The following is a 53,888-nucleotide window of genomic DNA, read 5'->3' as shown; positions in this document are numbered from 1 at the left end:
TGTACAGCGGTCTCGTTGATTGATGCCCCATATTCGTTCATATATTTAAGTACCTCTAGTTTAAAGGGCAGAGTGTAATTTGTATAGGATGAAGCAAGTCCTTCCATCCCATGTTTTAGATAGCGAGCGACCCATCTTTTCAGAGGGGATAAACCTACATTTCTTTCTTGTGCAATGGATTTATAGGATTTTTTCCCTTCTAAGTACTCTAAAACTGCATGTAATTTTTCGTCTATCGTATATTTAGTCAAAAAAACTGCACCTCCAATTGTTAGATGTTGTCTAACAATTGGGGTGCAGTTCAAATGTCAGGTTCTGTTCATATTTTTTTATTTGAATTTTTGCACTTCTTCATTGCCCTCGAATTTGTTATCCTTCAATATACCGATTTCTTCAATATGATTTCGGGCCGTTTCATCGCCTAATTTATATATGAGGGCATAAAGCCTTTTCATGGCTGCATCGTATTTATCATTTGCCCGGTCATGATGATAGAGAAGATATGGAACATGTGAACGGGCATATGCCTCCAAGTCATCTGTCCGATGTTCCTCTAAGCATTGTTTCAATTCTGCGAGTTCCTCATCTGTTGCGTGTATGGTGAAGCTCGGGTTCTCTTCAAGTTTTTGTCCGAGTACGTCGCCGCTGACCAAATCGACATGATAGGTCTGTTTTTCCTGCATCATTCTGCACATCATCCTTTCATACGTTTATTGATGCTGTACCACTATTTGTAAAAAGTTAATCATAAAAGTAAACATTTCCTTAATGAAATTGAGGTATCGGATTTCTAATAAAATGGTTTAAGATTAGAATAATATGGAAGAGTACTTTGGGAAAGTGAGGAGGGATATAGTGAAGAGATCAATCATGGTTATTTTTTTGGTGTTGATTACTTCAGGATGCGTAACCAGGAATTATGATTCCAATATGGATTTAGGGAAAAGTCAGTTGAATGAGGAGAATTATGTAGAAGCCCACGAGGCATTTGAATTAGCTTATAAAGAAGCAAAAACACCGGAATCAAGAGAGTTAATGGATCTTTCAGGTTTTCTGGCGAGTGGAATGAAGAAATACGACGAACAGGATTTTGATTCGGCCAAAAGAGATTTTGAAGAAGCAACCGCATATAAGGCAAAATACCAGGAAGGTAAACGGATGGTTTTAAAGGCGGGGGACATGCATCCGGTATCAGATTCTGCCACGATAGAAACAGCAGAGGGGAATGATGAAGCGGAGCAGGTTGAGGAAGCAAATGAGGACGGGACCATTACATCCAAAATAGATGATAAGGCGGCAATGGATACAAAAGGAAAAGAAGGGAGTAAGGGGTCAGGTAGTACATTAAGTAAATCTCAAGCGGAGAAACTTGTTAAAGATTACGTGGACATGGAAAACTTTCCGCATTTGCAAATCGAATATGATCATGATGACAAAAAGGGAAATTACATTTTTCAAGTGTTCGAAATGGATAGCAGTCAGAAAAGTGGCCACAATGCTATTTGGGGCCGGTATGGCGTGAATAAGAAGACAAAAGAAGTTTATGAAGTCATGTAAGGATAATTGAATGGTCGAATTGAAAAGGGGCCCTGTTGAGGTCTCTTTATTTTGTGATTAGGCGACATGAACGTAGCAGGATTCGATGGAAAAACCTATTTTTTTAAAAAAGTTGACTCTTTCTTTATTTCTTAAGAATTTTTTAATATTTCCTGTTTATGATTGAAGCAAGTAAAGGACATTCATAGGAGGGATTAAGATGGAGAATTATGAAGGTGATGAGCAAGTCAGGGTGAAGGAAGAACGGAAAAAGGGCAAATCTCTTTGGCTAACTAGCCTTGTTTCTGGGACAATTGCTTCCATGGTTACTTCTTCTGTATTTGTATTTGGCGGGGACTTTATTGATCAAGGGAAAAACTCAATGAATGAGTCAACCCAAACGGCAGGGGTAGAGCAAACGGAAAGCGTGGAAAAGAATAGAAGTGTCAATGCAGAAAAGTTATCGACAAGTTCAGATTCAAACGATCGGGCAGATATGGTTGAATCAGCTTCCAAATCGATCGTAGGGGTCGTGAATTTACAAGAGGTGCAAAATCAGTACCCCTTCCAGCAGCAAAGCACGAAAAGTGAAACGGTTGAGAGCGGCACTGGTTCAGGGGTCATTTATAAAAAAGATAATGGGAAGGCTTATATCATCACGAACAATCATGTAATCGAAGGTGCTAAGGAAGTCGAAATTTCATTGTATGATGGACAAAAGGCGACGGCAGAGGTTGTCGGCGCTGATGCTTTGACGGACCTGGCGGTTTTGACAATCGATGCCTCGAAAGCACCAGAGGGAATTAATTTCGGGGATTCAGATAGCATACGTCCAGGCGAAGAAGTATTGGCCATTGGTAACCCTCTTGGACTTGATTTTTCACGTTCTGTTACTCAAGGGATCGTCAGTGCGACCGGGCGCTCCATTTCAGTCGATACATCGGACGGGGAGTGGGAACTGGATGTCCTTCAAACGGATGCGGCGATTAACCCTGGCAATAGCGGTGGTGCATTGATCAACACGGCTGGCGAAGTAATCGGCATAAACAGTCTGAAAATCTCCGAAAGCGGTGTCGAAGGCCTAGGGTTTGCCATACCGAGCAATGATGTAATTCCAATTGTAACGGAGCTTATTGAAAACGGAAAAATCACACGGCCTTATTTAGGAGTGAGTCTGGCAAGTATAGAAGAGCTGCCGCAGTATTCCCTTCAAAATATACCTGAAGCTGCAAAAACAGGTGTGATGATTACGAGCATAGAATCAGGATCGGCTGCAGCGAATGGAGGTCTTAAGCAACAGGACATCATCGTGGAGATTGATGGAACGAAAATCAATTCCGCTGCAGAATTAAGGAAACACTTATACACAAATAAGAAAATCGGCGATAAAGTAAAGGTTAAGGTGTATAGGGGGACGGAAGAGAAAACGGTAACGATAACATTACAGAAATCATAGAATGTAGTTTGACCCCTGATATGCTTCAGGGGTTTTTTCTTTGTAAATGATAGTAAAAGAAATGGTATAGAAAAGGATAATATAGGGAAAAATGATAGTGTATTTATCCTGTTTTATTAATTTTCCGTATAGTCTTAAATACCTAAAAGCCTGGTGTAATCAGTTTAATTTGTCAAGGTTTTCATTGAGAATATATTGAAAATTATAAAAAGTTTGACAAATTTGTGAATTGTCATAAAATAGAAAGAAAGGGGATGAAATAATGAAAGCTAATCAGAAGATGTTAGATGCAGTGAAATGGGTATCAGGCACAGGGTGTGTAATCGGGATGATCATTTTTTCCTTAAGTTTTTTTGTAAGCGATTACAATAAAGATTATATTTTAACCGCTGTTGGAATGGCTATCACATTAAGCGCAGCTGCCATTTTTCTAGTTGGCATATTTTTTGTCCTGACAGAAGAAATGGTGATGAACACTCATAAGGGTGAAAGAGTTGAACCGGAAACGACCAAAATCATAAAAATCAAAACAAAGGCCAAAGCAAAAAGAAGCAGGGTGTCAATTTGACACCCTGCTTTTTTTTTTGTTACCCAAAACCGGTGGATATAATGTACTGAACTTACGGTTGTGTGGGTGGCTTTATTATTTGCATCAACAGATCCGTTGTAGGAATTTTGTGCATGTGGCTATTTAAAGGAATTAAATTTGTTTTTCTTCAATTATATTAACCCTTCATTTACTTACTCTTCGTGTTTAATTCAAGATGTAAATAAAAGTGTATTCATTAGGGCTTATAAAGGGACTAATGATGTACGAAATTATAAGGTGAAATTATAACTCATTATATTAAAATAAGATAGGGAACAGCTGTAAATAGCTATAACAGTATGTAGACCTTTGCGGGAATAGATTATAAATTCCTATTATATTTCATTTGCGCTAGGTTTTCGAACATTTCAGGTCAATTACCATCTTCTTACTGCTCTTTCATGAACTTTATGTGACAGATGTCACTTTGTATTGTCTTTTTTAACACTTGGGATTAATATTGGTATGTCGGTATTTGTGAATATGGTAACACTTTATCCGAATAATTACCAATAGGAATTTTAATATGTAAGAAAGGGGTAGTACTATGAAAATGAAATGGGCTTTATTAACTATACTTTTTACTATTGCAACTGTACTAACTGGTTGCGATAACCCATTAATGGTCTTGGACCCTAAAGGGCCAGTAGCTGCAACACAAGCAAATGTTATTATGATATCGATCTGGACAATGGCCTTTGTCGTTCTTGTCGTTGTCGTACTGTATGTCCTTATGATATTGAAATATCGTGCTTCCAAACAGAGTGATGATTATGAACCACCTCATATTGAAGGAAGTAAGGTTCTTGAAATAATTTGGGTTGCGATTCCAATTTTAATCGTTGCTTTCCTTTCAGTTGTTACTGTAAAAACAACAAATGAAGTTGAGGCAACACCGAAAGGTTACGAAAAACAAGAACCATTAGTTATCTACGCTTCATCTTCTAACTGGAAGTGGCATTTTAGTTATCCGGAAGAAGACATAGAAACAGTTAACTATTTGTTTTTACCGACTGATCGGCCAATTGAATTTAAACTATACTCATTCGGTCCAATCGCCAGTTTCTGGATTCCACAACTTGGTGGACAAAAATACGCGATGTCCGACATGGTTACCACGTTGCATTTAGCTGCTGATGTGCCAGGGGAGTATATGGGTCGAAATTCAAACTTCAGTGGTTCAGGTTTTGCTCAGCAAACGTTCAACGTTAATGTATTGCCTACAAAAGAATACGATAAGTGGGTAGATGAAATTAAAGCTACGGCTAAACCAATTACTGAGGATAAATTCAATGAATTATTAGAACCAGGTCATGTGGGGCAATCCACGTTCACTGGGACTCACTTGAAGTTTTCTCCAGCTCCAGAGGGTGAAAATTCAGGTCATCACCACGGAACATCTGATACTGAAAAAACTGATTCTGAGGAGTCCAGCAAAGATTCACACGAGGGACATTCAGAACACAGCAATCATTAAGGTTTTAACTCACGTTCTATTAAACTACTAGTTTTACACGATAAGGAATATTTTCCTGAAAGGAGTCACAAAAGTATGGATTACTTTGATCGATTTGCCGTACCTCACCCAAGTCCTGCAATTTATGCATCCATGATTGCTATTGGCTTGACCATGATCGCGGTTGTTGCCGGAATTACCTATTTTAAAAAATGGGGTTACTTATGGCGTGAATGGTTAACAACAGTTGACCATAAACGGATTGGTATCATGTACATCTTGTCAGCATTACTTATGCTTTTCCGTGGTGGCGCAGATGCCCTCATGATGCGTGCTCAAACGGCTGTTCCAGATAACGGTTTGTTGGATGGACAGCATTATAATGAAATCTTTACAACACACGGGGTTGTCATGATCCTGTTCATGGCTATGCCATTTATTATTGGGTTAATGAACATTGTTACACCATTACAAGTTGGAGCGCGTGACGTAGCATTCCCACGTCTAAACGCAGTAAGCTTCTGGTTATTCTTTATGGGTGCGATGTTATTTAACATCTCTTTCGTAGTCGGTGGTTCTCCTGATGCAGGTTGGACTTCTTACTTCCCACTGGCAGGTAACGAATTCGCTGAATCAGTCGGTTCGAACTATTACGCGATTGCGATTCAGATTGCTGGTATCGGTACATTACTGACTGGTATCAACTTTATCGTAACCATCTTGAAAATGAGAGCACCTGGCATGAGTTTAATGAAAATGCCAATGTTCACATGGTCCATTTTGATAACAAACTTTATTATCGTTTTCGCTTTCCCTGTATTAACGGTTGCTCTTGCGTTGATGACAATGGATCGCCTATTCGGAACTCAATTCTTTGCAATGGCTAATGGCGGTAGTGATATGCTTTGGGCAAACTTGTTCTGGGTATGGGGACATCCTGAAGTTTATATAGTCATTCTACCTGCATTCGGTATTTACAGTGAAATCATTTCAACTTTTGCACGCCGGAACCTATACGGGTATAATTCGATGGTTATCTCCATGGTAGCTATTTCTACTCTTTCTTTCGTTGTATGGGCTCACCATTTCTATACAATGGGTCACGGTGCAATGGTTAACGGTATCTTCTCCATCACAACGATGGCAATTGCCGTACCGACCGGTGTTAAGATATTCAACTGGTTGTTCACACTTTGGAAAGGTAAAATCGTTTTTACCGTCCCAATGCTTTACTCTTTAGCTTTCATTCCGATTTTCACACTCGGTGGGGTAACGGGAGTTATGCTTGCGATGGCAAGTGCTGACTACCAATACCATAATACAATGTTCTTAGTAGCTCATTTCCACTACGTATTGATTCCAGGTACTGTATTTGCCGTACTTGCTGGTTTTACGTACTGGTGGCCAAAAATGTTCGGTTTCATGTTGAGCGAAAAGATTGGGAAATGGTCGTTTTGGTTCATTACAATAAGCTTTAACGTAACATTCTTCCCGATGTTCATCACTGGTTTAGATGGGCAAGCACGTCGTATGTACACGTACTCTGAATCAACGGGCTATGGTCCATTGAATATGCTCTCTTTCGTTGGAGCGATTGGCTTAGCAATAGGTTTTGCTTTAATTTTGTACAACATTTATTGGAGCACTCGTTATGCATCAAGAAATATTTCAAACGATCCATGGGATGCACGTTCTCTAGAGTGGGCAACGCATACACCAATTCCTGAATACAACTTTGCCGTTGTACCAACAGTTGATTCTACGGAAGCCTTCTGGGATTCTAAGAAAAAGGGCTTTAAATTATTCAGCGGTAAAATAGAAAAGATTCATATGCCAAATAACAGCGGCGTGCCATTTATCCTGAGTTGTATCTTCTTCGTTTGGGGCTTTGCGATGGTATTCAGCATGTGGATCATTGCAATCATTGCAACAATCGGAATCTTTGCTTGTATGACGCTTCGTTCATTCGAAAAAGATCACGGACGTTATATCTCCGTTGAAGAGATTGAAGAAACTGAAAATAAATTGCGAGGTGCTAAGTAATGAAAATAGATAGCTCGCTGCCACTAGAATATAGCACGGAAGAAAATCGCTTAAAGATTTTTGGATTTTGGATTTTCCTGGGAGCAGAAATAGCTCTTTTCGCTACACTGTTCGCCACTTACTTTGTATTAGTTGAGGGAACTGGGAATGGCCCATCAGGGGAAGAACTTTTTAAAGTGCCAACCCTAATGCTTCAAACCATTTTCCTTTTAACAAGTAGTTTTACCATCGGCCTTGGAATCAATGCAATGAGACTTGGTAAACAGAAAGCAATGCTAAGTTTCTTCGTTATCACTCTTATTCTTGGTTTAGGCTTCTTGGGAGTTGAAATCTACGAATTCGTGGAGTATGTACATGAAGGAGCAACGATCCAAACAAGTGCTTTCTTATCTAGTTTGTTTACGTTGCTAGGTACGCATGGAGCTCACGTTACGCTTGGTTTGTTCTGGGGAACATTCATCATTCTGCAGACTAAAAAACGCGGTTTTACTCCAGAAACAACAAACAAGGCTTTCATCTTCTCACTATACTGGCATTTCTTAGACGTTGTCTGGATTTTCATCTTCAGTTTCGTTTACCTGAAAGGAATGATGTAATATGAAAGAATTATTCCCACGGGGACAAGTAATGGGATTTGCCTTTTCACTAGTCCTGACTTTGGTTGCACTTTCAGTTATAGTGTTTGATCTTTCACTTAAAATGGGAGTGATCGTCCTGCTTGTGACGGCCTTCATGCAAGCAGCACTTCAATTGGTCATGTTCATGCATGCAGGAGAGTCTGAAGATAAAGCATCGATTTATACAAACGTTTATTATGGATTATTTGTTGCATTAGTTACGATTTTCGGTACAATGCTAACAATGATTTGGGGATATCAATAAGCAATTCCGAAAAAACTGGTCGTCATCATGACGTCCAGTTTTTTTGCTTTTAATTGCAGTGGTTGAGGTATATATTTTTCTAATTCGCTGCATGAAAATTGGATCTTATTTCGGGGTTCACGAAAAGCGAAACGTTAATAGAACGGTCACATCTTCTATGAAAATCCATCCGTCCCTTTGTTATAATTAGTTATATGCCAATAAATTTAGACCATAGCGGAGATGATGAAATATGACATTGCCTGTTTTGATTTTAACAATTATCTTAAGTTTGGTTAAAATATTAGTTTCTTGTCTTCCGACCGATACAGTGAATTGGATTCTGAGCAAATTTAAACTGCATTCTGAACTTAGCGAAGCCAACTCTATCGTAACCCTTAACGGAAAACGCTTGGAAAATGAAAAAAAACTCCAAGTCATAAATTATTTTAATGAAGCTAGATTTCTAAAGAAAAATCACATATTCCCGGGTAACGAGCAATTGTTTTTACATCCAGAGAACAGTGGGACTCCATTAGTCATTGATACTAAAAGTGGCAAAAAGGATGTTAGGTTATTTGTGTACATTTACAACGATCATGTTGATGTAGTTAAGCAGTACAAGAAGAAATTAGTTTCTTATAGCCTGCTTTCCGATAGCCTTCAAGAACATTCCATGCCATTAATAAGAAATTTAGTATAAAAACATTAAAGAAGACGGTCCTTAAAATGAGCGTTCAGACTGTAGATATACTCGATGAAAATCGAGTTTGTCTACAGTTTTTTTGAGGGTATGTAAAAATTAGATTACCACTCCAGGCACTCGCTTTCCGCCCCCCTTGCTCCTTTACGCCTGAGGGGTCTCCCTTGGACGCGCTTTTCCCGCAGGAGTTCTCGCACAACCGTTCCAACCAACTTTGTTTTAACCGTTAGATAGGATTCCTTTTGTCTACAAACTTGACGGTCCTTAAAAAGACCGTCTTTTTTATAAGTCTTTATTGTGTAATTCTAAATTACTGGTTATTCAGATTGAAGGAAAAAACAATTGCTTTTAAGTGGGAGGGAATATCTGTAAAGGGGATCTTTATAGTGCATGTGAAAAGTGATTTTAGAAATTAGATCAAAAAGGTAATAAAAAAGCAGGTATCTATTACGATGCCTGCTTTTTTATGCTTTCCATTGTTTTTCTACTTGATGAAGGGCTAGTTGTAAAATTTCTTCTTGATTAGTACCCGGTTTAGTAAGGACGTTAGTTTGATAAGATTTTCCTTGGAAATCAACTGTTACTGTAACTTTTACCATTTTGCATCTTTCCTTTCTTAATTAAATGAGATGGTTGTACCTACTTCTTTTATACCCGTGGCAGAGAATTTTTCAAACATTTCAAAAGCAGCAAAATTGGAAGAATTAATATTCAAAATTATCTGTTATTTAAAAGGATGTGTCAACACTTTTTTTGAACCAATCCTATTTCCCGGCTAAATAAAAAAACGACCTGGCTTGTGTGCACATGACAGCCAGGTTGTTTTTGTAAATGAACTATATTCATATTTTAGTTAAGATAATGCCGATTAATGCTGCAAATACTCCGGCAATTTGATAGGTTTTTAGTTTTTCCTTGAATAAATAACATCCAGCGAATACGACAACTAAACAGTTCAGGCTGACGACAGGGAAAATGATGCTTGCGATCCCGGTGTTCAATGCAAAGAAATAACATCCATAGCCTATCATGCTTAAAAAGCCTACTAAGGAACCGATTTTGACTTCCTTTAGCTTGATTTTTTCATTTTTAAAGGCTAGAGCCGAAAGAAGATAAAGCATTCCGCCTCCATACATTGATACAAGGATATCAAGGGAGTTTAAATGAAGACGTGTTGATGTCGTCATAAGAATGCCGAGTACACCAAAAGATAAGATGGAGAATAATGTGTGCATAATCCAAGGGACATATTGATGGTTACCTTTAGCATTAGGTGTATACTGAATGACTAAGGTAGCGAGAAACATGCAGACGATTCCACTCCACTGCAGGGTAGAAATATGTTCGTGAAAAATTAAAGCTGCACAGAGAATGGGGAATATGGCATTCGCTGCGATTAATGGTGATGTCAAGCTTGCCGGCCCTTTTTCAAAGGCGCTTGCCATCTGGATGTTACCATTAGCGTTCAGTATACCAATAGCTGCACCAAGCAAGATAGATAGCCAATCCAGCTTCAAACCATCCATAAATACTCCATAAAAAATGGACAAAATAAAAGCTGAAAAATAAAAGAAAAATTGGATATGTATCTTGGAATAGCCTTTTCCGCTGCTCCATTTGAAAATGCTATTATTGATACCGAAACATAAACTGGTGATGAGTGCTGCAAAAATCCACATTTGTATGATCTCTTCCTTCTTATAGGGTGAACTGCTTGTTTCATTTTAAACTGAATATATAAAGGAATCAAACCCAATTTAAGAGAGTTGCATTGACAGATTGTCTTTTTTTTTTTATATTTACTATGACAATTTAAAATATTTCCCGATAACGGGAGAGGTTCATAGCATCACCCTCTTAAAAAAACTATGGCTTTGATATTTTTCGCGAATCAACCATATCTTTGAGGAGATATGGTTTTTGTTATATAGAGGCCCATTTTATGAATCTCCCCTGACAAACGTGGAAGAGGAGGACTTTTTTATGTCTGGAAGAAAAGAAGAAGAATTAAATGATATTACATTGCTTGGGAATCAAGGGACAAAATATACATTCGACTATGCACCTGAAATTCTGGAGTCGTTTGATAACAAGCACCCTAACCGTGATTACTTCGTCAAATTCAATTGCCCGGAGTTTACTAGCTTATGCCCGATAACGGGGCAGCCAGACTTTGCAACCATTTACATCAGCTATATTCCAAGTGTGAAGATGGTGGAAAGCAAGTCTTTGAAGCTTTATTTATTCAGCTTCCGGAACCATGGTGATTTCCATGAAGATTGCATGAACATCATCATGAACGATTTAATCGAATTGATGGATCCGAAGTATATTGAAGTTTGGGGTAAATTCACTCCTAGGGGCGGAATTTCCATCGATCCATACACCAATTATGGGAAACTAGGTACGAAGTATGAGGAAATGGCGGATTACCGCTTGATGAATCATGACTTATACCCGGAAACTGTGGATAATCGTTAAAGAATAGGAGAGACAATGGGCATATGCCTGTTGTCTTTTTTTTGTTTTAGCCATTCTCGATTAGCGGTCCTGTTTCTTTGTCCTTTTTAAAAATACAAATGTCCTCCTATAATGGAATTTCCACTTGATTGTTTCGCTAAAAAGCGTAATAATAGGGAGAGTTGATTTTGACAGAATATTTACGAAAATAGGGGATGTCGAGATGAAAGTTGCAAAGTTTGGAGGAAGTTCACTTGCATCAGGTGAACAGTTGAGGAAGGTATTCGAAATTGTTGTTTCAGATCCAGAGAGGAAGATCGTGGTCGTTTCGGCTCCAGGGAAACGCAATTCCGATGATATAAAGGTGACGGATCTATTGATTGAGGCTGCAGAACAGCAGCTGCGCGGGAATAACGGTGAGCCTTTAATTGAGGACGTGGTCTCCCGCTATGCGAGCATTGCTGAAGAGCTGGATATATCCGAGCGTGTCATCACTGGGATTCATGAAAATTTAATGGCACTGTTGCATGCAGACCAAACTAACCCGAAGCGCTATTTGGATGCCTTGAAGGCCAGCGGTGAGGATAATAATGCGAAGCTGGTCGCAGGTTATTTCCAAAGCCGCGGGATAGAGGCACAGTATATAAATCCAAAGAAGGCTGGCTTGATCGTAACGGATGAAGGTGGATTTACCAAGGTGCTGCCAGAGTCCTATGATCGATTATATGCTCTTCGTGATGAACCTGGAATCGTAGTATTCCCAGGATTCTTCGGGTATACGTTAGATGGTGATGTTTTAACCTTCTCTAGGAGCGGTTCCGATATTACGGGTTCGATACTTGCGAATGGCGTCAAAGCTGATTTGTATGAGAACTTTACGGACGTAGATGCCGTTTATGCGGTGAATCCGAATGTGGTTTCCAATCCGAAAGGGATCCGGGAATTAACTTATCGCGAAATGCGGGAGCTTTCTTATGCCGGTTTCTCGGTATTCCACGATGAGGCGCTAATACCTGCATTCCGTGCGGGAATACCTGTCCATATCCAAAATACGAACAACCCGATGGCACAAGGGACCCGCATTGTGAGCACACGGGATAATACGAATGGTCCGGTTATCGGGATTGCAAGTGATAAGGGATTTTGCAGTATTTACATTAGCAAATATTTGATGAACCGTGAAGTTGGTTTTGGCCGGAAACTGCTGCATATCCTTGAAGATTACGGTGTTTCATATGAGCATATTCCGTCAGGCATTGATGATGTGACACTAATATTAAGGCAGGACCAGATGAAGGGTGATGCCGAGAAGAAAATTATTTCACGCATCAAGCAAGAACTGCATGCTGATGAAGTGATGGTGGAGCATGATCTTGCCTTAATCATGATTGTAGGTGAAGGAATGCGCCATAATGTTGGTACAACGGCAAGAGCCTCAAAAGCGCTGGCCGATGCAAAGGTCAATATTGAGATGATCAACCAAGGATCTTCAGAGGTAAGCATGATGTTCGGCGTGAAAGGATTCAATGAAGAGACGGCAATTCAGGCATTATATCACGAGTTCTTTTGAGAATAATAGATCAGTGACCTCCTTTTAGAAGGAGGTTTTTTTGTGATCAATCTTTTAGTCACTATACGTACGGCTGGACTTTTTATCTGGTTCTTTATGATGAGCGTAAGGTGCGAGACTCCTGCAGGGAAATCGCGTCAAGGGGAGACACGGCAGGCGTAAGCCCAGGAGGCTCCAGGACCGCCCGCGAAAGCGAGTTCCCTACGTTAAAACAACGTTCAAATTGTAAAAGCCATAAAAAAACACCCCGTAAATGTTAGTTTGGTGTCTAACATTTACGGGGCAGTTCAACTCGATTTTCATCGAAGTTTGTCTACAGTCTGAACCTCCAATTAAAGATTGGAGACTTTCCTTTTATATTAGTCCATAATGGTCAGTATTTGATCGATCGCTTTCCTTGGACGTGGGGTGGGGATCATATCAGGGTAGCCAACGTGAAGACTACCGACGATTTTCTCGCCAGGCTTCACGCCTAGAGCATTACGAAACTCCATACTGTGTATCATGCCGTATGTTTCCCATATCATCCCGATTCCTTGTTCCCAGGCAAGCAGGCTGAAATTTTGGATCAGAGCACTTGTAGCTGCATAATCCTCTTCTCGTATCATTGGATTTGGATTCTCTTCCATGATTACTGCGATAAACATCGGGACACCAATAAGTTTGTTATATCCACGCTGTCCTGCTTCCTTTTTCTTTTCCGGATCCTTCTCTTTGCCTGCCATGAAGGCACGGGTTGCTTCTGCCAGTTTTATGCGGCTGTCACCTTGAACCACGACGAAGCGCCATGGCTGGGTCATTTTATGGTTTGGTGCCCACGTCGACGTTTCCAATAAAGTTTGGATGGTATCAAGAGGAACAGGAATGTCCTTAAATCGCTTGATGCTGCGCCGTTCTTTAATGATATCTTCAAGTTTCATGATCATCCTGCTCCTTTAATCTTATATGTAAGTTTATTAGTTTTTTAAAAAATAACCCCGGCTGCCTAATATGCTTCCAACGTGAATAAAATGACTTGAATAAAGAGGGGGCAATATTCCAGTGACATGCATTCGCTAACGAGCATATAAGTTTTACTACTAGGCACAGAGAAGCCGGGGCGACATTGTAACTATGTACAATATCAAAAGGGTACGATAAGAGATTATCGCAATTGCTTATCAAATTTCAGAGATCGATAATGAAATTGAAAATCATTATCAATTAGAATTTTCGCTTATTTCCTGTTATTTGTCAAGAGCATTTATGAAAAAAAAAACAAGTTATTTGCCTAACCTTTAAATCAGCTTAAATCTTTTAAAAAATCTGTATAAAAATGTATAATGAGAAGATGAAAGATGCTATCTACATATGAAGAATCGAAGGGTGTCATAGATGATAAAACTGTCCTCATTTCTTAAACCGTACTGGCTCTTGATCATTCTTGCTTTATTATTAATGGTCGTCGAGCTCGGTGTTGAACTGTTACAACCTCTATTTATAGCAAAAATAATTGATGATGGCATTTTACAAAAAGATTTATCGGTGGTGATTAAATGGGGAAGTATCATGGTTGGACTTTCCATTTTTTCATTTCTTGGAGGAATCGTTAATTCCTTTACAGCATCACATGTAAGTCAAAGTTTTGGGCATGAGGTCAGGAAAAGCCTTTTTGGTAAAATACAGGCGTTTTCTTTTGCGAATTTGAATAACATCCCGACTTCCTCGTTGATTACAAGGATGACGAATGATGTGACCCAACTTCAAAATACGGTTTTTATGGGCCTGCGTATCATGGCGAGAGCACCATTAATCGTAATCGGCGGGGCAATCATGGCTATTGCGGTCAATTTGAAACTATCTCTTGTGTTGGTCATTTCGATTCCTGTTCTTGTTTTCTTCCTGGGGTGGGTAATGAAACGAGCGGCCAAGTTATTTAAGCTAGTCCAGAAAAAGCTCGATAACGTCAATAGCGTCATGCGGGAAAACCTGATAGGCATGCGCCTGATCAAAGCTTTTCTTCGTAAGGACCATGAGATCGGACGGTTTGACGACGCGAATGACGAGTTGAAAAGAAAGACTGTCACTTCCCTCCGTTTAATTGAAACGACCATGCCCATGCTGATGCTGGTCATGAATGTCGCGATCCTTATCATCCTTTGGCTGGGAAGCGAGTTTATTACAACGGGAGATATACAGGTTGGGGAAGTTGTGGCAATTGTAAATTATGCAACAAGGATTGTGGCGTCACTTTCCGTTTTTTCATGGCTGATCACGGTCATTTCCCGTGCAAAGGCTTCGGCGGAACGAGTGACGGAAATATTTGAAACTCCGATAGATAACGATGAAGGTAAGATGGAAAGCAAGAGTGAGGCCGTCAAGGGGGGAGGAATCAAGTTTCTTGATGTATCTTTCCGCTATCCTGGAACAGATACACCAGTATTGAAAAACTTGAACTTCTCTATCGATCCGGGGCAATCACTTGCCATCATGGGAGCAACAGGGTCCGGAAAAACATCCCTGTTTCAGCTGATTCCAAGATTATACGAAGTTGAAAGCGGCTCCATTCGTATAGATGATCAGGATGTGAAAGATATTCCCCTGGATTCGCTTCGGAAAGCGATCGGCTATGTACCACAAGAGGCCCTGCTTTTTTCTGGAACGATAAAAAATAATATTGCTTGGGGGAAAGAAGGGGCCGCGATTGAGGAAATAATGGAAGCAGCCATGAATGCTCAGGTCCATGAAACCGTGATGAAACTCCCGAAGCAATATGAAACGCAGTTAGGGCAAAAAGGAGTGAACCTGTCAGGAGGGCAAAAGCAGCGGTTATCGATTGCGAGAGCATTGGTGCGCAGACCGAAGATTCTCCTTCTGGATGATAGTACAAGTGCGTTGGATTTGAAAACGGAAAGTAAATTGCTCACCGCTTTAAAGGCCTATACGTGCACGACAATCATCATTACACAAAAAATAAGTACAGCCATGGAGGCGGACAAAATCTTGTTGCTGGAAAATGGTGAAGTGCTCGCCGAAGGGAAACATGAAGATTTGATTCAAACAAGTGATCTTTATAGGAAGATCGTTCACTCACAGTTTGGGGAGGAGGGGATTTCTCTTGAGTCGAAAAATATCTCCCGATAAGGCAAAGTCAAAACCGGTCAACTCATGGAATACGATAAAAAGGATCATCCCCTACTTGGCGACGAAAAAAAGCCTGCTATTTTGTGTCCTTTTCATGGTATTGATTAGCTCGGTTTTGGGTTTGCTTGGCCCGTTTCTTGTTGGCAGGGCCATTGATGATTATATTGTCACAAAGGATAGCGGTGGGTTGATTAGCCTTCTTATCGGGCTTCTTTGCGTCTATATATTCTATTCCCTATCCATGTGGCTTCAGAATTATTGGATGATCGGCATTGCGCAGGATACGGTTTATGCGATGCGCAATCAATTGTTCAAAAAGCTTCACCAATTGTCCATTCCCTTTTTTGACCGACGTCAGCATGGGGAATTGATGAGCCGGGTCACGAATGATATAGAAAATGTCAGTTCCACTTTGAACAGTTCCGTGATCCAGATTTTTTCAAGTGTGCTGACACTGATCGGAACCATCGGGGTAATGCTGTATTTGAGCCCGTTATTGACGGTTTTAACCTTATTCATCGTTCCTCTTATGTTCTTCGGATTGAGATGGATAACGAACCGGACGGGAAAGCTTTTTAAAGAACAGCAGAAGAACCTTGGAGAACTGAATGGATTTATTGAAGAAACGATTTCTGGACAGAGGATCGTAAAGGCCTTTTCACAGGAAGATAAAGTGATTCGTGATTTTATCACCCGGAGTGAAAACTTAAAGAAAGCCGGATTTTTATCACAATCTTATTCTGGGCTGATTCCCAAGCTGATGAATTTACTGAACAACTTGAGTTTTACGGTAATAGCAGCAGTCGGCGGGTTTTTGGCGCTGAACGGAGTAGGAACGGTCTCCATCGGTGTCATCGTCATTTTCACGGAATATTCAAGGCAATTCACCCGACCGCTAAATGATCTGGCTAACCAATTTAATACACTCCTCTCAGCTGTTGCTGGTGCGGAGCGGGTTTTCTCCATTCTTGATGAAAAAGAGGAAGAAATGGATGAGAAGCAGGCCTGCGAACTTCGGGATGTTTGTGGTGAGGTGGACTTTGAAGGTGTTTCCTTTTCCTATAATGAAGAGGACCAAACGATATATGATGTTAGTTTTCATGCGGGAAAAGGTGATACCATCGCGCTAGTGGGGCCGACTGGGGCCGGTAAGACTACGATCATCAATCTTCTTGCCCGATTTTACGAGCCGAACAGCGGGCGGATATTGATCGATGGCCAGAATATCCAGCAGGTAACGAGAGCAAGTCTCCGCAAGCATATGGGCTTTGTTTTACAGGATTCCTTTTTGTTTCAAGGTACGATTCGGGAAAATATTCGCTACGGTCGATTGGATGCGAATGATGAAGAAGTGGTGGATGCAGCCAAGCTTGCCAATGCCCATTCCTTTATCATGAAACTGCCTGATCGATATGATACCATTTTGAATCAAGATGGCAGCGGAATCAGTCAGGGACAGCGCCAGCTTTTATCGATTGCAAGGGCTATATTAGCCGATCCCGTTCTATTGATCTTGGATGAAGCGACAAGTAGTATAGATACGATTACCGAGCTTAAAATTCAGGAAGCATTACACCGCTTGATGGAGGGAAGGACAAGTTTTGTCATTGCCCATCGATTGAATACGATTCAGCAAAGTGATCAAATCCTCGTACTTGATGAAGGCAGGATCATCGAAATGGGACCCCATGATGAATTGTTGCGGAAAAGGGGTTTTTATTACGAACTATATCGCAGCTCATTAAAGGAAAATCAGACCGGATGATGAAAAAAATGTGTGCCGTTAGGCGCACATTTTTTATGTTGATCACAAAACCTTATACTTTGGACTTGCAATCCGTTTCGTTTAACGAGGCAATTGCCTCTTCTAAAAATATGAGGATTTCTTCCTTTACCGGATATAAACCTGCCGAGGAAGAGTCAGCTGCGGATTTACGGACTTCCCAGAATTTCTCCTCTAGATCTTTGTTTCCTTCGAAAATCAATTCGGATAAAAGCAGGCAATCTTCAGCGAGCAGCCTTCCTTCCTCGGATTCGGCAGGAAATCCTTTTTTGATGGTTAATTCTATACGTTTTATTAGGTTGATCCATTGTTTCGTTTGGATATTATCTTTTTCCATCTTAGGTAGTTTGTCCAAGGATTGCCGTTCTTCCTTGCTGAAGAATTGATCACGATTATGTTCTTTTCTTTTGATTAGCGGCAGCAGCAGCTCCCAATCGAGATCTCCTTCGACTTCTATGCTATTTAACAAGGTTTGGATGTTCTTAAGAGTGTTTTCCGCTTCTCCTATGCTTGATAGTGTCTGTTGTTGTTGATGAAGGAGCAATTCTTTGAAGGCCTTTTTATCCAACACGGTCTTTATATCATCTAAAGAGACCGAAAGGCTTTTAAGTAAGCAAATTTTTTCAAGCCTTTTGAGGTCTTTTTCCGTATAATACCGGCGGCCATTTGCGTGTCGGAACTCAGGTGTCAGTAATTGGATTTGGTCGTAATACCGAATCGTTCTAATCGTAACGTTCGCCAGTTTGGACAATTGCCCCACGGTCCAAAATTCCATTGTCTTACCTCCAAATTAATATTGAAGATGACGTTGCGTCATCATCTACACTTACATTATAGCTTAACTGAACAGGAGGGATAAAATGGATTTTGACAAAGATGAGTATTTTAAAGATGATCCTTGGGGAATTAAGGAAGGAGTATGGATGTTGGGGTTATCATGTTTCATTGTGCCTGTTTTCATTGAAAACTTGCTGAGAGAGCAGTTCGATTCATTTTTTCGGAATAGTTTATATGCAGGAACGACCATGGGCTTCATTATGGCCATCGTTTTTATGTTGGGGGTTTATTTCGTATGCTTAAAGCCTTGCAGCTTATCTTGGAAGGAAGTGGGGGTTCGCCGATTTGCGGCGTCTTACTGGGGGCCGATAGCAGGTTGGACCATTGTATTGATAATTAGCAGTATTATGGTGCTTGCCCTGATGATGTCCGCAGGGGGAACGTATGAAAATGAAAAAACGGAAAGTGTAAAACAGAATGTCACAATCTTTAATTTCTTCATAGGCTTCATTTCTGCCGCCATCATTTCTCCCGTTTATGAGGAGATCTTTTATCGGGGTTTCATATACCGTTGGGTCAGAGTCCGAACGGGAAAGTGCAGGGGAATGTTCATAAGCTCCTTCCTTTTCATGATCGTTCATATCCCTACTTATAATACATTAATGATCAATTTTATAAGCGGGTTGGTAATTGCTTGGGCATACGAAAAGACAGGGTCCATCTGGCCATCTGTTTTGATTCATGGAATATTTAACGGACTGGCTGTGATATTGACGTTCATATCCTGAAGTGACCAAAAGATAAAGTGGAACAAGAGGGATAAATCGACAAGATATTTGTAAATACATGACAAATTGACTTAATTCCTATTGCTAAAAAACCTTATAATAACATATAATTCTGAATATACGTAAAATTCTTTAAATTAAATGGATCATAGTCTAACTCCATATGATATGAAGATTTTTTATAGTAAACCGAATGAGAGGAGATGGTGAAAAATGAAAGCGCTTAAGTCGGTCATTCTTTGGGGAATTATATCTGCTGTGGGTGCGGTAAGTTTTGGCTTCGTCGCGTTAAACCGTGGGGAAAGTATTAATGCCATGTGGATTGTCACTGCAGCACTCTGTGTTTATTCAATTGCGTATCGCTTTTATAGTAAATTCATTGCACAGAAAGTGTTTGAGCTAGATGATGATCGCCAGACCCCATCGGAAGCGAATAATGATGGGAAGGACTACGTTCCTACGAATAAGTGGGTGTTGTTTGGTCACCATTTTGCGGCAATTGCCGGAGCCGGTCCCCTCGTAGGTCCAATCCTTGCGGCGCAAATGGGATATTTGCCAGGAACACTATGGCTTGTAGTCGGAGTTGTTTTAGCTGGTGCCGTTCAGGATTTCGTTATTCTCTTCGGTTCGATGCGCCGTAACGGTAAATCTTTGGGGGAGATGATCAAAGAGGAAATTGGACCGATTACAGGTTTGATTGCGATGATCGGAATCCTCGGCATCATGGTTATCTTATTAGCGGTACTTGCCCTTGTTGTTGTAAAAGCGCTGGTAGGCAGTCCTTGGGGGATGTTCACGATTGCCTCGACGATACCGATTGCAGTCCTCATGGGCATCTACATGCGATATATAAGGCCCGGTCGTGTTGGAGAAGGTTCCATTATTGGCATCGTTCTATTGATGCTTGCGTTATTTTTCGGCCGCTTTGTATCCGAAAGTGCTACATTGGCGCCAATGTTCACATTCAATGGGGAAACGATCGCCATCATGTTGATTGTATATGGCTTCGTTGCTTCTGTTTTGCCGGTATGGATGCTATTGGCACCGCGTGATTATTTAAGTACATTCTTGAAAATCGGAACGATCATCGGACTTGCACTTGGTATTTTTATCGTCATGCCGAGCCTGGAAATGCCTGCTGTCACTCAATTCATTGATGGAACAGGACCCGTTTTCTCCGGGAATTTGTTCCCATTCTTATTCATTACGATCGCTTGTGGAGCGGTATCGGGATTCCATGCACTCGTTTCATCGGGGACAACTCCTAAAATGATTGAACGTGAATCCCATTCGCGTCCTATCGGATACGGGGCTATGTTGACTGAATCCTTTGTAGCCATCATGGCGATGATAGCAGCCTGTGTACTGACTCCGGGAATTTATTTCGCTATTAACAGCCCAGGTGCCGTCGTGGGAACGAATCCGGCTCAAGTGGCGGCTACGATATCCGATTGGGGTTTCATTTTGACACCTGAAATGATTACCGGTTTAGCAGATGATGTTGGGGAAGAGACCATTTTATCACGTACTGGAGGAGCGCCAACCTTTGCAATCGGTATGGCCCATATCTTTTCGAAAGTGGTTGGTGGAGCATCCCTGATGGCGTTCTGGTATCATTTTGCGATTCTGTTCGAGGCCTTGTTCATATTGACGACCATTGATGCAGGAACCAGGGTAGGGCGTTTTATGATACAGGATATTATCGGAACTTTTTACAAGCCGTTTGCCGCAACGGAAAAATGGCTGCCTAATATTATTGCGACAGCCATTTGTGTAATTGGCTGGGGATACTTCCTTTATCAAGGGGTCATCGATCCTCTTGGTGGGATCAATACCCTCTGGCCGTTGTTTGGAATTGCGAATCAGATGCTTTCAGCCATTGCATTGCTGCTTGGGACGACAGTCCTTTTCAAAATGGGCAAAAAAGCGTATACATGGGTCACTCTCGTGCCTACTACATTCTTATTGATAGTGACCATGACGGCGGGATGGCAAAAGCTGTTCCATGAAAACCCTGCCATTGGCTTTTTAGCTCATAAGGATAAATTTAGTGCAGCCTATGATAATGGGGACATTCTTGCTCCGGCAGCCACTCTAGCCGAGATGAAACGGGTTATCGTCAATGATTATGTGGATGCAGCCCTTTGTGCCATCTTCATGATCGTTGTAATCACTGTCCTGATTTCTGCCATAAGGTTGTGGATAAAGGTCTTGAAGAATCAAAATACAGATTTACATGAATCACCTTATGTATCTAGAAGGACATCATAAGGGAGGGGTGGCAGTGTTGAAAAGATTGATTAAGATTCTCAGCTACAGAAAACAGTTTGTCAGTTTGCTTGTCGGCGTGCCTAGTTATGATACCTATGTGGCGCATATGAGAGTTCACCATCCGAAAGATCCTGTAAAGACGAGGAAAGAATTTTTCTGTGAAGCACAGGATGAACGATATAACGCAAAAGGCGGGAAAGTGTCTCGTTGCTGTTAACTGAATATCCGTTGAAGGGTCCTCATTTGAGGGCCCTTTTTTAGTTATAAAAGGGAGGAAGGGAAAATAGGCAAATGGCCCGTTAATGGCCTTAAACTGGCGAGAAAAATCGTATCGTTTTGAGGGCAGCTTCCCCTTATATATGTGGTTTATAGATAATGGATACGGAACTATTTTAGAGTAGTTTGTTAGTAAGTCCCTGTAAGGTAGATTTATTTATAATCGCCCGGTTAGTCAGAATAAACCACATGCATATTGCTTGTGGGTGCAAGAGATGAAAAATGCAAATATTTCTGTGAAGTAGACAGTTGAAAAAAGAGTGTAGTAAAAACCAGCCCTTTCTCGATATTAAATCGGAGAAGGGCTGTTGCATTTGCGAAAGATTAAGGTTGCCCATTCCTTTGATCATCCCCATTCATAAAAAAATTTGCTCTAACTTTAACTTAACCTTTACCATTTATCCCTCCAAATTTTTCTTTATCTTCGGATTTCCTCTTAACTAATTATAAGAAACGTATTCCATTAAGTGGGTATCGAGACTGGATCATTATTTTGTGTTTCTTTACTTAAAACGATGTTATTAAACCTAACGTTATTTTTGTTAAATCAAAAAAAATAGTTGAATTATTAGAAAATTAAGTTTATGATAAAAAATATAACATCAACGTGTTAATAAACATAACATAAATATAAAAGGGGGAAAAAAACAAAATGCAAAATGCAGATTCGGTATTTATGTTTTTGGCGACAATGATGGTTTGGCTCATGACACCAGGGATTGCCTTATTTTATGGAGGGATGGTAAAAAGTAAAAATGTCCTGAATACCGCTATGCATAGTTACATGCCACTGGCAGTCATTTCGATTCTTTGGGTGCTGATCGGATATTCACTATCATTTGCACCAGGAAATACACTCCTAGGCGGTCTGGATTGGGTTGGTTTAAAAGATGTTGGCTTCGAACCTGGTCCATACAGCGAAACAATTCCTCATAGCTTATTCATGTTATTCCAAATGACCTTTGCCGTTTTAACCGTCTCGATCATTGCAGGTGGCATAGCCGAGCGGATGAAGTTTTCAGCATTTTTGATTTTTACAATCCTTTGGTCTTTATTCGTATACGCCCCTGTTGCTCACTGGGTATGGGGAGGAGGCTGGTTAGCAGAACTGGGTGCACTGGATTTTGCAGGGGGCAACGTTGTTCATATTTCTTCTGGGGTTGCCGGACTGGTATTAGCGATCCTGTTAGGCAAAAGGAAAGAATCGGGGGACAGCGCGCCACATAACCTTCCTTTAACATTTCTTGGCGGAACATTAATCTGGTTCGGTTGGTACGGCTTCAACGTAGGAAGTGCATTGACAATCAATGAAGTGGCGATGAATGTATTCGTTAATACAGCAGTTGCAGCAGCTGCAGGCATCATTGGCTGGTTGATCGTTGAGTATATGGCTAATAAAAAGGCGACATTGCTGGGGGCCGTATCCGGAGCGATTTCTGGGTTGGTTGCCATTACACCAGCTTGCGGATTCGTAACGCCTGCATCATCCATCATCATCGGAGTCGTTGGCGGGGCCGTATGTTTTTGGGGAGTATTCTTCTTGAAGAATAAACTGGGATACGACGACGCCCTCGATGCATTCGGGCTACACGGTATCGGTGGAACATGGGGTGGCGTCGCTACAGGTTTATTCGCAACCACTTCCGTCAATGAAGCTGGAGCTAATGGTGTATTCTATGGTGACTTCAATTTACTGTGGAAGCAGCTTGTAGCGATCGTGGCGACTTATATTTTCGTTGCAGTGGTGACTTATATCATAGCTAAAGTCATTAACGTTTTCGTTCCGTTACGTGTCAGTGAAGAAGATGAATCCATGGGGCTAGACATAACGCTTCATGGTGAAAAAGCCTATCACGAATCAATTTAAGGGGGGATCATATGTCCGAGGTTTTAACGAAAATAGAGATCATAACACGTCCTATAAAGTTCGAACAATTCAAAGCGGAATTGGCAAAAATAGGAGTGAGCGGAATGACTGTATCGGAAGTAAAAGGAACGGGTCTTCAGAAAAGTTATGTGGAAACATATAGAGGTAGAAATAGGGAAATGTCATTACATGACCGGATGAAAATCGAAATCGTCGTTTGCGAAGTACCAGTTCAGGATGTTGTGGATGTAGCAAGAAAATTCTTAAGCACCGGTAAACCTGGCGACGGTAAAATCTTCATTTATGAATTGGCGAATGTTGTTAATATCCGTACAGGAAAAGAGGGGCATGATGCGTTAAAGAATGATCTCTAATTTTGTGATGATCATTCCGAGCGAATATGCCGGAACCATAGGTCAAAGAAAGGGAGTTGAAAATGGGGAGACTGGTCCGAATTGTTAATGCAAAAAAACAGAAGATCATTAATACACTCATTTCAGAGGGGGTATATCAACCCGATGACCGACTCTTTTTATTCGATTTACCATTAAAAAAGTTAGAGGAAATTTTATCCCTTCGTATAAAGTCCTCGATTCAAAATCCCCGTTTAAAAAAATAGCCACTTAGCCGTAATCCTTTGTAAGGAGAACGGCTTTTTTCCTGTTAATCCCAAAATTAGAAGTAGTATTTTAATCGTATATAGCGTTGCGCTAAATTATATATATAACGAAACTTTTTTCTTGAATCCCCCATGGAAATCGGGGAGCTTTCCAACTATAATGAATAAGGACATAAATTTAAATCCAATTTTATTGCTTTTTTTGACACTTTTCGCTTAGTTAACTCGTTTTTTCTTTATTTTGCGAAAAAGTTAATACAAAAAATGTAAGTCTTCGTATAATCCATGAATTATGTCGCGAATGCCCTGTTTAATAATGGGCAAATTAATTAATATGTTCTTTTAAGAGGTGAAGGGAAATGGATCAATTTACGGTCGAATCCGTTTTAAATATCATAAGGGAATTTGTACCGAAGGATGCTTCAATTTCTGTGGCTGATTCTGAAAAATACATTTATTACCAACCTAGTAAGCAGGTTGACTTAAGAATAAAACCGGGTGATTTAATAAGTAAAAACACAGCGACGTACAAAGCGTTGAGTGTTCGTAAAAAAATTGGGGTACAAGTTGAAAGTAATGTATTTGGCGTACCTTACTATGGGTTAAGTGTACCAATTATGGACGAGGGCAATCCTTTGGGGGCGGTAACGGCCATTTTACCGTCAAAGCCATTAATCTTACCGACATCATTTTTGACCATTAAAATAGATGACCGCTGGATTCCGCTTCCATATGACGAAATTATGTATTTAGAAGCTCAAAATAGGAAAACTAGAATTCAGTCCGAAGATGTGAGTGGATTTCATAAAATGAACTTAAGTGAATTAGAATTCATTTTACCGAGTGATTTATTCATTCGGGTGCATCGTTCGTACATCGTCAATATCAACTATATACATGAGATTCTTCCTGATTTTCATTCTACATTTTTACTTATAATGAAGGACAATTCAAAAATCCAAGTCAGTCAAACTTATGCAAGTCAATTCAGAAGAGCGCTGGGATTTTAGGGTTTCTCCTTTATGTGATAAAAATGCTGGTTTGTGCTCTATTTAAGGCTTTTCATTCGAAAATGAATGTGACAATTACACGGGCTTGATAAAATTAAGTGTAAGAAAAGCGAAAATGGGGGTCTTTTGTATGAACGAAAGCGTTTTCAAAAAAATTCGCAATGAACAATTCAAGGGGAAAGTTGTAACAGCGGAAGAAGCAGCTTCATGGATCAAAGATGGGATGAAACTTGGTATGAGTGGATTCACTCGTGCTGGTGATGCTAAAGTTATCCCGATGGCTCTAGTCGAAAGGGCTAAAACAGAAAAATTTAAAGTTGACGTTTTTACTGGTGCTTCATTAGGACCGGAAGTCGACCAACATATGGCGGAAGTGGGTATCATTAACAAACGCTTACCGTTCCAAGCGGATAAAGGTATTCGTAATAAAATAAACGCTGATGAAGTCACTTATGTGGATCAGCATTTATCTCATACAGCTGAACAAGTTCGTCAAGGCATTGTCGGACCAATCGATTTTGCGATCATCGAAGCATTGGCGATTACAGAAGAAGGATTAATCATCCCGACCACTTCTGTTGGGAACTCAGCCATCTTCGTTCAAGAAGCGAAACATGTAATCATTGAATTGAATGTTTCTCATCCAGAAGGATTGGAAGGCATGCATGATATATATACACCAGCAAAGCAAGGGGAGCGTGAGCCGATTCCTATGACTAGCGTAAGCGATCGTCTAGGATCAATCGGTATCCAAGTTGACCCTGAAAAGGTAATGGGTATCGTCGTTTCAACAGATCTTGATGCACCTTCTACAATCGTGCCGCCGGATGAAGAAACAGCAACCATTGCCAACCACCTTATTGACTTCCTTCGTGAAGAAATCAAGGCTGGCCGTTTAACTGAAAGTCTTGCTCCGCTTCAATCAGGAGTAGGGTCAGTGGCTAATGCCGTATTCGCTGGCTTCCTTGATTCTGAATTTAAAGATTTGGAAGTGTATTCAGAGGTACTTCAAGATGCGGTATTCGATTTAATCGATGCTGGAAAAGTTAAATTCGCTTCAGGTTGTTCAATTACATTAGCTGAAGAAAAAGGAAAGCAAGTTTACGGTGAGCTTGATAAATACCGCGATAAACTAGTTCTCCGTCCGCAAGAAATATCTAACCATCCTGAAATCATCCGTCGTCTTGGATTGATTTCAATCAATACGGCGTTAGAGTGTGATATTTATGGTAACGTAAACTCCACGCATGTTTCTGGGACAAGAATGATGAATGGAATCGGTGGATCGGGAGACTTTGCCCGTAACTCACGCCTAGGTATTTTCGTAACGAAATCATATGCAAAAGGCGGCAATATCTCTAGTATCGTTCCTTTCGTTTCTCATGTGGACCACACTGAGCATGATGTGGATGTATTAGTGACAGAGCAAGGGATCGCTGATTTACGTGGTCTGGCACCAAAAGAGCGCGTGGAGTTAATCATTGAAAACTGTGCACATCCTGATTACCGTCCGCAGCTTCGTGCATACTTCACAGAAGCTGTTGCGCAAACTGGAGGACACCAAACTCCGCATATTCTTGAAAAAGCATTCTCTTGGCATACGAACCTAGCTAAAAACGGTACGATGCTTGAAGCAGCTCTTCAAGATCAAAAATAAGAGTCAAAACCCCGCCAATACGGCGGGGTTTTTTTTATTTGGGTTCAGCTCTTTGCGGTTCAACATTTCTTTTATTTATTTTAGAGGTGTTGGCATCACGTCTTTTGGTATTGGGCAAACATATGATTCGCCGCCTAATCGATTTTGTAGTTCTTGGTTTGCTTGTTTGATTAGTTCTGGATTTTGCATGACTTCAGCTGCTGTGGCTGCCATGACTTTACCGGCATGTAGCATTCCTTTATGAGCAATGGAAGTAGTACCGGTTGCAACAGCTTGCCATGTGTGCAATTGTGTTCCAAGCGCGAGACAAACGGTAGAACATTGAGCTGTCGGTACAATCCAGCTTACGTCACCTACATCTGTGCTTCCTGGCATAATGATTTTTTCCATGTTTTCATTATAAGGCAGCAGAAGATCTGAAAGTGATTTACCTCTTAATTGCATAATCGCTGCTTTCAATTCGCCGTCCACATTATACCCTAGACCAGTACCTTTTTCTTGCTCAGTTAGCGTCCTTTGAATTTCGGCGGCAAATTTCTTCTCTGATTCATCAAAATTAGGAACTCCTAATTCTTTGAAGTTTTTGTACATGACTTTTTCTAATGTGTGGTTTGGAATTATATAGATAGGGAACAGTATCATTAGGCTTTTTTCTTTTACTTTTGCATATAATTATACATTCAAGTTATAGAAGTATGGTAAACTGCTAACAATGAAGGATGATCATACATAGAATTTTTCGTTTCCTTAGAAATAAGGAGTCATATAGAATGCTTATAGTGGAGGAGATTATTTGTTCAAGCAAAAACTGCATTTTTGGACGTTAGAGTTATTACTATTGTCTTTACTTTTTTATGTTGGTACTAAAATTTCTTTTCTTTTTGAACCAATCGTGATTTTTACCTCAACATTGTTCTTTCCCATCTTGATTTCAGGTTTTCTCTACTTTTTGTTCAACCCTACCGTTGATTTCCTTGTTAAAAGGAGAGTGCCAAGGGGATTGGCGATTTTATTGCTTTACGTATTTTTCCTTGGGTTGATTAGTTTACTGGTTGGTCTGGTTGGTCCATCACTTTCTAAACAGGTTACGGACTTAATCAATAACCTTCCGGATTATTTCAATCAAGTAAGGAAGTTCATTGAAGATTCAGCTGAATCAAAATGGTTTTTGTGGACGGTTGAACAAGATTATGTACCTCTGCAAGAAGTAGGGGATTCGCTGCAAAAATATTTGACGAACTTACCTAGTAATATAACAAACAGTTTGTCTTCGGTTTTCAGTGTGGTCACGAATATTACTTTAGTGATCGTAACGGTTCCTTTCATCCTATTTTATATGTTGAAGGATGGAGATAAACTTCCGAGTGCCATCATGAAATTCGTACCGGTTAGCTATAGAAAGCCAGCTTTAACAGTACTTCAGGAAACTGGCGGGACGCTTACTACATACATACAAGGGCAGATGCTTGTTTGTATGTTTGTCGGGATCGGAACGTTCATCGGGTATTTGATCATTGGTTTGCCTTATGCGTTCTTATTCGCGCTGATTGGTGCTGTAACCAATATCATTCCATATGTAGGTCCGTTTATCGGAGCCGCTCCTGCTGTTATTGTGGCGTTGATTCATTCACCGACCGAGGCGTTATTGGTCATTCTGGTTGTAACGGTCATTCAGCAATTGGATGGTAATTTCATTTCACCGTTAGTCATCGGGAAAAAATTGAACACACATCCGCTTACCATCATCATCCTTTTGCTCGTTGCCGGAAACATTGCCGGTATCATCGGCATGATTTTGGCCGTTCCGACTTATTCCGTTGTTAAAACGATTGTATTGAATATCGTTAAGTTCATCAGGATCCGTAAAGAGGAAAAGCTTGAAGAAGACATATTGGAATGAAAAAAGGGGACCGACTCATTTGAGCTGGTCCCTTTTTCTTAGTGTCTGAATACTTTACAAACCTAAAGAAATATATTTTACTTCCAGGAATTCTTCGATGCCTTGGTGTCCGCCTTCACGGCCAAGCCCGCTTTGCTTGAATCCTCCAAAAGGAGCTTGTGGAACGGAAGGAAGTCCATCATTCAAACCTACAATACCAAATTCAAGTGCCTCGGTAAATTTGATGCCTTTGGTGATATTTTCAGTGAAAACGTATGCCGCTAATCCGAAAATGGAGTCATTTGCCCTTTTGATTGCCTCTTCATCAGTCTTGAAGGTGGCAATTGGAGCTAGTGGTCCGAATGTTTCTTCCTTCATGCAGAGCATGCTGTCATCAATGTTTGATAGTACGGTTGGTTCAAGAAAAAGACCCCCGATTGATTTTCCGCCTGCCTCGAGCTTAGCGCCGCTGCTGATCGCTTCATCAATTTGCTTTTGAACCTTGTCCACAGCATTTTGGTCGATAAGCGGACCAATATCGACGCCATCTTCCAATCCGTTGCCTACTTTTAGTTCTTTAACTTTGGCTACAAGCTTTTCGATAAAAGTTTCTTGAATGGCTTCGTGGACATAAATGCGATTTGAACAGACGCATGTTTGTCCAGCATTTCGGAATTTTGAACTGATGATGCCATCGACCGCTTTATTAAGGTCGGCATCTTCAAGAACGATTGCTGGTGCGTGACCTCCGAGTTCAAGCGAGATTTTTTTTACCGTGTCGGCCGATCCTCTCATTAGGGTTTTACCGACTTCTGTAGAACCGGTAAACGTCAATTTACGGACTCTTGTATCTTGAAGCCAGGTTTCACCGATTTCTGATGATTTTCCTGTCACGACATTGATGACTCCTTTTGGAATGCCAGCTTCCTCTGCCAATTCAGCCATTTTTAAAGCGGTAATTGGAGTCAGGTTTGCAGGTTTAATGACGACCGTGCAGCCGACAGCAAGGGCGGGTGCCACTTTTCTTGTAATCATCGCGGCAGGGAAGTTCCATGGCGTAATGACAGCCACAACACCAACTGGCTGTTTGGTCACGAAAAGCCGCTTATTGGAGACGGACGCAGGAATCGTTTCGCCGTACACCCGTTTTCCTTCTTCGGCAAACCAAGATAGAAAGCCATTTGCATAGGTCATTTCACCAAGCGCCTCTTTATATGGTTTACCTTGTTCTTCAGTCATGATTTTAGCTAATTCAGCTTTATTATCATCAATTAATCGATGCCATTTCCAAATTAATTCAGCCCGTTCGTAGACTGAGAGTGCCGCCCAATCGTTAAAGGCCTCATAAGCGGCATCTGCAGCCTTCGCCGCTTCAGTTGCACCGCCTTTAGGGACGGTGGCAACGACTTCATCCGTTGCTGGATTAATGACCTCAATTTTATCCAAACCAAAATCCGACCACTCACCGTTAATAAATAATCCGTAATCCTTCATGATAAAACCTCCCATTTTGGTTAAATCCATCAAACTACTAAAATAACTCTTAACCTTATACTTTTACCTGTTACATAAAAGTATAAACATTTTTTAGTGATTCTGAAATTTTTTTGATTGGCTTTTTTTAGAAACTCGTATATTCATTGAAGGAAGGAGAGAGAAGGCATAAAAAAAGGCGTGCAATGAGCACACCTCTTTTTCATGATTTCATTTATTTTTCAGATGAGACGGCCACTTCACCCATATCACCGGACACGCCTTGATTTGGATTGAATTCACCTTCGGATTTAGAGATGACCACAGTAGCGACACTGTTACCGATTAGGTTAGTGATGGCACGTGCTTCAGACATGAAGCGGTCGACTCCAAGCAGGAGGGCCATTCCTTCAACTGGAATCATAGGGAAAGCAGCTAATGTTGCAGCAAGTGTAATGAATCCAGAACCTGTTACACCAGCAGCTCCTTTGGATGTTAACATCAAGATTCCCAGAAGGGTCAATTCCTGCCAGATGCTTAAATCGACACCATAGGCTTGGGCGATGAAAATCGCTGCCATGGATAAGTAGATGGATGTGCCATCAAGATTGAAAGAATAACCAGTCGGGACAACCAACCCGACCACCGATTTGGAACAGCCGTATTTTTCGAGTTTTTTCATCACGCTTGGCAGAGCCGATTCTGATGATGAAGTACCTAATACTAATAGGATTTCTTCTTTTAAATAGGCTATGAATTTGAAAATATTAAAGCCGTAGATTTTTGCGATCGTGCCAAGGATAAAAATGATGAATAGTGCCATAGTGATATATACGCTACCCATTAATTGTCCTAAAGAGCTTAGAGAACCAAGGCCAAACTTACCGATTGTATAAGCCATTGCTCCAAATGCTGCCAGTGGAGAGACTTTCATGATCATGCCGACGATGCCGAAGAAAATATCGGCAATATGCTGAAAGAAGGAAACGACTGGCTGCACTCTCGGTCCCATTGCAGCCATTGATAATCCGAATAATACGGCAAAGAATAGAATAGGGAGTAAGTCTCCGCCAGCCAATGCGGCAACGGCATTATCAGGAATAATATTAGAAATGAAAGCAATGGCGCCATGTTCCGTTTCGGAAGCGGCTGTTGTATATTGTGATACATCTCCGCCTTCGACTGAGTCGATGTTAAACCCTTTACCAGGTCCCAACAGATTGACTACGATGATTCCGATGGCAAGGGCGAACGTGGTAACGATTTCAAAATAGAGCAAGGCCTTTCCGCCGATGCGGCCGACCTTTTTCATATCGCCCATACCGCCAATTCCTATTACGACGGTTAAGAAGATGATTGGTGCAATGACCATTTTAATCATTTTAATAAATAAATCAGCTAATATCTTCAGCTGTTCACCGAAAGCAGGAAAGAAGAAACCGACTGTTATACCTAGAATGATACCGATGACGACCTGAACGGTTAGATTTTTTAATATTTTCAAGGTGCATTCTCCTTTGTTATATGATAGCGCTTTCTTAACTTAACTTTAGTGTAACAGAATAAAGAATCAGAATATTCTTTTGGTGATATTGTTCTTTTTGGTCTTTTTGGTCTGAGGATTATTTATAAATGGTGGGGAAGGGGAGGAATTAATAATGATTTAGGGTTGATGTAAGATAGAGCCCGAAGAGACGCAAAAAAAATACCGGTGTAACACCGGTATTAGAGTGAATTAATTTTCAAATGGCTTTATGAGTGCATAAAGGGTTCCGATTACAGGAAGCTTCAAACCGGCCTTGTCAGCAAGACGCAGTGCGCCGCCCTGTAAATGCTCCACTTCAAGGGTTTGGCCTTTCCGACGGTCCTGATGCATGGATGAGGTGGATTCATCCGGTAAACCTGCCATGTTTTCCAGCGCCTGAGCAACATTCTGCCCGGTAATTCCGACGTCATAAGCGTTTGCAAGATCCTTCATTTCAACAAGGACCTTTTCTAGCAATCCATTTGTTTCAGGAAAGCTCCGTATCTTGCCGATAGGGAGGTTGGATGCGGTTGTTACACCGGAGAATGCGGTAATGAACATGTATTTGATCCACATCCTCATTAATATGTTTTCCGTTCTGCTTGCCCTCATGATAGCTGATCCGACCGCCTGTTCAAATTCATCACAAATCGACATCTGTGATGGGTGAAGCGGGCCATAGATTAAATCGTGATTATCATTGGAGTGAATGACATGACCCTTTTCATCAAGAGTGGCGATGATGAATGCGCTTCCTCCCATGACGGCTTCCCCGCCAAGTTCGTCCTGTAAAATCGAGATATGCTCCAATCCATTTAAAAGCGGAAGGACCTTTGCGCCCTTTTCAACAAGAACCTTTAAGTCTGGGATAGTACCAGGGAGATGCTGACCCTTTACGGCGAGGATGACCAGGTCAACTTTTCCTAAATCATTAACATTTTCAATGATATGCGTTTCGTTAAATTGGTAGTTTCCGTGCGGGCTGGTAATACGAAGGCTGTTTTCTTCCAATTGTTTGGCCCGGTTTTTTCTGACCAGGTATTGAACATGCTGCCCGGCCTCCTGTAATCTTCCTCCAAAGTAGGAACCGAGTGCCCCGGCGCCAATAATGACAATATTCAAAGTGCACACCTCTCTTTTAATTAAGATGTACTAATCATAACATTGACGGAATTTTCGGTAAATATTTAACGTATGATGGTAACATGTTGTTTAGAAGTGTTACGAATGGGGAAAAACAAAAAACCAGCCTGATAGGTTTCAGGCTGGTACTTACTATTATTTATAGACTTTGACTTTGACCGTTTTTCTACCCCAATTGATAGCTTTTGATTTAGAAGAGTAGAAGACGTCAATTTTATTCCCTTTGATTGCGCCGCCTTTATCTGCCGCAATGGCCTCCCCGTATCCCTCTACGTGAACTTTTGTTCCTAGTGGAATGACCTTAGGGTCGACTGAAATGGCTTTTACTTTAGGGTTTTTCTTTAAGTTAAGACCTGATGCTGTAATACCGCTGCAACCTTTACAATCCGCAGTGTAAGCTGTCGCATTCACGGTGATCGTTTTATATTTCTTGGCTGATGTCGTTTTAGCTTTAGGTTTAGAAGATGTTGAAGTTTGCTTAACCTTTAAAACTTGTTTTGGATGGATGTTATCTTTTTTCAGGTTGTTCCAACTTTTGAGTTGATTGACTGTTATATTATGTTTATTGGCGATACCCCATAGTGTGTCGCCGCTTTTGACTTTGTATGTAGTAGTAGCAGCCGATGAAACTCCGGAAAAACTAAATACCAGGAAGAAAGCAGTGAAAAGTGGAAGTAGTATTTTTTTCAAAATGAATAGTCTCCTTTGTTTTAAATCGTAGACTTAGAATAACAGGTCTATATGACAATAATGTTTCGGTGGAATAGTAATTGTGTTACAAAAAAATTTCTCTTGATAAATAAATGTAATATATCGTGGGTATAAAGCCCTTGTTTTTAAAATGATATTCATTATTTATGTTGTCAGTATGAGCACTTTTTTGTTTAATGATGTTGGTAAAATGGTATATTTTGTAAAAAAAAGCAACGTAATAATAGATAATTTATTTCTATATATTTTTAGAAAGTAAAAAAACCGACATCTACGAGATGCCGGCTTTTAATATGAGTAGAATTAAGCTAACACAAATTCAGATGCGAAATCGATTAGCATTTTTTGATAGACTGCAACAGATTCGAGATTCACGCATTCCCTGTCGCCATGCCAGTTCTCCCCTTTTGGTCCAAATTCAATGGCCGGAATACCATATGCCGCGAAAAAGACAGTATCCGCGGAACCGTGTTGTCCAAAAATGACAGCCTCTTGATTGGTGTTCTTTTCGATAATTGGACGCAGCAGCGTGATGAATGGTTCTGACTCTTCTGTTTTTACAGGCTTACTGTACATATTAAGGTAGATATTCTTACCTGTCACACTTTCAATCTGAGCAATGATTTCTTCCATGGTTTGCGTAGGAAGATAGCGAATATCAAGGCTGAGCAAGCAGGCATCTGGTACCTTATTATAGACATCTCCACCTTTTATTTTTGCTAGGTTAAGTGAAGGTGATGAATACAGGGGCGTATGATCCCGGGTGAAAGGAAGTTCCTTTATTTTTTGATAGAGCTCATATGCCTTTTCGATCGCATTCACGCCTTCCCACGGACGGCTACCGTGTGCGGATTTACCGGATACTTCAATATCGAGGCGAAGGGCCCCCTTTGCCTGGAGGCCGATTCCCAATTGCGTCGGTTCTGCACAGATTACGAAGTCCCCTCTGTAACCATGTTTTGCTAAATATCCAGAACAGTTCAACCCGCCAATTTCTTCATCCGATACGATTTGCAGCTGGATTTTCAAACCGAGGTTCCTATCTTTCAGTTCGGAAAATGCACACATCATCCCTGCAACCCCTGCTTTCATATCGGCAGCCCCGCGTCCATATAAATTACCTTCATGAATCTCGGGGAAAAATTGATCCGGCGTCCCGCTGACAACATCGACATGGCCATTCCAAATGAGGGTCTTATCTCCGCTGCCAATCTCGCTAACTAGCATTCTATACCCGTTATTAACGATTACATTCACGGCAAGACCTTGCTTTTTAAGCCAATTCGCACAGTATTCAACCGCTTCATTGGCTCCTTCTTTCGATGAACTGTCAATTGATACTAAGTCTTTAAGTAACTCGATGAGCAAACAGAAAACCTCCTAAAATATGCATACTATCATTATATATACCCTTTCTAAGTTACGGTTAACTAAAAATATTTTCCTGTTAAAAAACGTTTAGATCTTTCATTTCCTAGGGTATGTAAAGGGGGAGCGACAATTTACATTCTTTAAGGAGGATGATAGATATGGATAAGCGCATAATTGGTGTATATGAAACTGGTGAAGAGGCAATTAAGGCTGTTGAGAGCCTGCAGGCCGAAGGATATAATCGTGAAGATATTTCAGTAGTAGCGAAAGATAAAGAAGAATTAAAGACAGTGAATGACGAAACGGGTACAAAGGTTGAAGAAGGACTGGCAGCAGGTGCAGCGACCGGAGGTATTTTGGGCGGAACTGCCGGGTTATTAGCAGGTGTTGGTGCGTTGGCGATTCCAGGAATCGGACCAGTACTGGCAGCTGGACCGCTTGCAGCAACATTAGCGGGTGCGGCTGTGGGTGCTGGGACAGGCGGTTTGGCCGGTACATTAATCGGCATGGGCATACCAGAAGAAGACGCGGATCGTTATGAAGCCGATGTAAAGAGTGGCAAGCTGCTTGTGTTAGTCGATTCAGATGCACGTAAATCAAATTCCTCTTATTCAGGAATTACAGAAACGGATGAAACGCTGACGCACAGTAGAAGAACTCTATAAATCATAAAGTAAAAAAAGGACGGATCCCTATGGACCGTCCTTTTTTTTGATTAAAATGTAAAAGTCTTTATTTCATTGTGCATTTCCTGGGAGAGGGCATCCAATTCATTAGCCAAGGCATTTAATTGCTCCATGGAAGCATTCGTTTGTTCGATGGAAGCAGATACTTCCTCAGTTCCGGCCGCAGTTTCCTGGCTGATTGAGTTTAATTGTTCTGCATTGCCGGCCATCCGTGTGACCTCGGATACCATATCGTTCATCATTTTCTTTATTTCGTCAAAATTGCTGAATGTGCTCGCGATAATGGATGCAATATGACTGAAGGCATTTTCCGTATCCGTTACGGAAGTATCCTGATAACGGATTTTTTGATTGACTTGATCTATTAAATGGACAGTATTGGTTGTATCGGTTTGCATGGCTCGAATGATTTCCGAGATTTCCTTCAGGGAGTGTTCCGTTTGCTCTGCCAATTTCTTCACCTCATTGGCAACAACGGCAAACCCTTTTCCATGCTCACCAGCCCGGGCTGCCTCAATGGCAGCATTTAAAGCGAGTAAATTTGTCTGTCCGGCAATTCCGCTTATGGTCTTTACGATCGCGCTAATATCATGGGAACGTGCATCCAATGATTGGACTGCCGTGCTCATCTTATTGGATATCAGGGACGTTTCATTGAATTGCTGTTTTAGGTCCTTCACTTGCGTGATTCCGTTTTCGGAAGCCTTGAACATGTTCTCGGATTCCATGGCCATTTTGCTCGTTTGCGCTTCAAGATCATTGATTTTGTCAGCTAAAAGCTTTACAGCATTTTCGTTATTTTGACTGACTTCAATCTGATCGATGGCACCGGCTGCTATTTGTTCCATCGTCATGGCCACTTCATTTGCTGCAGCTGAATTCTCATCTGCACTAGCCACAAGCGTCATGGAGGAATCGGATACTTTATCGGAAAGGTTGTTGACCTTCTCTAACATATGGCTCATATTCCGGGTCATGATGCTGGTGTCTTCTGCAAGTTGTCCAATCTCATCTTTCCTGGAGTTGGAAATTTTGGATGTGAAATCGCCGTCAGCCATTTTTCGGATGGATTCTTGCAGCTTTTTAATGGGATTCGTTAACGATCGGGTGATGAAGACAGCAGAAAGTACAGTGACAGTGAAGACGACTAACAGTGTGATGATATTATCGATTATCAGCGAACTTGATCTGTCTTTCACTTCGTTTTCTTCCATTACTCCAGCTATTCGCCATCCCGTGGTTGGGTTTGTGGCGTATCCGATGATCTGGCTTTCTCCTTCAAATTCTTCGATCATGGATCCAGATTCACTTTTCATTTTTTTGAAAATATTTTCCGTCGATATATCTTGTTGAATTTTTTCTTTAACTGGATGGGTAACGAATGAGCCTTTCTTATCCACCAAAACCGTATAACCCGTTTCACCGAATTTCATTTGGTTAACCATCGTGACCAACGTGTCGATAGAGATGTCGACACCGAGCACGCCTATTAATTCATCACCATCATATATGGCCTTTGCTGCGGTAATGACAAGTGTATTCGTAGCCTGATCTGTATATGGTTCGGTCCAAATCGTCTTGTTTTTTTCTTTCAATGCGGATTGATACCACTCCCTTTGTCTTGGATCAAAGTCAGCCGGTAATTCAGCTTTTGGGAATATTAATGTTTTCCCATCGTTCTCTGTGCCAAGGTATAAGCCATTTATTTCTGAGTTGCTGGATTGGGTATTGGAAAACTCACTTATTATGGAATCGGGGTTCTTATCATAAGCACCCATGATAGGATACTTACTCATCCTATCCAATTGATCTTCCGTTTTTTGAAAGAAAATTTCGAAAGAATCGTCCATTGACTTGACTTGCTCCTTCGTCGTTATGGTAAGTTCCTCGGTCGTCAAATCGATACTATTTTTATAACTCATGTAAGAGATGGCCAATCCGCTAATCATGATCATAGCTAAAAAAGGAATCAATATTTGTTTTTTTAGCGAATTAAAATACCAGTTTGTAAGTCTTTTCATATTGACAATGCTCCTTATGTACCTTTAATTTAATTTTGGCTTCTATAAGATATTTCGGTCTGCATTCACTTTTTTGAAGCTTTAAGTTAGAAAATTCCCATAATTAGTTGTGCTTGGGAGTGCGGATTTCAAAAAAGGTATTATACGGGTAGGCGAGAGGGGATATAGATGAAAAAAAGAGCTGACTGCCCTAGTCAACTCTTCCATAATTGGTGGCCTATTATTCGATTTGAATATTCATTGTCCTGCCTGTATACCACGTGTAAAACTCGTCAGCATATTCAACGGATACGTCTTGAAGCTTTGTATGGTGCACAGGCTTGGAGCGGTTGATCGTTTCGATGGAGGCGAGCCCGAAAAGCTTTTGCAACTTCGAACGTTCCACTTCAATTTGAATGACCTTGCTTCTTTTGGTAATGAATAGCGATGTTCCCAAACTCCCGGATTTAAATTGGATGAACTCATCATTTAACAAGTAACGGCTATTTGTGTAATCCAGTATTCTCAATGTGTAAATGAGGACGAGTAAAATCAATGATACATACCACATGGCCGGTTTGAAATAATAGATTGCCACAGTCGAAAGAATCCAGAAATAGCTCGGCCGCAGCATGCGGATTTTGAAGGCTTGTTTCGATAGCGACTTCATTGACCGTTCCACTTTATATGCGGGTAAAATCTCTTCTACCATCCCATAAGCCCGTTCAATCGATAAAAAAGGATAGAGCGTATTCGTTTCAAGTTCTTCATCGCCCGTACTTCCTGCACTTATCAGTTTAACTTCTGCCAAACCTAGCATTCTTTTAATGAGTGATTGGGTGATTTCAACAGCTTGCACCTTTTCTTTCTGAATCGAAAAAGCGGATTCGTCCAGTACACCTTTCTTGATATATATGCGCTCGTGATCGGAAGAAATTTCATATTTTCCATATTTAACGAATGTGGAGACGATTCCGAAGGCGACGGCAACACATATAAGGGCTGTAATGACGATGGTCATGACCCACCACGTATCCAAAAACGTGGCAAGGAACCCTTCGGCATTCTCCAAATTGATAAAATCATCGAGTGTGTTATATATCGTAGCCACAATGGGAATAAGAGCCAGAAAGCTAAGCGATGTAATGGAGGCCTTCAGGATATCTTGTTTGGTTGGGGTGAAATGGATCTTTTTTTCAGTCAATGATTCCATGTTCTCCACGATTTGCTCTTTTGGAATATCTGCTTCAATATCGAAAAGTTCTTGTTTTGACGAATACACCCGCTCAAGCCGTTCAGCCTCTTTTCGAGAAATCACTTCGAAAGGGACAGTCCCCTGATCGCCAGTCATTCCTGTTTCGAAAGTTAAAGAAGTCAGGCTGAAAATTTTGTGGAATAACGTCGTACGTTGTTGAACATTCTGGACTTTTTGAAGCGGGACCGTTCGATACGATTTCGAGATAAGTCCTGAGGTAATATATATGGTTCCTTCTTTTATTTGATAGTTATAGGTATACCATTTAAGAATGATGGAAATGACTTTCCAAACCAGATAAACTAGAAAACCGATTTGGAGTACCTTCATATATATCTTTTCAGAACCGAAGTTCAGTACATAAAGCATGATTATGAAAAAAACGTTCCCTTTCAGCAATTTCCATAATTCGAAAGTGATTATGAAAGGGTGTAACCGTTTTGCATGTTCTTCCATCATTAGTCCACTTCCTTAATTTTTGCGAAATGGGCAATTTTATCTCGTAATTCATACGCTTCTTTCTCTGGGATGGCAGGTATGTCATGAGAATCCCCCATAGTTCCGATACTAAGTGAATAAAGGTTATATTTTCGCAAAAACGGACCTTGGTTCAATTTGACGGACTGAACTTTCGTCATCGGAATGAGTTCATGGGTTTCATTCCAAGAGCCTTGTTTTGTTTGAATGAATTCTTCGTTCACGTCGTAACGCCAATATTTTTGCAACAAGGTTGGTTCAATGAAGATGGACCAGATGGCATGGATAATTAGTAAAAAGATAAGTCCGTTTAAAATCCATCCAATCCATTCTCTCCATTCAAAATAATTATCAACAAACAATAGGGTGCCAAGGACGGCGAGGATGATGAGATTGGTAATGGCTTCAGTCATTCGCCAAACTTTCACGGATTCTTTGGAAATCTTCTTCGTTGGTGGATGTATCTTTGAATACATATGTTCACTCCTTACTATGTCTTTATACTTATACGGATCATCTTTCATAAAAGTTCCCAGTTTATCGTACAGATATATGAAACTATGGAACGGCGTTTAAATCATCAGATCGTTATTTGAGTGCGTGTAATAGGGAACTTCGAGTAAATCTTTTCCTTTTATAAGAATGGAAAATGGACAAGATAGTAGGAGTTAGTTTTTAGAGTAGGAGTGATAGTTTTGACATATAAAAGGAAGTTAAGTTTTATCTTCTTCCTGTTTTTGATTTGTTTTTTTAATGGAGAATCGATGCAGGCTGCGAATGATGAGGGAAACCTTGGTATGGAAATTCAACGTATTCTGGATAATTCCCCGGCATTGTCAGGCGCACTAACGGGAATATCCATTCGTTCAGCAGAAACGGGGGAAATGATATATGAACGAGGTTCGCAAACGCGATTGCGTCCTGCTTCTAACCTTAAGCTTTTGACTGCTGCAGCTGCACTGGAAACATTAGGGGAAGATCATGTATTTCAAACGGAATTATATATGAAGGGAGTGCAGGTTGGGCATGTTCTTCAGGGAAATGTGTATCTGAAAGGAAAGGGAGATCCCACATTATTGGAAAAAGATTTTGATGAATTGGCAGCTTCACTGAAGAGAAAACAAGTTAAGCTCGTCCATGGAGATCTTTTCGGCGATGATTCCTGGTATGATGATGTTCGTTATTCGCAAGATCTCGTTTGGGGCGATGAACAGGAATATTACGGGGCAGCTGTTTCTGCCTTAACCGCTTCCCCGGATGAAGACTATGATACCGGAACCATTATCGTGAAGGTAACACCAGGTGATAAGGCTGGAAGTGTGGCAACGGTGAAGCTGAAACCGGAGACGGATTATGTGAAGATCATCAACAAAACGAAAACAGTAGCGGCAGACGGCAAAAAGAAAATTGAGGTCGATCGGTCTCATGACACACATGTCGTTACGGTGACCGGAACCATCCCGGAGCATGCCGGAGAGATCAAAGAGTGGATCTCGGTGAAAGATCCAACAGAATATGCACTGAACCTATTTGAAAAATCAATGAAGAAACAAGGAATTAAAGTATTAGGAGACAGGAGAAAAGGGAATACGCCAGTAGAAGCGAACTTGATCGCCACACACCACTCCATGCCGCTTTCCCAACTTCTTATACCTTTCATGAAATTGAGCAACAACAGCCATGCCGAAGTTTTGATAAAGGAAATGGGCAAAGAGGCGAACGGGGACGGAAGCTGGGAAGATGGATTGAAAGTCGCCCGAAATCAGATGAAGGGTATGGGGCTCGATACGCGAACGATCAAGATGCGTGATGGATCGGGCATTTCCCAAGTCAATATGATTCCAGCGAATGAAATAACGAAGCTGCTATATGCCGTACAGGAAAAACCTTGGTTTTCTGCTTACTCCAATGCTTTGCCGATTGCGGGGAACGAAGATCGGATGGTTGGCGGTACGTTAAGAAAGCGGATGAAAGGGACGGATGCAGCTGGGAACGTTCGCGCGAAAACAGGGACCATTTCAGGAACGAGCTCGTTATCAGGTTATGTGACGACCAAAAGAGGGGAAAAAGTCATATTTTCCATCATCCTGAATAATTTTGTAGAAGAAAAAGGCATCACGGCCATCCAGGATAAGATAGTCGTGATGCTGGCAGAACAAGAAAACGTATTAGCAACCGGGCTATAGTATCCAATGGGGCACGAAAGTTAGCTGTTCCGGAGAACCTTCGATGAGTAGAACAGCATCAGCCCATTCTTTTTGTCTTCGTCCAATCCGACTGGGCATCCTGCAGCGCATAAGCGGTATTTCTTTGCTGCGTCGATATCGGAATTTCATTCCTTGATCTAAATGGCGACGGTTTGGAAAGTTTTTGAAAAACACGAAGAGGGACTTGGATTTTAGTCAATAGGTGCATTTTCTTCTTATTTTTTTGTTCATATTTTCTCTCAAGGAAGGAATACAAGGGAGGACGAATAGAAATAAGTAGTATAGGAGGAATGCGCATGAACTTTCCAACGCTTAACGGACAGTATACGATTCAAAGTCTTATAGCCGAAATTCACGCAATTTCAAAAACACGACCTCCATATATAATGGCCATAGATGGCCGGGGTGGGTCTGGAAAAAGTACACTAGCTTCCCGTATCCAAGCAGCATGTCCGGGTAGTGCGGTTGTTCATATGGACGACTTTTATTTGCCATCATCGCAAAGGATCCAACTGCCCCCCTGCCAAAAAGAAATTGGTGCAGATTATGATTGGGAGCGGGTTTTTAACCAAATCCTGCAACCGCTTACCTTGGGGGAGGAAGCAAGATATCAACGGTATGATTGGGAAACGGACACGATGGCTGAATGGCATAAGGTTCCGGCTGAAGGCCTTGTCATTATTGAAGGAACGTATTCAATCCGTAAAGAATTGGCAGGGGCCGAGAATTTCACGATTTGGGTTGAATGTCCTCGTGAATTACGTTTGAAACGTGGCCTCGAGCGGGATGGTGAAGATGCGCGTCAGATGTGGGAGGATAATTGGATGGTTCATGAAGATCTCTATGTGGACGCGCAAAGGCCCCGAGAAAGAGCGGATCTTGTGGTAGATGGAACAAGTTGAATCAGGGATATCTTGAAAGGTAAATCTACATTGTAGAGGTTTACCTGTGCACTTTTTATTGGATTTTCAGATAAACTTCCGGGGAGTCGGAAGCATGGGGGGAAACGATGTTTACTAATGAAGAACAAGCTGCCGTATATAAAGCCATTTATAACAGAAGGGATATAAGGAGTTTTTTACCTAAGCCCATTTCAAAAGATATACTCCGCAGAATTTTGGATGCTGCACATCATGCTCCGTCTGTAGGATTCATGCAACCTTGGAGTTTCATTGTGATTTCATCTCAGGAAACCAAGAACCGTTTGGCATGGGCAGCGGATAAAGAAAGAAGGGCGCTCGCCATTCATTATGAAGGCGGTAAAGAGAATAAGTTTCTTAGTTTGAAAGTGGAGGGGTTAAAAGAAGCACCATATACCATTTGCGTAACATGTGACCCGACACGGGGTGGCTCCCATGTTTTGGGGAGGAACTCCATTCCGGAAACGGATATTTTATCCACCGCCTGTGCGATTCAAAATATGTGGCTAGCTGCCTATGCGGAAGGGTTGGCAATGGGATGGGTAAGTTTTTATAAGAAAAATGATATTCGTGACATTTTGGATATTCCGCCGCACGTAGAACCCATTGCACTTATGTCGATTGGATATACGGATCAATACCCGGATAAACCCATTCTTGAACTAGCCAATTGGGAAAAGAGAAGGGCGATGGATGAACTTATATTCAACGATAAATGGGGTGAAAAATAAAACTCTGTTAAGTTTGAAGGAAGGCATCCGGATTCTAAAAAGGGAATGAAAGGAAGTATTATAGAAGGCTCTTTCGAAAGAGCCTTTATAAAATGAAAAGAGGCTGCCATATGAACTAAAATCTGCGCCGTTTTGAGGAGCCTGGAATGCCAAGGTCTTCCCGGTATTTTGCAATGGTACGACGGGAAATCTTCGTTCCTTCACTTTCAAATATTTGACAAAGTTTCTGGTCTGAAAAAGGCTTTATTTTATCCTCATCAGCAATCAAGACCTTTATTTTTTCTTTGATGGTCGTAGTTGATTCAGTTTCGTGGCTGTTCACGCGATTTAACCCTCTAGTAAAGAAGTTCTTTAGTTTAAAGAGGCCGTGTGGCGTCTGGATGTATTTGTTGCTCGTGGCCCTGCTGATAGTAGATTCATGAAGCTGTAGTTTTTCAGAAATATCTTTCAGTGTCATAGGTTTTAATCCAGCAATCCCTGTCATGAAAAACTCTTGTTGCTCCGCAACGATTGTCGCAGTCACTTTGTAAAGTGTCATTTGCCTTTGTTCAAGTCCTTTAATAAGTAGTTGAGCATCATTTATGTGGTCTTTGATGTAATCGTTAGCTCGATTGCCCGGCTTCATGGCGACGTAATCCTTATAATAAGGATTAATGGAAAGGTTGGGTGTGAAGCTGTCGTTGATCGTTATTAAATATCCTTCTTTATCTTTTTCCACGTAAACGTCCGGAACGATGTACTGAGTCATGTCATTGGAAAAATGACTGACGGGACGAGGGTTTAACGTACGGATGAAATCAGTGGCCTCTTGTACGTCCTGAATGGTCACATTGTGTAGGCCCGCAATTTTCCTGTAGCGTTTTTCAGCTAAATCTGTTAAGTGATTTTGAACGATCGTACACGCCAATTCATTGTAAATATCATGCTCACGCAGCTGAATGAGTAAACAATCAGTCAGATCTTTAGCACCTACTCCAATGGGATCAAGGGATTGCAATACTTGAATCATATCTTCTATTTCATCCACGGACACGGAAAAAAGCGAAGCGGTCCAATTTGCATCCAATACAAGAAATCCGTATTCATTTAAGTTTCCGATTAAAAATTGGAGAATCTCCCTTTCAATCGCTTTCAAGGACCTAAGCATACTAATTTGTTCCAGTAGATGGTTTTCCAATGTTTCTGTGTTGACGGAATAATTATTGATCGGGTCGTAGTCATTATTTCCGTTGGATCGAATTTTAGAGGACCGTATCTGAGAGTTTATTTTTTGTGAACGAATACTAGATTCAGTGAGAGATGCGAGGGGTTCTTTGTTTATTTTAGTTATTTCGAGAACTGGATTCTCGTTAGCCTGTCTATGTAGGAAATCTATTAGTTCATGGGCGGAATATTGAAGGATATTGATCGACTGTTGTAATTCAGGGGTTAATGACAATTTCAAGGTTTGTTTTTGGTGAAGTTCAAAACCTACCTGCATATATATCAACTTCTTTCATTTTAGATTAACCAAGCGGCACAAAATGGAATGAAATATTAATAACATGATGATAATACAAATCTTCTGAAAATTCAACGTTTTATGTCAGGTTATGTAACACCGCTAAGAATTATGATGAAATACGACAAACATCACTTATATTAGCATCTAGTGAAAAGGATGAGGGATATATCGATTTGTTTATGAATCGAATGATTTATATATGAATCAAAACCATTTCATTTTGATTTGTTTATGAATCAATTTAGCTCAAATCCCTTTTATATAAGGTTCATATACTTTGGCATGCATCTTGCAATATCTATAAATATATAAATAGCAAATGATAAAAAATCCATTACAAAAGAAGGGTGTTTTTTACATGATTAAAGAGAAGTCAGGTATTCAGGAATTAATAGATTTGGATAAAAAGCATTTTATTCATCCGACTACGGCAATTGAACAACAGCAGGCAGATGGTCCAAGTTTCATCTTTAAAGAAGGTAAGGGAATATATCTTACGGACATCACGGGCAGGACAGTCATTGATGGCATGGCTTCACTTTGGAACGTGAATATTGGACACGGCCAAGAAGAGTTGGCTGATGTGGCGAAAGAACAAATGGCGAAGTTAGCTTTCACTTCAAGCTTCGCTACTTTCAGCAATGAGCCGGCGATCCGTTTGGCAGCCAAAATCGCTTCCGTCGCTCCTGGGGATTTGAATGCTGTTTTCTTCACTTCAGGTGGATCGGAATCGAATGACACGGCGATCAAACTTGCTCGTCATTACTGGATTTTAAAAGGGCAGCCTAATCGTCAAAAAATCGTTTCCCGTTCTAAATCCTATCATGGAGTAGCTATGGGAGCTACAAGTGCGACTGGCCTGAAACCGTTCCGTGACTTCACGAATTCCACCGCTCCGGATTTTTATCATGTAGACGGTTCATCCATTGAAGAGTTGCGTAAGGTCATTGAACAGGAAGGACCAGAAACGATTGCGGCATTTATCGCTGAACCGATTCAAGGAGCCGGTGGCGTGAATCTTCCTCCTGAAGGCTACTTTAAGGAAGTAAGGGAGCTTTGTAATGAATACGGCATTTTAATGGTGACGGATGAAGTTATTACAGGTTTCGGAAGAACAGGGACTTATTTTGGAATTGAACACTTTGGTGTTGTGCCGGATATGATGTGCTTTGCAAAAGGTGTGACGAGCGGATATGCACAGTTAGGCGGTGTGGTCCTGAATGATAAGATGCATCAGGATTTCATTTCCCTATCAAAAGGCACGCTTTTACATGGCTACACATACAGCGGTCATCCGATGGCTTGTGCGGTTGCTTTGAAAAACATCGAAATAATTGAACGTGAAAATCTTATCGAAAACTCGAAAAAGCGTGGTGAAGAGTTGCTTGCCGGCTTTAAGAAGCTTCAAAGCAAACACCCAATCGTTGGGGACGTCAGAGCACTAGGACTGATTGGGGGCATCTCCATCGTTAAGGATAAACAAACAGGGGAAGGCTTTGAAACTCAACTAGCCCCAAGACTTGTGGCTGAAGCGGCTAAAAATGGTTTGATTTGCCGTTCTGTTACGTTTGATCAAGATACACTTGTATTCGCACCGCCTTTAATCATTACTAAATCAGAAGTTGAAAGAATTATAGAAATCCTTGATGAGACATTTACAGCAGTTGAAAAAGAAATTTTATAAGAGGTGAAAAGGATGGTCATGACGGAAACGCTAAAAAAGAAATTATTCATTAATGGTAAATGGCAAGAAGCTGAAAAGTTCACGACTCTAAAATCTCCTTATAGCGGTGAAGTTCTTGCAGAAATTCCTTCGGCAAGTCTTGAAGATGTCGAGTTGGCGATAGCATCAGCCTATCAAGCAAGAAAGGCAATGGCAGCTTTACCAAGTCATAAGCGGGCTGCGATACTTGAAAAGCTTGCGAGTCTTTTGGAAAGCCGCAAAGACGAGGCTGCTGAAATTATTGCAAAAGAGGCAGCGAAACCAATTAAAACGGCAATGGGAGAAGTATCCCGGACGATTGCCACATATAAATTTGCAGCGGAAGAAGCAAAAAGGATTCATGGGGAAACATTGACGATGGATGCTACAGCCGACGGGGAAGGAAGGATTGGATACACCGTTCGTGAGCCGATTGGCGTGGTGGGTGCGATAACGCCTTTTAATTTCCCAATGAACCTGGTTGCCCATAAAGTCGGCCCGGCCATTGCTGCCGGAAATACGATCGTTTTGAAACCTGCGAGTCAGACACCGCTATCTTCACTATTTCTTGCGGAGCTTTTAGCCGAGACGGATTTACCGGATGGTGCGTTTAATGTAGTTACCGGAAGCGGGTCGGTAATTGGTGATAAATTAGTGACTGATTCACGCGTGAATAGCATTTCATTTACAGGCAGTCCGGCTGTAGGAATCGGGATTCGCAATAAGGCTGGATTGAAGAAGGTGAGTCTTGAACTAGGTTCAAATGCAGCCGTCATCGTGGATAAAGGAATAGATATCGATAAAATCATCCAGCGCTGTGTATCGGCAGCATTCGCTTTCCAAGGGCAGGTCTGTATTTCCTTACAACGAGCATATGTTCATGAAGAGGTATATGATGAATTCGTCAAAAAATTCACAGAAGCAACGAAGGACTTGAAGCTCGGGGATTCTCTGGACCCATCGGTAGATATCTCGGCGTTAATCAGTCCTGGAGATGTACAACGAAGCCTCGACTGGATCGATGAAGCTAAGCAACACGGTGCGATTGTTGCAGCAGGAGGCAAATCAGAAGGCAATATCCTGCACCCTACTGTGTTGCTTGAAGTGGATGCTATGCTTAAGGTATCTTGTCAGGAAGTGTTTGCACCCATTGTTTTGATTAACAAGGTTTCATCCGTTGAGGAAGCCATTGAATTGGTCAATGATTCCGAATTCGGCTTGCAGGCTGGGATATACACGACTAATATCAATTTGGCGCTTTCAGCAGCAGAACAATTGGAAGTCGGCGGTGTTATCATTAATGATATCCCAACTTACCGCGTCGATAACATGCCATATGGCGGAGTCAAAAAAAGCGGGATGGGCCGCGAAGGGTTAAAATATGCAATCGAAGAAATGACCGAAATGAAATTGATCATTATTAATCGAAATTAATGAAGTGAAGAAATTAAGAGATGAGCAGCTGCTCATCTCTTTTTTTTAAAAGATTTTCTGGCAAAAGAGGAGAAGGGTAGCTAAAGGTTCTTATGCAAATATGAATAAGGAATTCAAGATTGAATTTAAATGAGGCGGGTAAGGGAAGGAATATGCAATTTACCTAATATTTCAAACTGGCATGAATCTTGCAACTATATTTTATATAGGTAGATTACTTAAAACCGAGGAGGAATTTACATGCAGGAAACGTTACAAAATAACAGGAAAAAAGGAACAGGAGCACTGGACTTAAAGATGTACATTAATGGTGAATGGGTGAATTCGACTTCAGGTGAGAAAAGGGATGTATTGAATCCGGCCACGGGAGAAGTTATTGCCACAGCTGCAGAAGGAACACGGGAAGATGTGGATGCAGCGGTCGAGGCAGCTAAATATGCGTTCTATGAAGGCGGATGGTGGGGAACTCCGGCAGTCGAGCGAGCTCGTATTTTATTCAAAATAGCAGACAAATTGGAAGAAAAAGCAGAAGAATTAGCAGCGTTGGAAACAGCTGATAATGGTAAACCTTTACGGGAAGCTCGTTATGATATCGATGATGCAGCAGCTTGTTTTAGATATTATGCAGGATTGGCTACAAAACCGACGGGTCAGACGTATGAAGTGCCTGACGGTCAGCAAGCGATGGTCATCAGGGAACCAATCGGTGTTTGTGGGCAGATTATTCCATGGAACTTCCCAATCTTGATGTCAGCCTGGAAGCTGGCTCCGGCGCTTGCTGCAGGGAATTCCGTTGTGTTCAAACCATCAGAGGTTACACCAGTGACAGCCGTCAAACTGTTTGAAATCATGGAAGAGGTCGGATTGCCAAAAGGTGTGGCAAACCTTGTATTAGGAGCGGGACAAGTTGTCGGGCAGGCCATTGCCGAGCATGAGGAAATCGATAAAGTAGCCTTTACGGGCGGAACCGCAACAGGTCGAAAAATCATGGAAGCTTCGCTGGGGAACCTAAAAAAAGTGACATTGGAACTTGGAGGTAAGTCCCCTAATATCGTGTTTGCGGACTCTGACTTTGAGACTGCCGTGGATTATGCTCTATACGGGATTTTCTGTAACCAAGGACAAGTATGTTCAGCCGGTTCCCGTTTACTTTTGGAAGAGTCCATTTATGATCAGTTCATTGCAAGTCTGACTGCGAAGGCGAAACAGATCAAAGTGGGTTCAGGTTCTGACGAAAAAAGCCAAATGGGACCTGTCGTTTCGGAAGTCCATATGAACAAGATATTATCGTATATCCAAATTGGAAAAGAAGAAGGAGCCAAATTAATCGTTGGTGGGAATCGAATTAAAGGAGAAGGCTTGGAAAACGGGTACTTTGTCGAACCAACGATTTTTGTCGATACGACACCAGATATGCGTATCGTACAGGAGGAAATTTTTGGTCCGGTGCTTGTCGTTCAAAAATTCAAGGATGAAGCGGAAGCCCTACATCTTGCCAATGATACGAAATATGGTTTAGCGGGAGCTGTGTTCACGAACGATATCGCAAAAGCATATCGTGTCATTAAAAAAGTGCGTGCCGGCATCACATGGATAAACTCTTACCATCCGACTTATAACGAAGCGCCATGGGGCGGGTTCAAGCAAAGCGGAAATGGACGCGAGCTAGGCACTTTCGGTTATGAAGCTTACACGGAAGTGAAGCAAATCAATAACAACTTGGATATCCAGCCAACAGGTTGGTTTGATGAAGAGTAAATAGCTAGTTGAAAAAGGCTGTTCCATGTGGAACAGCCTTTTTCGTGGAATCGTCGATAAAATTCGAGAATCGTCGATAAAACTCCAGAATCGGAGATAAAACTCCAAATTCCGACGATATAAAGCGAGAATCGACGATATAATCACATATTCGTCGATATAATCACAGAATCGCGGATATATAACTTAACTTTGATCCTTTTATTAAATGGATTGGTGGACTTTTTCAAGATCGACCCGCCCTGAAAAGAAAACGGCGCCATTACCCATGTCTGAAAGGCGGTCTGGGGTAAGGGCATTGATAAGTTGCTTCGTTTCAGGTGTTTTCTGCCACAAGCCTTGGCTGACAAGGACGCCGGGTAACACATTTTCACCAGGAGCAGCTTTGAGCACACATTCACCGCGATCGTTCCAGATTCTAACCATATCACCAGAGGCTATCCCTAATGTTTTGGCATCAGCTGCATTCATATGCAGTTTCGGTTCCTTTTCCAACGATATATGTTTGGCATTATTGGAAAAGGTTGAATTCAAGAAGTTGTGGTTAGGTGCCGGAATGAATAAAAAGGGCAGGTCACTATCTTTTATGATTGGCGTATATGTTGGCAGCGGTTCATACCCAAGCTGTTTCATTCGTTCCGAATAAAGTTCGATCTTTCCGCTTGGTGTCGGCAGTTTGCCTGGGAACATCGGCCTCATCTTTGCTTTGACAAATTGATTACTTGAAAGAGTATCATAGGTGATGCCTTCTAAATACGTGTTTTCAGGGAAATCCAGGGCCTGACGGATCATATCTTCCTCAGAATCTTTGAAAGCTTGTTCCTCAAAGCCCATTCCAGCAGCTAACAGTTTGAACAATTCAACATTCGATTTCGACTCGCCATATTTTTCAACTACAGGTTTTTGTATTTGGACGTAATTGTGCCAGTATGAATTATAAAAATCCTCGGTTTCATAAGATGATGTGGCAGGGAGGACGAGGTCGGCAAACATGGCTGTTTCGGTTAAGAATAGATCATGGACGACTGTGAATAAATCATCCCGCATCAGTCCTTCCTGCACCTTATTTGCATTTGGCGCGACTAGCGCCGGATTGGATCCATATACAAGCATGGAGCGAATCGGGTTTTCCTTTTTCAAAAGGGCTTGACCGATTTGGTTCATATTAATGGTCCGAGTCGCTTTATTATGCAATAAATCAGGGCGTCTCAAGGCATTTGTATTAAACGCCAGGTATCCTGAATTCCCTTTGGTCGCTCCGCCGCCTTCTATCATCCATTGGCCGGTAAGTGCTGGCAGGCATGCAATGGTACGTATTGCCATTCCGCCATTGTCATGGTGCTGCAGGCCATTGCCTATTCGAACGAATGAGGGGGTGGTGGTCCCGTACATCCTCGCTAATTCATATAAGTCATCAATTGGAACGCCAGTGATCGCCGAGACTGTCGCAGGATCATATTGCCGGACATGTTCGCGCAGTTTATCAGCACCCACAGTGTATTCATCGAGAAAAGGTTGGTTTACTAGATTCTCGGCATATAGAATGTGCATTAAACCAAGGGCGAGGGCACTATCGGTACCGGGAAGAATCGGTATGAACCAATCAGCCCACTTACCGGTTTGGTTTTTATGTACATCAATGACGACTACTTTGGCCCCGTTTTTCCGGGCTTGCTGGGCAAGCGTAACTTGATGCATATTTGTGCTCACTGCGTTTATGCCCCACATGATGAAAAGTTTTGTATGGATCGTTTCTTCCGGGTCGATGCCGAATGAACCGCCCATTGTATAGCTGTATCCGACTGATCCGGCCGCGTTACAAATGGAACGCTCAAGCATGCTTGCCCCGAGTTTGTGGAAAAAACGGCGATCCATCCCCTCTGCGCTGAGATTCCCCATGTTCCCATAAAAGCTGTAGGGAAGGATGCTTTCCGGACCATGTTTTTCAATCAAAACTCTCCATTTGGAAGTGATTGTGTCTATGGCTTCTTCCCAGCTGATTGGGGTGAATTTACCTTCCCCTTTCGTTCCGATGCGCTTCAATGGTTGCGTTAGGCGATTGGGGTCATAGAGGCGGGCTGTCATGTTACGTACTTTGTTGCAAATATTCCCTTTAGTTACTGGGTGATCGGGGTCTCCTTGAACTTTAATGATTTTTCCATCTTTTTTGTGAAGCAGTAAACCGCATTGATCAGGACAATCTAGAGAGCAAACAGAGGGAAAGATTCCATCTGGCTGATTGATATAGGACTCCATGGCGTATTCCTCCTAATAATTTATTCTAAGAAAATGAATTTTCTTAATTATATTGAAAGTGAAATGGTTGAAAGGTGCAAGAACTTCTTAACATATGTTTTTTTTTCTGATAAGCTTTCTAGATGAAAATTAACCTATAATAGGAGGATTCATTTTTGGATTATGGAATTATAATATCAATTGGAATTTACATGGCAGGTATGCTGTTAATTGGTTATTTGGCTTATCGGAAAACGGCCAACTTGACCGATTATATGCTTGGCGGACGGAACTTAGGGCCTGCTGTAACTGCATTGAGTGCAGGTGCTTCCGATATGAGCGGCTGGCTTTTGATGGGTCTTCCAGGTGCCATGTATATAAGTGGTTTAAGTGCCGGCTGGATTGTCGTCGGCCTGTATGTTGGTTCTTATTTAAACTGGTTATTCGTAGCGCCGCGTCTTCGGACATATACGGAAGTGGCCGATAATTCGATTACGATTCCCGACTTTTTGGGAAATCGGTTTAAAGATGGATCACGGATTTTAAAAGTAGTATCAGCATCGGTGATCTTAATCTTCTTCACCTTTTACACTTCTTCAGGGATGGTAGCAGGCGGGGAGCTTTTCCGCTCCGCTTTTAATATGGATTACCGATGGGGAATCTGGCTGACGGCGAGCGTTGTTATTCTTTATACATTGTTCGGTGGTTTCCTCGCTGTAAGCTGGACGGACTTCGTACAAGGTACGATCATGTTCATTGCCTTAATTCTAGTACCAGTTGTCACTATTGTAAACATTGGTGGCTGGGATCCTACCTTCAATGAAATAAAATCGATTAACCCGAATTTATTACATGCTTTTGAAGGTACATCAACCATTGGCATCATATCACTTCTGGCATGGGGCCTTGGTTATTTCGGACAGCCTCATATCATCGTTCGATTCATGGCGATTTCTTCCGTGAAAGAATTGAAAAGTGCACGACGGATCGGTATGGGCTGGATGGTTTTTGCTATCGTAGGAGCAATGTTCACCGGACTGGTGGGGATTGCTTATTTTAACCTGACAAGCAGTCCTTTAGGGGTGGGAAATGCTGAATCTGTCTTCATCATTTTAGCAAAAGAACTATTTCCTTCTTTAATTACAGGCTTCTTACTGGCGGCGATTTTAGCGGCGGTCATGAGTACGATTGCTTCCCAGCTGTTAGTATCTGCAAGTGCTCTGACCGATGATTTCTACAAGCAGTTCATCCGGCCGGATGCATCTGATAAGGAATTAGTGCTGGTTGGGCGGTTTGGTGTATTAGCAATAGCGGGCATTGCCCTCCTATTAGCTTTTAATCCAAGTGGTACGATCCTTAAATTGGTGGGTTATGCATGGGCTGGTTTTGGAGCGGCTTTCGGTCCGGTCATTCTGCTAAGCCTGTACTGGAAGCGAATGACGAAATGGGGTGCGCTGGCGGGTATGATCGTCGGTACGGCAACCGTGATCGTCTGGGAAATGATCGATAAGTTCGCTGAAGTATACGAAATCATTCCTGGTTTCATCGCTGGTTCAATAGCGGTCGTGATCTTTAGCTTATTATCCGAGAAACCTTCTAAAGAAATAGAAGAAGAATTCAATCAAGCCATCAAAAATCTCTCTTGATAGTAAAACATCCAATTAAAATGGTGCTGTATTTTAAAGAGATATAAACCAATGAATACAATATATATGGTACAATATCAAAAGAGTCCTTGTGTGTAAAACATGAGGGCTTTTTTTGAGCGATTTGGGAATAATAAACCAAAAACAATACAAAGGATAAAACATGAACCAATCTCATAAAATTGCATGTAAAGTAGCTATTATATATATAATCATTGGGGTCTTATGGATTATTGTTACGGATTACATCTCGATGAACCAGGCAAAGGCAGATGTACAAATTTATGCGATGTTTCAACATTCAAAAGGATGGATGTTCATTTTCATAACCGGGATTGTCTTATACTTCATCATCCGCTATTGGACGGGAAAAATGCTGAGGTCCC

The 53,888-nt window shown here is 41.3% G+C and carries 47 protein-coding genes (1 of these 47 only partly in view); 30 read left to right on the top strand and 17 right to left on the bottom strand.

Annotation, left to right across the window (positions count from 1 at the left end; translation table 11 throughout):
- Both LQ203_RS19920 and LQ203_RS19915 read right to left on the bottom strand, forming a co-directional pair.
- Positions 1-251 (bottom strand): transposase (locus LQ203_RS19920; RefSeq protein WP_230155323.1); only part of this gene is annotated, 251 nt, incomplete at its 3' end.
- A 78-nt stretch (positions 252-329) separates the two neighbouring features.
- Entirely contained in the window at positions 330-686 is a 357-nt protein-coding gene (locus tag LQ203_RS19915; RefSeq protein WP_230160617.1) for a hydrolase, read from the bottom strand.
- 169 nt (positions 687-855) lie between these two features.
- On the opposite strand from LQ203_RS19915, the gene LQ203_RS19910 reads away from it, so the two are divergent.
- The 8 genes from LQ203_RS19910 to LQ203_RS19875 all read left to right on the top strand — a co-directional run bounded on the left by LQ203_RS19910 (position 856) and on the right by LQ203_RS19875 (position 8,644).
- On the top strand, positions 856-1,557 hold the full coding sequence (locus LQ203_RS19910; RefSeq protein ID WP_230160615.1) for a hypothetical protein: 702 nt from the start codon (positions 856-858) through the stop codon (positions 1,555-1,557).
- Between the two features lie 199 nt (positions 1,558-1,756).
- Positions 1,757-2,992, top strand: a complete 1,236-nt coding sequence (locus LQ203_RS19905; protein ID WP_230160613.1) for a trypsin-like peptidase domain-containing protein — start codon at positions 1,757-1,759, stop codon at positions 2,990-2,992.
- A gap of 262 nt (positions 2,993-3,254) precedes the next feature.
- Positions 3,255-3,560, top strand: coding sequence for a hypothetical protein (locus tag LQ203_RS19900; RefSeq protein ID WP_230160611.1), 306 nt, complete (start codon positions 3,255-3,257; stop codon positions 3,558-3,560).
- A gap of 568 nt (positions 3,561-4,128) precedes the next feature.
- Positions 4,129-5,058 carry a cytochrome aa3 quinol oxidase subunit II gene (gene qoxA, locus LQ203_RS19895; RefSeq protein WP_230160609.1) on the top strand — a complete coding sequence of 310 codons (930 nt, stop codon included), beginning with the start codon at positions 4,129-4,131 and terminating at the stop codon, positions 5,056-5,058.
- A 75-nt stretch (positions 5,059-5,133) separates the two neighbouring features.
- Complete coding sequence (gene qoxB / locus LQ203_RS19890; RefSeq protein WP_230160607.1) at positions 5,134-7,080, top strand: cytochrome aa3 quinol oxidase subunit I; 1,947 nt, start codon at positions 5,134-5,136, stop codon at positions 7,078-7,080.
- The gene (gene qoxC / locus LQ203_RS19885; RefSeq protein ID WP_230160605.1) at positions 7,080-7,676 is read left to right on the top strand and encodes a cytochrome aa3 quinol oxidase subunit III; all 597 of its coding nucleotides are present in this window, start codon (positions 7,080-7,082) and stop codon (positions 7,674-7,676) included. Before qoxB ends, qoxC begins: the two co-directional genes overlap by 1 nt.
- A gap of 1 nt (position 7,677) precedes the next feature.
- Entirely contained in the window at positions 7,678-7,962 is a 285-nt protein-coding gene (qoxD, locus tag LQ203_RS19880; protein WP_230160603.1) for a cytochrome aa3 quinol oxidase subunit IV, read from the top strand.
- Positions 7,963-8,194: 232 nt separating this feature from the next.
- Positions 8,195-8,644 carry a YfmQ family protein gene (locus tag LQ203_RS19875; protein WP_230160601.1) on the top strand — a complete coding sequence of 150 codons (450 nt, stop codon included), beginning with the start codon at positions 8,195-8,197 and terminating at the stop codon, positions 8,642-8,644.
- A 464-nt stretch (positions 8,645-9,108) separates the two neighbouring features.
- On the opposite strand, the gene LQ203_RS19870 is transcribed toward LQ203_RS19875, so the two are convergent.
- On the bottom strand, positions 9,109-9,243 hold the full coding sequence (locus tag LQ203_RS19870) for a BA3454 family stress response protein (RefSeq protein WP_230160599.1): 135 nt from the start codon (positions 9,241-9,243) through the stop codon (positions 9,109-9,111).
- Between the two features lie 243 nt (positions 9,244-9,486).
- The gene (locus tag LQ203_RS19865; protein WP_230160597.1) at positions 9,487-10,323 is read right to left on the bottom strand and encodes an EamA family transporter; all 837 of its coding nucleotides are present in this window, start codon (positions 10,321-10,323) and stop codon (positions 9,487-9,489) included.
- A 304-nt stretch (positions 10,324-10,627) separates the two neighbouring features.
- Here LQ203_RS19865 and queF point away from each other — a divergent pair, with 304 nt between their 5' ends.
- Together queF and LQ203_RS19855 are read left to right on the top strand one after the other, a co-directional pair.
- Positions 10,628-11,125, top strand: coding sequence for a preQ(1) synthase (gene queF / locus LQ203_RS19860; protein ID WP_230160595.1), 498 nt, complete (start codon positions 10,628-10,630; stop codon positions 11,123-11,125).
- 202 nt (positions 11,126-11,327) lie between these two features.
- Positions 11,328-12,674 (top strand): aspartate kinase, encoded by a 1,347-nt coding sequence (locus LQ203_RS19855; protein ID WP_230160593.1) that lies wholly within the window; start codon positions 11,328-11,330, stop codon positions 12,672-12,674.
- 359 nt (positions 12,675-13,033) lie between these two features.
- On the opposite strand, the gene LQ203_RS19850 is transcribed toward LQ203_RS19855, so the two are convergent.
- Positions 13,034-13,594 carry a nitroreductase gene (locus LQ203_RS19850; protein WP_230160591.1) on the bottom strand — a complete coding sequence of 187 codons (561 nt, stop codon included), beginning with the start codon at positions 13,592-13,594 and terminating at the stop codon, positions 13,034-13,036.
- A gap of 454 nt (positions 13,595-14,048) precedes the next feature.
- Between LQ203_RS19850 and LQ203_RS19845 the strand changes: the two genes are divergently transcribed.
- Complete coding sequence (locus LQ203_RS19845; protein ID WP_230160589.1) at positions 14,049-15,797, top strand: ABC transporter ATP-binding protein; 1,749 nt, start codon at positions 14,049-14,051, stop codon at positions 15,795-15,797.
- Positions 15,772-17,562 (top strand): ABC transporter ATP-binding protein, encoded by a 1,791-nt coding sequence (locus tag LQ203_RS19840; protein WP_230160587.1) that lies wholly within the window; start codon positions 15,772-15,774, stop codon positions 17,560-17,562. The genes LQ203_RS19845 and LQ203_RS19840 overlap by 26 nt, the downstream gene beginning before the upstream one ends.
- Positions 17,563-17,614: 52 nt before the next feature.
- Here LQ203_RS19840 and LQ203_RS19835 read toward each other — a convergent pair whose 3' ends face one another.
- Positions 17,615-18,355 carry a MerR family transcriptional regulator gene (locus LQ203_RS19835; RefSeq protein WP_230160585.1) on the bottom strand — a complete coding sequence of 247 codons (741 nt, stop codon included), beginning with the start codon at positions 18,353-18,355 and terminating at the stop codon, positions 17,615-17,617.
- A gap of 85 nt (positions 18,356-18,440) precedes the next feature.
- Between LQ203_RS19835 and LQ203_RS19830 the strand changes: the two genes are divergently transcribed.
- The 8 genes from LQ203_RS19830 to LQ203_RS19800 all read left to right on the top strand — a co-directional run bounded on the left by LQ203_RS19830 (position 18,441) and on the right by LQ203_RS19800 (position 26,845).
- Positions 18,441-19,145, top strand: coding sequence for a CPBP family intramembrane glutamic endopeptidase (locus LQ203_RS19830; RefSeq protein ID WP_230160584.1), 705 nt, complete (start codon positions 18,441-18,443; stop codon positions 19,143-19,145).
- A 213-nt stretch (positions 19,146-19,358) separates the two neighbouring features.
- The gene (locus LQ203_RS19825; protein WP_230160582.1) at positions 19,359-21,416 is read left to right on the top strand and encodes a carbon starvation CstA family protein; all 2,058 of its coding nucleotides are present in this window, start codon (positions 19,359-19,361) and stop codon (positions 21,414-21,416) included.
- A gap of 13 nt (positions 21,417-21,429) precedes the next feature.
- Positions 21,430-21,633, top strand: a complete 204-nt coding sequence (locus LQ203_RS19820; RefSeq protein ID WP_230160580.1) for a YbdD/YjiX family protein — start codon at positions 21,430-21,432, stop codon at positions 21,631-21,633.
- A gap of 711 nt (positions 21,634-22,344) precedes the next feature.
- Positions 22,345-23,559 (top strand): ammonium transporter, encoded by a 1,215-nt coding sequence (locus tag LQ203_RS19815; protein ID WP_230160578.1) that lies wholly within the window; start codon positions 22,345-22,347, stop codon positions 23,557-23,559.
- Between the two features lie 11 nt (positions 23,560-23,570).
- Entirely contained in the window at positions 23,571-23,933 is a 363-nt protein-coding gene (locus LQ203_RS19810) for a P-II family nitrogen regulator (protein ID WP_230160576.1), read from the top strand.
- A gap of 62 nt (positions 23,934-23,995) precedes the next feature.
- Positions 23,996-24,178: a Fur-regulated basic protein FbpA gene (gene fbpA / locus LQ203_RS27710; protein WP_356714859.1), complete on the top strand. Its 183-nt coding sequence runs from the start codon at positions 23,996-23,998 to the stop codon at positions 24,176-24,178.
- A 359-nt stretch (positions 24,179-24,537) separates the two neighbouring features.
- Positions 24,538-25,188, top strand: coding sequence for a LytTR family DNA-binding domain-containing protein (locus LQ203_RS19805; protein ID WP_230160574.1), 651 nt, complete (start codon positions 24,538-24,540; stop codon positions 25,186-25,188).
- 130 nt (positions 25,189-25,318) lie between these two features.
- Positions 25,319-26,845: an acetyl-CoA hydrolase/transferase family protein gene (locus tag LQ203_RS19800; protein ID WP_230160572.1), complete on the top strand. Its 1,527-nt coding sequence runs from the start codon at positions 25,319-25,321 to the stop codon at positions 26,843-26,845.
- 75 nt (positions 26,846-26,920) lie between these two features.
- Here the strand turns inward: LQ203_RS19800 and LQ203_RS19795 are convergent, their stop codons facing one another.
- Positions 26,921-27,487, bottom strand: a complete 567-nt coding sequence (locus LQ203_RS19795; RefSeq protein WP_230160570.1) for a hypothetical protein — start codon at positions 27,485-27,487, stop codon at positions 26,921-26,923.
- Positions 27,488-27,638: 151 nt separating this feature from the next.
- On the opposite strand from LQ203_RS19795, the gene LQ203_RS19790 reads away from it, so the two are divergent.
- Complete coding sequence (locus tag LQ203_RS19790; protein ID WP_230160568.1) at positions 27,639-28,745, top strand: AI-2E family transporter; 1,107 nt, start codon at positions 27,639-27,641, stop codon at positions 28,743-28,745.
- Positions 28,746-28,799: 54 nt separating this feature from the next.
- On the opposite strand, the gene LQ203_RS19785 is transcribed toward LQ203_RS19790, so the two are convergent.
- The 5 genes from LQ203_RS19785 to LQ203_RS19765 all read right to left on the bottom strand — a co-directional run bounded on the left by LQ203_RS19785 (position 28,800) and on the right by LQ203_RS19765 (position 34,944).
- Positions 28,800-30,218: an NAD-dependent succinate-semialdehyde dehydrogenase gene (locus LQ203_RS19785; RefSeq protein WP_230160566.1), complete on the bottom strand. Its 1,419-nt coding sequence runs from the start codon at positions 30,216-30,218 to the stop codon at positions 28,800-28,802.
- 214 nt (positions 30,219-30,432) lie between these two features.
- Entirely contained in the window at positions 30,433-31,701 is a 1,269-nt protein-coding gene (locus tag LQ203_RS19780) for a dicarboxylate/amino acid:cation symporter (RefSeq protein WP_230160563.1), read from the bottom strand.
- Between the two features lie 231 nt (positions 31,702-31,932).
- The gene (locus LQ203_RS19775; protein ID WP_230160562.1) at positions 31,933-32,844 is read right to left on the bottom strand and encodes a 2-dehydropantoate 2-reductase; all 912 of its coding nucleotides are present in this window, start codon (positions 32,842-32,844) and stop codon (positions 31,933-31,935) included.
- Positions 32,845-33,000: 156 nt separating this feature from the next.
- Entirely contained in the window at positions 33,001-33,555 is a 555-nt protein-coding gene (locus LQ203_RS19770; protein ID WP_230160560.1) for a 3D domain-containing protein, read from the bottom strand.
- 324 nt (positions 33,556-33,879) lie between these two features.
- Positions 33,880-34,944, bottom strand: a complete 1,065-nt coding sequence (locus LQ203_RS19765) for a M20/M25/M40 family metallo-hydrolase (protein WP_230160558.1) — start codon at positions 34,942-34,944, stop codon at positions 33,880-33,882.
- 161 nt (positions 34,945-35,105) lie between these two features.
- Here LQ203_RS19765 and LQ203_RS19760 point away from each other — a divergent pair, with 161 nt between their 5' ends.
- Positions 35,106-35,612, top strand: coding sequence for a general stress protein (locus LQ203_RS19760; protein WP_230160556.1), 507 nt, complete (start codon positions 35,106-35,108; stop codon positions 35,610-35,612).
- Between the two features lie 50 nt (positions 35,613-35,662).
- On the opposite strand, the gene LQ203_RS19755 is transcribed toward LQ203_RS19760, so the two are convergent.
- The 3 genes from LQ203_RS19755 to LQ203_RS19745 all read right to left on the bottom strand — a co-directional run bounded on the left by LQ203_RS19755 (position 35,663) and on the right by LQ203_RS19745 (position 39,841).
- On the bottom strand, positions 35,663-37,654 hold the full coding sequence (locus tag LQ203_RS19755; protein ID WP_230160554.1) for a methyl-accepting chemotaxis protein: 1,992 nt from the start codon (positions 37,652-37,654) through the stop codon (positions 35,663-35,665).
- Between the two features lie 220 nt (positions 37,655-37,874).
- Positions 37,875-39,347: a PH domain-containing protein gene (locus LQ203_RS19750; protein WP_230160552.1), complete on the bottom strand. Its 1,473-nt coding sequence runs from the start codon at positions 39,345-39,347 to the stop codon at positions 37,875-37,877.
- A complete protein-coding gene (locus LQ203_RS19745) occupies positions 39,347-39,841 on the bottom strand; it encodes a PH domain-containing protein (RefSeq protein WP_230160550.1) in 495 nt (164 codons plus the stop codon). Before LQ203_RS19745 ends, LQ203_RS19750 begins: the two co-directional genes overlap by 1 nt.
- Positions 39,842-40,051: 210 nt before the next feature.
- Between LQ203_RS19745 and dacB the strand changes: the two genes are divergently transcribed.
- From dacB to bluB, 3 genes are all read left to right on the top strand, one after another.
- Entirely contained in the window at positions 40,052-41,551 is a 1,500-nt protein-coding gene (gene dacB / locus LQ203_RS19740) for a D-alanyl-D-alanine carboxypeptidase/D-alanyl-D-alanine-endopeptidase (protein ID WP_230160548.1), read from the top strand.
- Positions 41,552-41,868: 317 nt separating this feature from the next.
- On the top strand, positions 41,869-42,474 hold the full coding sequence (locus LQ203_RS19735; RefSeq protein ID WP_230160546.1) for a uridine kinase: 606 nt from the start codon (positions 41,869-41,871) through the stop codon (positions 42,472-42,474).
- 107 nt (positions 42,475-42,581) lie between these two features.
- On the top strand, positions 42,582-43,223 hold the full coding sequence (bluB, locus tag LQ203_RS19730; protein WP_230160544.1) for a 5,6-dimethylbenzimidazole synthase: 642 nt from the start codon (positions 42,582-42,584) through the stop codon (positions 43,221-43,223).
- A gap of 115 nt (positions 43,224-43,338) precedes the next feature.
- On the opposite strand, the gene rpoN is transcribed toward bluB, so the two are convergent.
- A complete protein-coding gene (gene rpoN / locus LQ203_RS19725) occupies positions 43,339-44,703 on the bottom strand; it encodes an RNA polymerase factor sigma-54 (protein WP_230160542.1) in 1,365 nt (454 codons plus the stop codon).
- Between the two features lie 382 nt (positions 44,704-45,085).
- Between rpoN and LQ203_RS19720 the strand changes: the two genes are divergently transcribed.
- The 3 genes from LQ203_RS19720 (at position 45,086) to LQ203_RS19710 (ending at position 49,621) form a co-directional block, all read left to right on the top strand.
- Positions 45,086-46,411 carry an aspartate aminotransferase family protein gene (locus tag LQ203_RS19720; RefSeq protein ID WP_230160540.1) on the top strand — a complete coding sequence of 442 codons (1,326 nt, stop codon included), beginning with the start codon at positions 45,086-45,088 and terminating at the stop codon, positions 46,409-46,411.
- Positions 46,412-46,429: 18 nt separating this feature from the next.
- A complete protein-coding gene (locus tag LQ203_RS19715) occupies positions 46,430-47,863 on the top strand; it encodes an aldehyde dehydrogenase family protein (RefSeq protein ID WP_290370621.1) in 1,434 nt (477 codons plus the stop codon).
- Between the two features lie 240 nt (positions 47,864-48,103).
- Positions 48,104-49,621, top strand: coding sequence for an aldehyde dehydrogenase family protein (locus LQ203_RS19710; protein WP_230160536.1), 1,518 nt, complete (start codon positions 48,104-48,106; stop codon positions 49,619-49,621).
- 204 nt (positions 49,622-49,825) lie between these two features.
- Here the strand turns inward: LQ203_RS19710 and LQ203_RS19705 are convergent, their stop codons facing one another.
- Positions 49,826-51,877 carry a molybdopterin oxidoreductase family protein gene (locus tag LQ203_RS19705; protein WP_230160534.1) on the bottom strand — a complete coding sequence of 684 codons (2,052 nt, stop codon included), beginning with the start codon at positions 51,875-51,877 and terminating at the stop codon, positions 49,826-49,828.
- A 155-nt stretch (positions 51,878-52,032) separates the two neighbouring features.
- Between LQ203_RS19705 and putP the strand changes: the two genes are divergently transcribed.
- Together putP and LQ203_RS19695 are read left to right on the top strand one after the other, a co-directional pair.
- Complete coding sequence (gene putP / locus LQ203_RS19700) at positions 52,033-53,502, top strand: sodium/proline symporter PutP (RefSeq protein WP_230160532.1); 1,470 nt, start codon at positions 52,033-52,035, stop codon at positions 53,500-53,502.
- 163 nt (positions 53,503-53,665) lie between these two features.
- Positions 53,666-53,888, top strand: partial view of an ATP-binding protein gene (locus LQ203_RS19695; protein WP_230160530.1) — the beginning only. Its footprint extends 1,055 nt past the window's final position; only the first 223 of its 1,278 coding nucleotides appear in the window; the start codon lies at positions 53,666-53,668; its stop codon lies off the right edge, out of view.

It is taken from the genome of Peribacillus sp. Bi96, assembly GCF_918698115.1.
GTDB lineage: Bacteria > Bacillota > Bacilli > Bacillales > DSM-1321 > Peribacillus.
This window is presented reverse-complemented; position numbering and strand designations above follow the sequence as displayed.

Coding starts and splice junctions, on each gene's coding strand:
- LQ203_RS19915 (WP_230160617.1), bottom strand. CDS start 686: ATGATGCAGGAAAAACAGACCTATCATGTCGATTTGGTCAGCGGCGAC.
- LQ203_RS19905 (WP_230160613.1), top strand. CDS start 1,757: ATGGAGAATTATGAAGGTGATGAGCAAGTCAGGGTGAAGGAAGAACGG.
- LQ203_RS19900 (WP_230160611.1), top strand. CDS start 3,255: ATGAAAGCTAATCAGAAGATGTTAGATGCAGTGAAATGGGTATCAGGC.
- qoxA (WP_230160609.1), top strand. CDS start 4,129: ATGAAAATGAAATGGGCTTTATTAACTATACTTTTTACTATTGCAACT.
- qoxB (WP_230160607.1), top strand. CDS start 5,134: ATGGATTACTTTGATCGATTTGCCGTACCTCACCCAAGTCCTGCAATT.
- qoxC (WP_230160605.1), top strand. CDS start 7,080: ATGAAAATAGATAGCTCGCTGCCACTAGAATATAGCACGGAAGAAAAT.
- qoxD (WP_230160603.1), top strand. CDS start 7,678: ATGAAAGAATTATTCCCACGGGGACAAGTAATGGGATTTGCCTTTTCA.
- LQ203_RS19875 (WP_230160601.1), top strand. CDS start 8,195: ATGACATTGCCTGTTTTGATTTTAACAATTATCTTAAGTTTGGTTAAA.
- LQ203_RS19870 (WP_230160599.1), bottom strand. CDS start 9,243: ATGGTAAAAGTTACAGTAACAGTTGATTTCCAAGGAAAATCTTATCAA.
- LQ203_RS19865 (WP_230160597.1), bottom strand. CDS start 10,323: ATGTGGATTTTTGCAGCACTCATCACCAGTTTATGTTTCGGTATCAAT.
- queF (WP_230160595.1), top strand. CDS start 10,628: ATGTCTGGAAGAAAAGAAGAAGAATTAAATGATATTACATTGCTTGGG.
- LQ203_RS19855 (WP_230160593.1), top strand. CDS start 11,328: ATGAAAGTTGCAAAGTTTGGAGGAAGTTCACTTGCATCAGGTGAACAG.
- LQ203_RS19850 (WP_230160591.1), bottom strand. CDS start 13,594: ATGAAACTTGAAGATATCATTAAAGAACGGCGCAGCATCAAGCGATTT.
- LQ203_RS19845 (WP_230160589.1), top strand. CDS start 14,049: ATGATAAAACTGTCCTCATTTCTTAAACCGTACTGGCTCTTGATCATT.
- LQ203_RS19835 (WP_230160585.1), bottom strand. CDS start 18,355: ATGGAATTTTGGACCGTGGGGCAATTGTCCAAACTGGCGAACGTTACG.
- LQ203_RS19830 (WP_230160584.1), top strand. CDS start 18,441: ATGGATTTTGACAAAGATGAGTATTTTAAAGATGATCCTTGGGGAATT.
- LQ203_RS19825 (WP_230160582.1), top strand. CDS start 19,359: ATGAAAGCGCTTAAGTCGGTCATTCTTTGGGGAATTATATCTGCTGTG.
- LQ203_RS19815 (WP_230160578.1), top strand. CDS start 22,345: ATGCAAAATGCAGATTCGGTATTTATGTTTTTGGCGACAATGATGGTT.
- LQ203_RS19810 (WP_230160576.1), top strand. CDS start 23,571: ATGTCCGAGGTTTTAACGAAAATAGAGATCATAACACGTCCTATAAAG.
- fbpA (WP_356714859.1), top strand. CDS start 23,996: ATGGGGAGACTGGTCCGAATTGTTAATGCAAAAAAACAGAAGATCATT.
- LQ203_RS19805 (WP_230160574.1), top strand. CDS start 24,538: ATGGATCAATTTACGGTCGAATCCGTTTTAAATATCATAAGGGAATTT.
- LQ203_RS19800 (WP_230160572.1), top strand. CDS start 25,319: ATGAACGAAAGCGTTTTCAAAAAAATTCGCAATGAACAATTCAAGGGG.
- LQ203_RS19795 (WP_230160570.1), bottom strand. CDS start 27,487: ATGATACTGTTCCCTATCTATATAATTCCAAACCACACATTAGAAAAA.
- LQ203_RS19785 (WP_230160566.1), bottom strand. CDS start 30,218: ATGAAGGATTACGGATTATTTATTAACGGTGAGTGGTCGGATTTTGGT.
- LQ203_RS19760 (WP_230160556.1), top strand. CDS start 35,106: ATGGATAAGCGCATAATTGGTGTATATGAAACTGGTGAAGAGGCAATT.
- LQ203_RS19755 (WP_230160554.1), bottom strand. CDS start 37,654: ATGAAAAGACTTACAAACTGGTATTTTAATTCGCTAAAAAAACAAATA.
- LQ203_RS19750 (WP_230160552.1), bottom strand. CDS start 39,347: ATGATGGAAGAACATGCAAAACGGTTACACCCTTTCATAATCACTTTC.
- LQ203_RS19745 (WP_230160550.1), bottom strand. CDS start 39,841: ATGTATTCAAAGATACATCCACCAACGAAGAAGATTTCCAAAGAATCC.
- LQ203_RS19735 (WP_230160546.1), top strand. CDS start 41,869: ATGAACTTTCCAACGCTTAACGGACAGTATACGATTCAAAGTCTTATA.
- bluB (WP_230160544.1), top strand. CDS start 42,582: ATGTTTACTAATGAAGAACAAGCTGCCGTATATAAAGCCATTTATAAC.
- rpoN (WP_230160542.1), bottom strand. CDS start 44,703: ATGCAGGTAGGTTTTGAACTTCACCAAAAACAAACCTTGAAATTGTCA.
- LQ203_RS19720 (WP_230160540.1), top strand. CDS start 45,086: ATGATTAAAGAGAAGTCAGGTATTCAGGAATTAATAGATTTGGATAAA.
- LQ203_RS19715 (WP_290370621.1), top strand. CDS start 46,430: ATGACGGAAACGCTAAAAAAGAAATTATTCATTAATGGTAAATGGCAA.
- LQ203_RS19710 (WP_230160536.1), top strand. CDS start 48,104: ATGCAGGAAACGTTACAAAATAACAGGAAAAAAGGAACAGGAGCACTG.
- LQ203_RS19705 (WP_230160534.1), bottom strand. CDS start 51,877: ATGGAGTCCTATATCAATCAGCCAGATGGAATCTTTCCCTCTGTTTGC.